At 53.0% G+C, this 54,615-nt stretch carries 73 protein-coding genes, 1 pseudogene and 2 other annotated features (1 of these 76 only partly in view); of the genes and pseudogenes, 4 read left to right on the forward strand and 70 right to left on the reverse strand.

Translation table 11 applies throughout. From position 1 onward, the window contains the following. Window positions 1-203 (forward strand): hypothetical protein (locus JET16_RS30110; RefSeq protein WP_233531535.1); only part of this gene is annotated, 203 nt, incomplete at its 5' end. 46 nt (window positions 204-249) lie between these two features. On the opposite strand, the gene JET16_RS12960 is transcribed toward JET16_RS30110, so the two are convergent. From JET16_RS12960 to JET16_RS12970, 3 genes are all read right to left on the reverse strand, one after another. After that, complete coding sequence (locus JET16_RS12960; protein ID WP_199616490.1) at window positions 250-1,074, reverse strand: hypothetical protein; 825 nt, start codon at window positions 1,072-1,074, stop codon at window positions 250-252. 151 nt (window positions 1,075-1,225) lie between these two features. Continuing rightward, the gene (locus JET16_RS12965; RefSeq protein WP_199616493.1) at window positions 1,226-1,444 is read right to left on the reverse strand and encodes a hypothetical protein; all 219 of its coding nucleotides are present in this window, start codon (window positions 1,442-1,444) and stop codon (window positions 1,226-1,228) included. A 176-nt stretch (window positions 1,445-1,620) separates the two neighbouring features. After that, the gene (locus tag JET16_RS12970; RefSeq protein WP_199616496.1) at window positions 1,621-2,235 is read right to left on the reverse strand and encodes a stage II sporulation protein M; all 615 of its coding nucleotides are present in this window, start codon (window positions 2,233-2,235) and stop codon (window positions 1,621-1,623) included. A gap of 160 nt (window positions 2,236-2,395) precedes the next feature. Here JET16_RS12970 and pdaB point away from each other — a divergent pair, with 160 nt between their 5' ends. Further along, complete coding sequence (gene pdaB, locus JET16_RS12975; RefSeq protein ID WP_199616499.1) at window positions 2,396-3,196, forward strand: polysaccharide deacetylase family sporulation protein PdaB; 801 nt, start codon at window positions 2,396-2,398, stop codon at window positions 3,194-3,196. A gap of 37 nt (window positions 3,197-3,233) precedes the next feature. Here the strand turns inward: pdaB and JET16_RS12980 are convergent, their stop codons facing one another. Continuing rightward, a complete protein-coding gene (locus JET16_RS12980) occupies window positions 3,234-3,845 on the reverse strand; it encodes a KinB-signaling pathway activation protein (protein ID WP_199616502.1) in 612 nt (203 codons plus the stop codon). 164 nt (window positions 3,846-4,009) lie between these two features. Here JET16_RS12980 and gerD point away from each other — a divergent pair, with 164 nt between their 5' ends. Further along, the gene (gerD, locus tag JET16_RS12985) at window positions 4,010-4,636 is read left to right on the forward strand and encodes a spore germination lipoprotein GerD (protein ID WP_199616504.1); all 627 of its coding nucleotides are present in this window, start codon (window positions 4,010-4,012) and stop codon (window positions 4,634-4,636) included. Window positions 4,637-4,690: 54 nt separating this feature from the next. Here the strand turns inward: gerD and JET16_RS12990 are convergent, their stop codons facing one another. From JET16_RS12990 to rpoB, 46 genes are all read right to left on the reverse strand, one after another. Beyond that, window positions 4,691-5,773, reverse strand: coding sequence for an Mrp/NBP35 family ATP-binding protein (locus JET16_RS12990; RefSeq protein ID WP_199616506.1), 1,083 nt, complete (start codon window positions 5,771-5,773; stop codon window positions 4,691-4,693). Between the two features lie 122 nt (window positions 5,774-5,895). Next, entirely contained in the window at window positions 5,896-6,783 is an 888-nt protein-coding gene (cwlD, locus tag JET16_RS12995; protein WP_199616508.1) for an N-acetylmuramoyl-L-alanine amidase CwlD, read from the reverse strand. A 112-nt stretch (window positions 6,784-6,895) separates the two neighbouring features. Then, window positions 6,896-8,077 (reverse strand): sulfate adenylyltransferase, encoded by a 1,182-nt coding sequence (sat, locus tag JET16_RS13000; RefSeq protein ID WP_199616510.1) that lies wholly within the window; start codon window positions 8,075-8,077, stop codon window positions 6,896-6,898. 34 nt (window positions 8,078-8,111) lie between these two features. Further along, the gene (locus JET16_RS13005; protein ID WP_199616511.1) at window positions 8,112-8,807 is read right to left on the reverse strand and encodes a phosphoadenylyl-sulfate reductase; all 696 of its coding nucleotides are present in this window, start codon (window positions 8,805-8,807) and stop codon (window positions 8,112-8,114) included. 275 nt (window positions 8,808-9,082) lie between these two features. Continuing rightward, entirely contained in the window at window positions 9,083-9,475 is a 393-nt protein-coding gene (gene rpsI / locus JET16_RS13010) for a 30S ribosomal protein S9 (RefSeq protein ID WP_199616513.1), read from the reverse strand. A 20-nt stretch (window positions 9,476-9,495) separates the two neighbouring features. Beyond that, window positions 9,496-9,933: a 50S ribosomal protein L13 gene (rplM, locus tag JET16_RS13015; protein ID WP_199616516.1), complete on the reverse strand. Its 438-nt coding sequence runs from the start codon at window positions 9,931-9,933 to the stop codon at window positions 9,496-9,498. Between the two features lie 199 nt (window positions 9,934-10,132). Continuing rightward, entirely contained in the window at window positions 10,133-10,903 is a 771-nt protein-coding gene (gene truA / locus JET16_RS13020) for a tRNA pseudouridine(38-40) synthase TruA (protein ID WP_199616519.1), read from the reverse strand. Window positions 10,904-10,989: 86 nt separating this feature from the next. After that, complete coding sequence (gene rplQ / locus JET16_RS13025; RefSeq protein ID WP_199616522.1) at window positions 10,990-11,364, reverse strand: 50S ribosomal protein L17; 375 nt, start codon at window positions 11,362-11,364, stop codon at window positions 10,990-10,992. Window positions 11,365-11,472: 108 nt separating this feature from the next. Continuing rightward, entirely contained in the window at window positions 11,473-12,417 is a 945-nt protein-coding gene (locus JET16_RS13030) for a DNA-directed RNA polymerase subunit alpha (protein WP_199616525.1), read from the reverse strand. Between the two features lie 124 nt (window positions 12,418-12,541). Next, window positions 12,542-12,940 (reverse strand): 30S ribosomal protein S11, encoded by a 399-nt coding sequence (rpsK, locus tag JET16_RS13035; protein ID WP_199616527.1) that lies wholly within the window; start codon window positions 12,938-12,940, stop codon window positions 12,542-12,544. Window positions 12,941-12,959: 19 nt separating this feature from the next. Further along, on the reverse strand, window positions 12,960-13,328 hold the full coding sequence (gene rpsM, locus JET16_RS13040) for a 30S ribosomal protein S13 (protein ID WP_199616529.1): 369 nt from the start codon (window positions 13,326-13,328) through the stop codon (window positions 12,960-12,962). Between the two features lie 19 nt (window positions 13,329-13,347). Then, entirely contained in the window at window positions 13,348-13,461 is a 114-nt protein-coding gene (rpmJ, locus tag JET16_RS13045) for a 50S ribosomal protein L36 (protein ID WP_003333770.1), read from the reverse strand. Between the two features lie 38 nt (window positions 13,462-13,499). Then, window positions 13,500-13,715, reverse strand: a complete 216-nt coding sequence (infA, locus tag JET16_RS13050) for a translation initiation factor IF-1 (RefSeq protein WP_015253312.1) — start codon at window positions 13,713-13,715, stop codon at window positions 13,500-13,502. Continuing rightward, window positions 13,708-14,031 carry a KOW domain-containing RNA-binding protein gene (locus JET16_RS13055; protein WP_199616833.1) on the reverse strand — a complete coding sequence of 108 codons (324 nt, stop codon included), beginning with the start codon at window positions 14,029-14,031 and terminating at the stop codon, window positions 13,708-13,710. Before JET16_RS13055 ends, infA begins: the two co-directional genes overlap by 8 nt. Before the next feature lie 10 nt (window positions 14,032-14,041). After that, on the reverse strand, window positions 14,042-14,791 hold the full coding sequence (gene map / locus JET16_RS13060) for a type I methionyl aminopeptidase (RefSeq protein WP_199616530.1): 750 nt from the start codon (window positions 14,789-14,791) through the stop codon (window positions 14,042-14,044). Next, window positions 14,792-15,442: an adenylate kinase gene (locus tag JET16_RS13065; RefSeq protein WP_199616531.1), complete on the reverse strand. Its 651-nt coding sequence runs from the start codon at window positions 15,440-15,442 to the stop codon at window positions 14,792-14,794. A gap of 31 nt (window positions 15,443-15,473) precedes the next feature. Next, window positions 15,474-16,778 carry a preprotein translocase subunit SecY gene (secY, locus tag JET16_RS13070; RefSeq protein ID WP_199616533.1) on the reverse strand — a complete coding sequence of 435 codons (1,305 nt, stop codon included), beginning with the start codon at window positions 16,776-16,778 and terminating at the stop codon, window positions 15,474-15,476. Continuing rightward, window positions 16,778-17,218, reverse strand: coding sequence for a 50S ribosomal protein L15 (gene rplO, locus JET16_RS13075; RefSeq protein WP_199616535.1), 441 nt, complete (start codon window positions 17,216-17,218; stop codon window positions 16,778-16,780). Before rplO ends, secY begins: the two co-directional genes overlap by 1 nt. A gap of 63 nt (window positions 17,219-17,281) precedes the next feature. Further along, window positions 17,282-17,464, reverse strand: coding sequence for a 50S ribosomal protein L30 (gene rpmD / locus JET16_RS13080; RefSeq protein ID WP_199616537.1), 183 nt, complete (start codon window positions 17,462-17,464; stop codon window positions 17,282-17,284). Window positions 17,465-17,480: 16 nt separating this feature from the next. Further along, window positions 17,481-17,981 (reverse strand): 30S ribosomal protein S5, encoded by a 501-nt coding sequence (gene rpsE, locus JET16_RS13085; RefSeq protein ID WP_199616539.1) that lies wholly within the window; start codon window positions 17,979-17,981, stop codon window positions 17,481-17,483. Window positions 17,982-18,006: 25 nt separating this feature from the next. Continuing rightward, window positions 18,007-18,372 carry a 50S ribosomal protein L18 gene (rplR, locus tag JET16_RS13090; RefSeq protein WP_199616542.1) on the reverse strand — a complete coding sequence of 122 codons (366 nt, stop codon included), beginning with the start codon at window positions 18,370-18,372 and terminating at the stop codon, window positions 18,007-18,009. A 75-nt stretch (window positions 18,373-18,447) separates the two neighbouring features. Further along, window positions 18,448-18,993, reverse strand: a complete 546-nt coding sequence (gene rplF, locus JET16_RS13095; protein ID WP_199616544.1) for a 50S ribosomal protein L6 — start codon at window positions 18,991-18,993, stop codon at window positions 18,448-18,450. Window positions 18,994-19,025: 32 nt separating this feature from the next. Then, entirely contained in the window at window positions 19,026-19,424 is a 399-nt protein-coding gene (rpsH, locus tag JET16_RS13100) for a 30S ribosomal protein S8 (RefSeq protein WP_199616545.1), read from the reverse strand. Between the two features lie 33 nt (window positions 19,425-19,457). After that, a complete protein-coding gene (locus JET16_RS13105) occupies window positions 19,458-19,643 on the reverse strand; it encodes a type Z 30S ribosomal protein S14 (RefSeq protein ID WP_199616546.1) in 186 nt (61 codons plus the stop codon). 29 nt (window positions 19,644-19,672) lie between these two features. Further along, on the reverse strand, window positions 19,673-20,215 hold the full coding sequence (gene rplE / locus JET16_RS13110) for a 50S ribosomal protein L5 (RefSeq protein WP_199616547.1): 543 nt from the start codon (window positions 20,213-20,215) through the stop codon (window positions 19,673-19,675). A gap of 30 nt (window positions 20,216-20,245) precedes the next feature. Continuing rightward, complete coding sequence (gene rplX, locus JET16_RS13115; RefSeq protein WP_199616548.1) at window positions 20,246-20,602, reverse strand: 50S ribosomal protein L24; 357 nt, start codon at window positions 20,600-20,602, stop codon at window positions 20,246-20,248. A 61-nt stretch (window positions 20,603-20,663) separates the two neighbouring features. After that, window positions 20,664-21,032, reverse strand: a complete 369-nt coding sequence (rplN, locus tag JET16_RS13120; RefSeq protein ID WP_199616550.1) for a 50S ribosomal protein L14 — start codon at window positions 21,030-21,032, stop codon at window positions 20,664-20,666. 48 nt (window positions 21,033-21,080) lie between these two features. Continuing rightward, complete coding sequence (rpsQ, locus tag JET16_RS13125; protein WP_199616552.1) at window positions 21,081-21,344, reverse strand: 30S ribosomal protein S17; 264 nt, start codon at window positions 21,342-21,344, stop codon at window positions 21,081-21,083. An 18-nt stretch (window positions 21,345-21,362) separates the two neighbouring features. Beyond that, window positions 21,363-21,563, reverse strand: coding sequence for a 50S ribosomal protein L29 (gene rpmC, locus JET16_RS13130; protein WP_199616554.1), 201 nt, complete (start codon window positions 21,561-21,563; stop codon window positions 21,363-21,365). Further along, entirely contained in the window at window positions 21,550-21,987 is a 438-nt protein-coding gene (gene rplP / locus JET16_RS13135; RefSeq protein WP_199616556.1) for a 50S ribosomal protein L16, read from the reverse strand. The genes rpmC and rplP overlap by 14 nt, the downstream gene beginning before the upstream one ends. Before the next feature lie 3 nt (window positions 21,988-21,990). Beyond that, window positions 21,991-22,647 carry a 30S ribosomal protein S3 gene (rpsC, locus tag JET16_RS13140; protein ID WP_199616557.1) on the reverse strand — a complete coding sequence of 219 codons (657 nt, stop codon included), beginning with the start codon at window positions 22,645-22,647 and terminating at the stop codon, window positions 21,991-21,993. Window positions 22,648-22,671: 24 nt separating this feature from the next. Further along, entirely contained in the window at window positions 22,672-23,004 is a 333-nt protein-coding gene (gene rplV / locus JET16_RS13145; protein WP_199616558.1) for a 50S ribosomal protein L22, read from the reverse strand. Between the two features lie 91 nt (window positions 23,005-23,095). Next, window positions 23,096-23,377, reverse strand: a complete 282-nt coding sequence (gene rpsS, locus JET16_RS13150; RefSeq protein ID WP_199616559.1) for a 30S ribosomal protein S19 — start codon at window positions 23,375-23,377, stop codon at window positions 23,096-23,098. A gap of 91 nt (window positions 23,378-23,468) precedes the next feature. Beyond that, complete coding sequence (gene rplB / locus JET16_RS13155; RefSeq protein WP_199616560.1) at window positions 23,469-24,299, reverse strand: 50S ribosomal protein L2; 831 nt, start codon at window positions 24,297-24,299, stop codon at window positions 23,469-23,471. 76 nt (window positions 24,300-24,375) lie between these two features. Beyond that, window positions 24,376-24,666, reverse strand: coding sequence for a 50S ribosomal protein L23 (gene rplW / locus JET16_RS13160; RefSeq protein ID WP_199616561.1), 291 nt, complete (start codon window positions 24,664-24,666; stop codon window positions 24,376-24,378). After that, window positions 24,666-25,289, reverse strand: a complete 624-nt coding sequence (gene rplD / locus JET16_RS13165; protein ID WP_199616562.1) for a 50S ribosomal protein L4 — start codon at window positions 25,287-25,289, stop codon at window positions 24,666-24,668. The genes rplW and rplD overlap by 1 nt, the downstream gene beginning before the upstream one ends. A gap of 16 nt (window positions 25,290-25,305) precedes the next feature. Further along, on the reverse strand, window positions 25,306-25,935 hold the full coding sequence (gene rplC / locus JET16_RS13170; RefSeq protein WP_199616564.1) for a 50S ribosomal protein L3: 630 nt from the start codon (window positions 25,933-25,935) through the stop codon (window positions 25,306-25,308). 47 nt (window positions 25,936-25,982) lie between these two features. Further along, a complete protein-coding gene (gene rpsJ / locus JET16_RS13175) occupies window positions 25,983-26,291 on the reverse strand; it encodes a 30S ribosomal protein S10 (RefSeq protein WP_199616566.1) in 309 nt (102 codons plus the stop codon). A gap of 195 nt (window positions 26,292-26,486) precedes the next feature. Next, complete coding sequence (locus tag JET16_RS13180; protein WP_199616568.1) at window positions 26,487-26,840, reverse strand: hypothetical protein; 354 nt, start codon at window positions 26,838-26,840, stop codon at window positions 26,487-26,489. A 226-nt stretch (window positions 26,841-27,066) separates the two neighbouring features. Then, window positions 27,067-28,257 (reverse strand): elongation factor Tu, encoded by a 1,191-nt coding sequence (gene tuf / locus JET16_RS13185; RefSeq protein WP_199616570.1) that lies wholly within the window; start codon window positions 28,255-28,257, stop codon window positions 27,067-27,069. Window positions 28,258-28,290: 33 nt separating this feature from the next. Further along, window positions 28,291-30,363 (reverse strand): elongation factor G, encoded by a 2,073-nt coding sequence (gene fusA, locus JET16_RS13190; protein ID WP_199616571.1) that lies wholly within the window; start codon window positions 30,361-30,363, stop codon window positions 28,291-28,293. 38 nt (window positions 30,364-30,401) lie between these two features. After that, entirely contained in the window at window positions 30,402-30,872 is a 471-nt protein-coding gene (rpsG, locus tag JET16_RS13195) for a 30S ribosomal protein S7 (protein ID WP_199616572.1), read from the reverse strand. Between the two features lie 84 nt (window positions 30,873-30,956). Further along, window positions 30,957-31,376 carry a 30S ribosomal protein S12 gene (rpsL, locus tag JET16_RS13200; RefSeq protein ID WP_199616573.1) on the reverse strand — a complete coding sequence of 140 codons (420 nt, stop codon included), beginning with the start codon at window positions 31,374-31,376 and terminating at the stop codon, window positions 30,957-30,959. A gap of 123 nt (window positions 31,377-31,499) precedes the next feature. Then, window positions 31,500-31,751, reverse strand: coding sequence for a ribosomal L7Ae/L30e/S12e/Gadd45 family protein (locus JET16_RS13205; protein WP_199616574.1), 252 nt, complete (start codon window positions 31,749-31,751; stop codon window positions 31,500-31,502). A gap of 141 nt (window positions 31,752-31,892) precedes the next feature. Continuing rightward, complete coding sequence (gene rpoC, locus JET16_RS13210; RefSeq protein ID WP_199616575.1) at window positions 31,893-35,513, reverse strand: DNA-directed RNA polymerase subunit beta'; 3,621 nt, start codon at window positions 35,511-35,513, stop codon at window positions 31,893-31,895. 34 nt (window positions 35,514-35,547) lie between these two features. Next, window positions 35,548-39,102, reverse strand: a complete 3,555-nt coding sequence (gene rpoB / locus JET16_RS13215; protein ID WP_199616576.1) for a DNA-directed RNA polymerase subunit beta — start codon at window positions 39,100-39,102, stop codon at window positions 35,548-35,550. Window positions 39,103-39,137: 35 nt separating this feature from the next. Here rpoB and JET16_RS13220 point away from each other — a divergent pair, with 35 nt between their 5' ends. Further along, complete coding sequence (locus tag JET16_RS13220) at window positions 39,138-39,368, forward strand: hypothetical protein (RefSeq protein ID WP_199616577.1); 231 nt, start codon at window positions 39,138-39,140, stop codon at window positions 39,366-39,368. 402 nt (window positions 39,369-39,770) lie between these two features. Here JET16_RS13220 and JET16_RS13225 read toward each other — a convergent pair whose 3' ends face one another. The 20 genes and pseudogenes from JET16_RS13225 to JET16_RS13315 all read right to left on the reverse strand — a co-directional run. Continuing rightward, entirely contained in the window at window positions 39,771-40,367 is a 597-nt protein-coding gene (locus tag JET16_RS13225; RefSeq protein WP_199616579.1) for a class I SAM-dependent methyltransferase, read from the reverse strand. A 150-nt stretch (window positions 40,368-40,517) separates the two neighbouring features. Continuing rightward, window positions 40,518-40,883 carry a 50S ribosomal protein L7/L12 gene (gene rplL, locus JET16_RS13230; RefSeq protein ID WP_199616580.1) on the reverse strand — a complete coding sequence of 122 codons (366 nt, stop codon included), beginning with the start codon at window positions 40,881-40,883 and terminating at the stop codon, window positions 40,518-40,520. A gap of 26 nt (window positions 40,884-40,909) precedes the next feature. Further along, a complete protein-coding gene (rplJ, locus tag JET16_RS13235; protein WP_199616581.1) occupies window positions 40,910-41,410 on the reverse strand; it encodes a 50S ribosomal protein L10 in 501 nt (166 codons plus the stop codon). A gap of 32 nt (window positions 41,411-41,442) precedes the next feature. Next, window positions 41,443-41,607: a sequence feature (ribosomal protein L10 leader region), on the reverse strand. 33 nt (window positions 41,608-41,640) lie between these two features. Next, window positions 41,641-42,327, reverse strand: a complete 687-nt coding sequence (gene rplA / locus JET16_RS13240; RefSeq protein WP_199616582.1) for a 50S ribosomal protein L1 — start codon at window positions 42,325-42,327, stop codon at window positions 41,641-41,643. Between the two features lie 84 nt (window positions 42,328-42,411). Continuing rightward, window positions 42,412-42,837, reverse strand: a complete 426-nt coding sequence (gene rplK / locus JET16_RS13245) for a 50S ribosomal protein L11 (protein WP_199616583.1) — start codon at window positions 42,835-42,837, stop codon at window positions 42,412-42,414. Window positions 42,838-42,952: 115 nt separating this feature from the next. Beyond that, window positions 42,953-43,489 carry a transcription termination/antitermination protein NusG gene (gene nusG, locus JET16_RS13250; protein ID WP_199616834.1) on the reverse strand — a complete coding sequence of 179 codons (537 nt, stop codon included), beginning with the start codon at window positions 43,487-43,489 and terminating at the stop codon, window positions 42,953-42,955. Between the two features lie 45 nt (window positions 43,490-43,534). After that, the gene (gene secE / locus JET16_RS13255) at window positions 43,535-43,747 is read right to left on the reverse strand and encodes a preprotein translocase subunit SecE (RefSeq protein WP_199616584.1); all 213 of its coding nucleotides are present in this window, start codon (window positions 43,745-43,747) and stop codon (window positions 43,535-43,537) included. A gap of 14 nt (window positions 43,748-43,761) precedes the next feature. After that, entirely contained in the window at window positions 43,762-43,911 is a 150-nt protein-coding gene (gene rpmG / locus JET16_RS13260; RefSeq protein ID WP_199616586.1) for a 50S ribosomal protein L33, read from the reverse strand. A 547-nt stretch (window positions 43,912-44,458) separates the two neighbouring features. Beyond that, a complete protein-coding gene (gene sigH, locus JET16_RS13265) occupies window positions 44,459-45,109 on the reverse strand; it encodes an RNA polymerase sporulation sigma factor SigH (RefSeq protein WP_199616588.1) in 651 nt (216 codons plus the stop codon). 110 nt (window positions 45,110-45,219) lie between these two features. After that, complete coding sequence (locus tag JET16_RS13270) at window positions 45,220-45,732, reverse strand: NYN domain-containing protein (RefSeq protein ID WP_199616590.1); 513 nt, start codon at window positions 45,730-45,732, stop codon at window positions 45,220-45,222. A gap of 30 nt (window positions 45,733-45,762) precedes the next feature. Next, a complete protein-coding gene (gene rlmB / locus JET16_RS13275; RefSeq protein WP_199616592.1) occupies window positions 45,763-46,509 on the reverse strand; it encodes a 23S rRNA (guanosine(2251)-2'-O)-methyltransferase RlmB in 747 nt (248 codons plus the stop codon). After that, window positions 46,506-46,937 (reverse strand): Mini-ribonuclease 3, encoded by a 432-nt coding sequence (locus tag JET16_RS13280; protein ID WP_233531539.1) that lies wholly within the window; start codon window positions 46,935-46,937, stop codon window positions 46,506-46,508. Before JET16_RS13280 ends, rlmB begins: the two co-directional genes overlap by 4 nt. A 16-nt stretch (window positions 46,938-46,953) precedes the next feature. Beyond that, a complete protein-coding gene (gene cysS / locus JET16_RS13285; protein ID WP_199616594.1) occupies window positions 46,954-48,405 on the reverse strand; it encodes a cysteine--tRNA ligase in 1,452 nt (483 codons plus the stop codon). A 7-nt stretch (window positions 48,406-48,412) separates the two neighbouring features. Next, entirely contained in the window at window positions 48,413-49,120 is a 708-nt protein-coding gene (epsC, locus tag JET16_RS13290; RefSeq protein WP_199616596.1) for a serine O-acetyltransferase EpsC, read from the reverse strand. Between the two features lie 63 nt (window positions 49,121-49,183). Beyond that, window positions 49,184-49,423: a binding site (T-box leader), on the reverse strand. Window positions 49,424-49,559: 136 nt separating this feature from the next. Then, window positions 49,560-51,038 carry a glutamate--tRNA ligase gene (gene gltX, locus JET16_RS13295; protein WP_199616597.1) on the reverse strand — a complete coding sequence of 493 codons (1,479 nt, stop codon included), beginning with the start codon at window positions 51,036-51,038 and terminating at the stop codon, window positions 49,560-49,562. A 148-nt stretch (window positions 51,039-51,186) separates the two neighbouring features. Then, complete coding sequence (gene ispF, locus JET16_RS30115) at window positions 51,187-51,663, reverse strand: 2-C-methyl-D-erythritol 2,4-cyclodiphosphate synthase (RefSeq protein WP_233531577.1); 477 nt, start codon at window positions 51,661-51,663, stop codon at window positions 51,187-51,189. Window positions 51,664-51,774: 111 nt separating this feature from the next. Beyond that, window positions 51,775-52,449 (reverse strand): annotated as a pseudogene (gene ispD, locus JET16_RS30120) (2-C-methyl-D-erythritol 4-phosphate cytidylyltransferase); the annotation flags it as partial. 70 nt (window positions 52,450-52,519) lie between these two features. Beyond that, window positions 52,520-53,614, reverse strand: a complete 1,095-nt coding sequence (locus JET16_RS13305; protein WP_199616836.1) for a PIN/TRAM domain-containing protein — start codon at window positions 53,612-53,614, stop codon at window positions 52,520-52,522. Between the two features lie 476 nt (window positions 53,615-54,090). Then, window positions 54,091-54,429, reverse strand: a complete 339-nt coding sequence (locus tag JET16_RS13310) for a bh protein (protein ID WP_199616599.1) — start codon at window positions 54,427-54,429, stop codon at window positions 54,091-54,093. Between the two features lie 46 nt (window positions 54,430-54,475). Further along, window positions 54,476-54,615, reverse strand: partial view of an HPr family phosphocarrier protein gene (locus JET16_RS13315; protein WP_199616600.1) — the 3' portion only. It continues 130 nt past the right edge of the window; the window shows 140 of its 270 coding nt (coding positions 131-270); its start codon lies off the right edge, out of view; its stop codon occupies window positions 54,476-54,478.

Genomic DNA, 54,615 nt, shown 5'->3' on the forward strand with positions numbered 1-54,615 from the left:
ACTCGTTGTTCAGTTTTCAAGGAACAAGCTTCGGCTTTTTCAACCGCCACCGTTTTAGCGGCGACTTTTATATACTATCACATCCAGCATATACAATGCAAGTTGTTTTTTCAGGAAATTTCAACCTCATCTTGCCGGATGCGACATCAATACTTTGTACAGTTCCCTCGTCATCGGACGATTTTCGGAACAGCGAGAAATAATTTATCACATGCATGCCTTCAAGGTCAAGCCCCGCTAAAATTTACCTCAATCAGAAAACCTTCTATCGAAGCACAAGTGCTCCTGTTTTACTTCGGCACAACGTGGTTCAGCCGCGAACCACCGTGTTTCATTGTGAAACAAGCGCTTCCGTTTATCCGCCTCCTGTTTCACTTCGGCACAACGTGGTTCAGCCGCAAACCACCGTGTTTCATTGTGAAACAAGCGCTTCCGTTTATCCGCCTCCTGTCTCACTTCGGCACAACGTGGTTCAGCCGCGAACCACCGTGGTTCATTGTGAAACAAGCGCTTCCGTTTATCCGCCTCCTGTCTCACTTCGGCACAACGTGGTTCAGCCGCGAACCACCGTGTTTCATTGTGAAACAAGCGCTTCCGTTTATCCGCCTCCTGTTTCACTTCGGCACAACGTGGTTCAGCCGCAAACCACCGTGTTTCATTGTGAAACAAGCGCTTCCGTTTATCCGCCTCCTGTCTCACTTCGGCACAACGTGGTTCAGCCGCGAACCACCGTGTTTCATTGTGAAACAAGCGCTTCCGTTTATCCGCCTCCTGTTTCACTTCGGCACAACGTGGTTCAGCCGCAAACCACCGTGTTTCATTGTGAAACAAGCGCTTCCGTTTATCCGCCTCCTGTCTCACTTCGGCACAACGTGGTTCAGCCGCGAACCACCGTGTTTCATTGTGAAACAAGCGCTTCCGTTTATCCGCCTCCTGTTTCACTTCGGCACAACGTGGTTCAGCCGCGAACCACCGTGTTTCATTGTGAAACAAGCGCTTCCGTTTATCCGCCTCCTGTTTCACCTCGGCACAACGTGGTTCAACCGTGAAGCACCATGTTTCAATGTGAAACAAGCACTACCGTTTCATCCGCCTCCTGCTTCACTTCGCACGATGTGCATAAGAAAACTTCTATCGAAGTACATTCAAGGAAGCCAGACCGCCATTAAAGCAAGTTTTTCAGATCAGAGTTATAAAAACGAAAACCCGGCGCAAACCGGGCTACTTAACGCGTTTTACGATTCAGTGCATAACGGGACAGATCCTTCGGCGACGCCAATCGCGCATACATCCGAAATATTACTTTATAGCGGCTTTCGATCGCCGTCTTCATATCGGCGTCGATTCGGCTGTCGCGCAAGTCCAACAGCATTTCATCCAACTCTTTGCGCAAAATATAATCCAGTTCGCGGCATTCCCTATCGGAAAATAATATTCCGAGCATGATCGAACGCAAGCCCCCTCACAGCTAACAATTAAAGTACATATACAGCAAGGACTAAACAAGAATTATCGCGGCTCAAATGCTGAAAGAGACATACGCCGGACGCCTTATTGTTATGTACATCTTTTGCCATTTTTATAATTGAAGGAGGCTTAATTGCCCATATTTCCCCAAAATCACCCGCGAACAAGCCAAAATGTAATTGTGCTTTCAATAAAAGCGGCCGCCAGAAGCGATAAGAACAAAAACGCAATGAGACGTTTCAACGATCCGTGGAACCGTTTGAGCTCCCCGCGTTCGTCCCTTCTCCTCCCGCGAATCGCGCCGGCCAACTCACGAAATATAAGCCCCCCGTAACGAAGGCCGTAAGCAGCCGCAATAATTATAGCCGTCAATTCCAACACTCCATGCGGCAAAATGCCGCGTACCACCATACTGCCGGCATCAATCCCGGATTCCGCCGCCACCGAAACGATATAGCCTAACAGCATGCCGTTCACCGTCAGCAAAAACACCGGAAAAATACCGAACAGCGCTCCCAAAAACACAACGGCCACGGCTTTAATGAAATTGTTGAAGAAGATGAACAAAAATATCCAAACCTGCGCATTATCCATTTGATCCAATCTTTCCACCGTTTGCCGAAGCGAATCCGCTTGACCAAGCAAAAACCGGTCGAGCGCATCGGTTCCGTATCCGATCGCAATCCCCGCGATAAATATGAGAGCGCCGGTAAAGATATAACGCTTCAACCTCGCCAAGTCCGCCGCAAATTCCCTCAAACTGCTCAAGGCTCCACTCTCCCTTCGTGTTTTCAGTCCCCGGTTTATTCGTGCCCTTTTTTGTCCAAAAATGCTTGCATAACTTGTCTCCTCCGGCATAAACATGTACTACCGATGAAACAAGCCCGTGAGGGGGACGCTCCAAGCCGGGACAAAGGAGGACCTACCAGTGAACGTATTTTATGTGCTCAACGGTAAAAAACTGAAACAATACTTCATTGTGTTCCTGGCGGCATTGTTTACAGCAGGCGTCATCTACGCGGAACGCGAAAATTTGACCGTGTTCCAAAGAGACGACGGCCCGGCGGCCATTTACCAGGTGAACACAAACAAAAAAGTGCTCGCGCTCACCTTTGACATCTCCTGGGGAGAAACTCGAACCGAGCCGATCATCGACATTTTGAAGCAAAAAGGGGTTGAAAAAGCGACGTTCTTCTTGTCTTCGCCCTGGAGCAAAAGCCACCCGGAAATTGTAAAGAAAATATTGGACGCCGGTTACGAAATCGGCAGCCATGGCCATAAACATACGAATTACAGCGAATTGTCCGATGAAGAAATACGCAAGCAAATCCGTACCGCGCATGCGATATTGACGGAGGTAACGGGGCAAAGCCCGAAGCTGCTCCGCTTGCCCAACGGCGATTTCGACAAACGCGTCCTTCGTATCGCCGACGAGCTCGGTTACCGGACCGTTCAATGGGGGACCGATTCGCTGGACTGGAAAAACCCCGGTGTCGACAATATCGTGAAGCGCGTATTGTCCGGAGCTCATCCGGGAGACATCGTTCTGATGCATGCGAGCGACTCGAGCAAGGAGACGCACAAAGCGCTCCCGATCATAATCGATGAGCTGAGAGCGAAGGGCTACGATTTCGCGTCGGTTACCGAGTTGATTGAAGGCGCGAACTCGAAGGGGGCGAAAGCGCAAGAACAAAAGCCCGCACAGCCTCGGAAATCGCCGACGTTATAGCGGCGCGTCGTGAATAAACCGGCAGGTTTAAGCGCACTTATGCGCGGCCTGCCGGTTCGTTTCGTTCCGTACCGAGCAGTTTATGCAGCTGCATGATTTGCCATGCGTTGCAAGCAAAGAGCGGCGCAACCATAAATAAGGTGCCGTAAGGGTTATATTGACGGAGCGCCGGCACGGCCTCGAGCAGCGTGACCGCCGTAAGGAAAAACAACGTGGGCACGAACGAATTCCGGTTCGTTTGCTTAACTTTCAGCCGGGCGATCGGCAGCGACGCAATAAGGAGGACGGCCGGAACGAAAAAGTACGGAATGATCGGCTCCCCTGCTTTTGCGCGCAGCACCGCGGAATACACGGAGATGACGACAATAAGAAAAATCTGAGCATAAGCCCATATCGTCTTGGAACGGATGATGCCTTGAGCGAAATAATTCATCGTTAAATACGCAAAAAAGCCGAGGTGGCTGAACGCGCCAAGAAGCGCCCCTACGATAACCGTTCCCACGAGGTTATACCCGAACCCCTGCAGCCCGATTTGTACCGGATTATAATCCGGGTCGGCAAATTGAACCGCAAGTCCAATACCCAACGCAACCAAAATGCCGATTCCCACCGTACTCATAAACAGAAAAGTCCACCTTGCGAGATTCATTTCCGTGTCTCCTCTTGCTTTGTCGCTTGCGCGCCGACATTTTTAAAGTTCGCCGCAACCTTCATTTTACCAACCGCCGTCAAAAAAAGCCAACGAAGCCGCTTCATAATCCTGTGCCTCGCGACAAACAATAAACCCAAACTCGAGGAAAGGGAGCAGTCCTCATGAAAACTTATGCAACTCGTTGGCTGAGCGCGGTGACCGCACTATCGTTGCTTACGGCTTGCGCCGTGGAGCAGCAGGAGGCCGCACCGCCGGATTATAAAGAAGTCAAGGACATGGTTGTCGACATATTGAAGACGGAAGACGGGCAAAAGGCGATCGAGGAAGCGCAAAAGAAAGCGCAAGGCGATCAGCAATCGGAAACAATGAAAATTTTGCAGACCGGGCAAGGGATGCAGCTGAAAATGGCCGTGAAGGAAGTATTGTCCGACCCCGCCTACTCGACCGCGCTTAAAGAAATGATGGTGGACCCGAAATTTGCCGGCGATTTCGCCAAAGCTCTAAACAAAGAAGTCAAAGACGTCCACAAGGATTTATTAAAGGATCCGAAATACCGGGAAGCGCTGATCGAGGTGTTGAAGGATCCGAAATTTACGAAAATTATGATGGACACGATGAAGAGCACCGAATACCGGCAGCAAATAATGACAGTGATGAACGATACGCTGCAAAGCCCGTTGGTTCAGGCGGAATTGATCAAGCTTATGCAGAAAGCGCTGGAAGAGCAAGCGAAGCCGAAGAAAAAAGACAAGGCGGCCGGCGAGGCGGAAGGCGGCGGCGGCAGTTAAGGCGAAAAAACCCGGGAAGCTTTGATGGAAAGCATCCCGGGTATTCGTGCTGGATTATCGCGTGCTTGCGATAATTTTGTCCGCAAGCTCGAGGTATAGTCGTCCCGTCGGGGATTCCTGCTTATATACGGAGGGCGAGTAGTCCGGTTCGGACGGATGGTTGTCCGGAGCGCCGAGCGGAACTTGCAGCAGAAGCTCGGTGTGCAGCTCCTCCGCCAGTTTGGCTCCGCCGCCGCGGCCGAATACGTAGTCTCTTTCACCGTCGCCCCGCTCGTACCACGCCATGTTCTCGACGACGCCGAGAATTTCGTGGTTCGTGTGCAGGGCCATCGCGCCTGCGCGAGCGGCGACGAAAGCGGCGGTCGCATGCGGCGTCGTCACCAATATTTCCTTGCTCTGCGGAATCATCTGGTGTACGTCCAGCGCGACGTCTCCCGTTCCCGGCGGCAGGTCGAGCAGGACGAAGTCGAGCTCGCCCCAATCGATTTCGGTCAAGAAGTTGCGCAGCATCTTGCCTAGCATCGGACCGCGCCAAATAACCGGAGCGTTCTCCTCGACAAAGAAGCCCATGGAGATCACCTTCACGCCGTGGCTCGTTACCGGAACGACGGCGTTGCCTTCCAAGGCCGGGCGTTCCTCAATACCCATCATATCGGGCACGCTGAAGCCGTAAATGTCGGCGTCTATAAGGCCGACACGTTGGCCGCGGCGGGCAAGCGCGACGGCCAAGTTAACCGTAACCGTCGATTTGCCGACGCCGCCCTTGCCGCTCGCGACGGCGATGAACGTCGCGTCTTTGTTTGCTTCCAGCAGCGGCCGAACGCGGGTTTGCGGCTCTTCGGGCGCTTGAGCTTGAGCGGCCTGCAGCTTCTTCGAAATCTCGGCACGCTCGAAATCCGAAGCGTCCCGGCTCCGGATGTGCACTTCGCCGATCCCCGCGGCGCTAAGGGCCTCCCGCACCGCGTCTTCCATTTCCCGCTTCGCTTCAGCGCTGTCGGTGGCCACCACAAGCGTTAAAGAAGCGCCGGTTTCCTTCACCATTATGTCCCGGATCAATCCCAGGTCCACCAAGCTAAGCCCCGTGCCGGGATCCTGAATGTTGCGCAGCGCGTTTATCGCTTCGTCTCTTGTAACCAAATAAATTCACCCTCAAGAATGATATCGTTGTTCTGTTTTTCTATTCATGTGCTTCGATCGAAGTTTTCTTTTACATTAGCATAAATAGCTTCTCTACTCCAATGTAACGGAGGACATATCAATTATGGAACCGGGTGCTCCGGGTTGCCGGCGCCGTCATCCGGTTTAGGCCCATCCGCCCCAGGCTCGTGCTCGGGACCGCGGACCTCCGGCTGCCCGGCATCGCTTTGAACGCCTTGCTCCATATCCTCCACAGTCTTTTGTCCCGAAATTTTTTCACCGGAAGCATAGCGCAGGAAAGCTCTGTAGATCGCAGCGGCCACCTTCTTCTGATAATCCGGCTGAGCAAGCCTGCCGGCCTCTTCGGGGTTGGACAAAAATCCGACCTCGACAAGCGCCGCGGGCATCTCCGCTTGATCGAGCAAGTAAATTCCCTTGATTCTCTTCGCCCTCCGGTCGGTTTGCACTACATTTTTTTTAAGCTCCTCTTGAATGAAGAGCGAAAGCCTTTTATTGTCCTCATGATTGTATGTATAAAATGTTTGAGGCCCGTACCACTTGGATGAACCGATCGCATTAAGATGTATGGAAACAAACGAGCTTGCACCCGATTCCTTAATTATTTCCGCTCGCTCTTTTAAATCATATGTTTTTCGCCGGCTGTAACCTCTCATTCCTTCCGGCGCCAAATCCGTATCCGTTTCTCGGGTCATCACGACTACCGCTCCCGATTGCTGTAGATAGTCCCTTAAATACAAGCTGATGGCCAGCGTCACATCCTTCTCTACAAGACCGTCGCGCGAGTTCGCTCCCCCGTCCGGTCCGCCGTGGCCGGGGTCAATGGCGATGATTTTACCCGAAAGCGGCAGTGTCCAGTAAGTCCAAGTCTTGTCCGCAGGCAGCTGATTTGTGAACACATACACAAGAAGCGCCGCTATCAGCGCCATTGTGATCATCTTCGTCTTGTTAAGGCCTGCGACCAAAAAGACGACACGCTTGCGCCTTCTCATAAGAAAAACTCCTTTCGAAGTACTCTCAATGAAGCGGGTACGTCGAAAGAAAAATCCACCCCGTACCCAATAGATTCGATAACTCATCTATATGGGACAGGGTGGACAAATATTACTCGGCTGCCGATGTTACGGCATTCTCGGCCATGCCTTCGATCAATATCTTCGCCACTTCCGGGCGTGTGAATTCCGGAGGAGGGCATTGGCCGTCGCGCAGCAGAGCGCGAACCTTAGTGCCGGAAAGATGCATGTGATCGCTCTTGTCGTGCGGACAAGTTTTGCTCGACGCCATGTTGCCGCACTTCGTGCAGAAGAAGCTGTGCTCGAAGAAGAGCGGCGTAATGCCGAGCTCTTCCGCCGTAAAATTGCGGAATATTTCTTGCGCTTCGTACGTGCCGTAGTAATCTCCGACACCCGCATGGTCGCGACCCACAATGAAGTGCGTGCAGCCGTAGTTTTTCCGGACCATTGCGTGGAAGATCGCTTCGCGGGGTCCCGCGTAACGCATCGCCGCAGGGAACACTCCGAGGTGAACGCGGTCTTTCGGATAGTAGTTCTCCAAGAGCACAAGGTAGCTGCGCATGCGGACGTCGGCAGAAATATCGTCGGATTTCGTTTCGCCGACGAGCGGATTTAAGAACAATCCGTCCACGATCTCCATGGCGCTCTTCTGAATATATTCATGCGCCCGGTGCACCGGGTTTCGAGTTTGAAAACCGACGATCGTGCGCCAGCCTTTCTCGGCGAACAAGGCGCGCGTTTGCGCGGGATCGAAATAAAACTCTTGGAATTTGTCGCGTTTCGGCCGGTTCAGAACCGTAATCTCTCCGCCGACGTACGACGCCGGTCGGTCAAACAGCTTTGCTACGCCGGGATGCTCAGGATCGCTCGTCTTGAATACTTTCATCGCTTCTTCTTTCTGATCGACACGGTATTTATCTTCAACATCGAGAATGGCGTACACGATACCGTCGGAAGCCCCGACTAGCGCCACCTTCTCTCCGATGATCAAATCTCCGAATATTTTCTCCTCTACGGAGAACGTGACCGGGATGCTCCATACCGTACCGTCCGCAAGCCGCATCCGATCGAGTACGGAACGGTAATCCGCCTCTCTAAGGAACCCGGTAAGAGGCGAGAACGCACCGACCGCGATACAATCGATATCGGACAGCGTCCAAGCGTTCACAGGGAGCTTGCGGAGGCTGTTAGCCAAGTTCAGCAAGTCTTCCCGTTCCTGGCCTTGCGCCAACCTGTTAACCAACGTACCGCCGTGAGGTTGAATGGTGGACATGTACTTTGTTCCTCCTGCATCGATAAAGTTTTCCTTACTTATGCAATCCGCACTCCGTCTTTTCGGTACCGGACCAACGCCCTGCGCGAGGATCTTCGCCCGGGGCCACCGGACGCGTGCAATACTCGCAGCCGATGCTCGGAAAGTTCCTGTCGTGCAGCGGGTTGTACGGCACATCGTTTGCACGGATATAATCCCACACGTCTTCCGTAGTCCAAGAAGCAAGCGGGTTAAACTTCACAAGTCCGAATTTTACGTCGTATTCAACCTTCTTGGCGTTCGCCCGCGTCGGAGCCTGGTCACGGCGAATACCGGTAATCCAAGCGTCGTACTTGCCAAGAATTTCAACAAGCGGTTCCACTTTGCGGATGTTGCAGCATTGATTCGGGTCGCTCTTCCACAATTGTTCGCCGAATTGAGCGGCTTGCTCTTCCGGTGTAAGCTTCGGCTTCACTTGAACGAATTGTATATTATGGTAACGCTCTTTAAGACGATCTCTTGTTTCGTAAGTTTCTTTGAAGTGGAAGTCGGTATCTAAATAAAAAATGTCTTTGCCCTGGCTCACCTTTTGCAACATATCTACCAGTACGACGTCTTCAGCTCCAAAACTGCACGCAAGCGTGATGGACGGAAAAGCTTCTACCGCCCACTTCAGCAATTCCTCCGGGGATTCATTCTCAAAACGCTCCGCTGCTTCCCCAATGAGACGTTCTTTCTCCAACAAGTTCATCTCCGGCCCTCCTCCGAATAATTCCAACTAATACACTCAACTTTATAGGGATAACCTTATTATAGATGTCTGAGTCAGATTGTCAATTGGGCTATAGACTATATATCCATATTCGATTATGCCGCGCGGGGTGCAAAAAAGAGCCCGCCGCTCATCGCCTTAATTCGTCTAAGAAGACGGCTATGCTGATTATCGCAACGTATAACGGCAAAAAACCCCGCAAGACGAAAATACGTCGTTGCGGGGCATAATTGTAATACGTATCGCTGCTTCGATTAACGCTTCGAGAATTGCGGAGCGCGGCGAGCGGCTTTCAAACCGTATTTCTTACGTTCCTTCATCCGCGGATCGCGGGTCAGGAAGCCAGCGCGCTTCAACGGGGAACGGAATTCCGGATCTGCTTTGAGCAAAGCGCGGGAAATACCGTGACGGATTGCGCCCGCTTGACCCGTGATGCCGCCGCCGTTAGCGAGTACGATAACGTCGTATTTACCGAGCGTATCCGTAAGAGCAAGCGGTTGTTTTACGATCAACTTGAGCGACTCCAATCCGAAATATTCGTTCAAGTCGCGACGGTTGATGATGATGTTGCCTTCGCCCGGAACAAGACGTACGCGAGCGATGGAATGTTTACGACGACCGGTGCCATAGTATTGGAATTGTGCCATATGTCGAACCTCCTCCTACCTTAACCGCGCAACTCGTAAACTTGCGGGTTTTGTGCGGCATGCGGATGTTCGCTGCCGGCGTACACTTTCAACTTCGTCTTCAAACGATCGCCAAGCTTGTTCTTCGGCAACATGCCGTGGATGGCGATTTCAAGCATGCGCTCCGGTTTCGTCTGGATCATGACGTGCGCCGGGGTAACTTTCAAGCCGCCCATATAACCGGAATGGCGGTAGTAGTTTTTCTGCTGCATCTTCTTTCCTGTCAAAACAATTTTCTCTGCATTGATGATGACGACGAAGTCGCCTGTATCTATATGCGGAGTGAACTGAGGCTTGTTCTTGCCGCGAAGCAAGGATGCCGCTTCGCTTGCCAAACGTCCGAGCGTCTTGCCTTCGGCGTCGATGAGATGCCACTTGCGCTCGACTTCGTTAGGCTTGGCCATGTAGGTAGTACGCATCGAAAATCCTCCTTAACCATCTGTCATCTATATGTTCGTGTCAATTTGCCGTCATGCCGACGGCAAAGCCATGTTCGTTAGAAAAAGACTTAGCGGCTCTATGGAAGAGCTTTGCCGGGGCTGTGGGAGAGCTGACAAAGCGAAGCCATACAACATAATACAACATATCCTGGCGTATAGCAAGCATTTCTTTGGGGAATCAGTCGTCATAACGAACTTCCCATAAAGTTAAACCTTGCGCCTTGGCTGTCGGTCCCGCTTGTGTCCGATCCCTTGCCTCCAAGATGCGCCTCATGTCCGAGCTGCTCAGCTTTCCTTCCCCTATGGAGATGAGCGTGCCCGTTATGATCCGCACCATATGATACAAAAATCCGTTCCCCGTCAAAAAGACACGAAGTACCCCCGTACCCGGCACGTTATTCATTCCGGGCACTTCTTCTTGCTCGAGCCTGGCTTCGTATATGGTTCGGATGCGCGATTCGCATCCGGTGCGCATACTGCAGAACGATGTAAAATCATGCTCGCCGACGACTGCCGGCAGCGCGTCCTTCATCGCTTGTACGTTAAGCGGCCCGGGATGGTGGTACTGCGTATGTTTGGAAAACACGTCCGCGTACCGGTTACCGTTAATCGCGTAGCAATACGTCTTTCGCTTAGCCGACTTCCGGGCGTGGAATTCGAGAGGAACGTCCTCCGCCCTCCATACGACGATATCGGGCGGCAGATAAGAGTTAAGCGCCCGGCACCATCTGCCGGCGGGTATGGACGACCCGGTAATGAAATTCACCACCTGAGCGCGCGCATGAACCCCCGCATCCGTGCGGCCGGAAGCGATGACCGTTGTTTCAACGCCGGTTACGGCACGTAAGGCCGATTGCAATCTGGCTTGTATCGTATCTTTTCCCGGTTGGCTTTGAAACCCGAAGTATGCCGAACCGTCGTAACTGACGGTTAGTCGTACGTTACGCAAGATCATCGCTTCCTAACCGTACCTACAAAAAAAGGGCTCGGGGGAATCCGGCAGATTCCTTCCGCCCTTCTCTCGTAAGCCAGAAATTACGCTTCCGCGCGGTCTATAAGCTCCAAGTACACCATCGGCGCAGAGTCGCCGCGGCGAGGACCAAGCTTCAAGATCCGAGTGTAACCGCCCGGGCGCTCAGCATAACGAGGCGCCAATTCGGAGAACAGCTTCTGGATCGCGTCCTTGCCCTCTTGCGCTTCCTCGCGGCGAACGAACGCAGCCACTTGGCGGCGTGCGTGAAGGTCTCCGCGCTTCGCGAGCGTAATCAGCTTCTCGGCGATGGAGCGCACTTCCTTAGCTTTCGCTTCCGTCGTTTGGATGCGTTCGTAGATAAACAAATCCGTTACCAAATCGCGGAACAGCGCTTTACGGGCGCTGGAATCGCGGCCCAACTTTTGATATGCCGTCATGGGAAGTCCCTCCTTTGCTGTTTATTTTCATGACAGCGAACAACCTTCGGCTGCCTCATTCCTTAAAGATCGTGTCTATTCCGTATGAGGAGGGCGGAAAGCTTCCGGTCAGTCTTCCTTGCGGAGTCCAAGACCGAGCTCTTCGAGCTTCTCCTGCACTTCTTCAAGGGATTTGCGTCCGAGATTCCGCACTTTCATCATATCCTCTTCCGACTTCGTAATGAGCTCTTGAACCGTGTTAATGCCGGCACGCTTCAAGCAGTTGTACGAACGGACGGACAGATCAAGCTCTTCGATCGTCATCTCGAGCACTTTTTCTTTCTTGTCTTCTTCTTTTTCGACCATGATCTCGGCATCTTTCGCTTCATCGGTCAAACCGACGAACAAATACAGATGCTCGGTCAATATTTTCGCGCCCAAGCTTACGGCTTCTTCAGGGCGGATACTGCCATCAGTCCATACTTCCAGTGTCAGCTTGTCGTAGTTTGTCACTTGACCGACGCGGGTATTTTCCACACTGTAGTTAACGCGGGTAATGGGCGTATAGATCGAATCTACCGGGATGACGCCGATCGGCTGATCATCTCTCTTGTTCTTGTCCGCGGACACGTACCCGCGGCCGCGCTGCGCTTGTATTCGCATGTGCAGCCGGGCGTCGGAAGACAAAGTGGCGATATGCAAATCGGGATTCAGTATCTCAACGTCGCTGTCGGCGCGAATATCGCCGGCAGTAACGACCCCTTCGCCTTCGGCGTCGATCTCGAGTACCTTCTCTTCGTCCGAGTGAATTTTTAACGAAAGACCTTTCAAGTTAAGAATGATCTCCGTAACATCCTCTATAACTCCGGGAACGGTGGAAAACTCGTGCAGAACACCGTCGATTTGTACGCTTGTCACGGCAGCGCCCGGCAGCGACGACAGCAAGATTCGGCGCAGCGAATTACCGAGCGTCGTGCCGTAACCCCGTTCAAGAGGCTCTACGACGAACCGGCCGTAGGCGCCGTCCTCGCTAACTTGTACGGTTTCGATCTTCGGCTTTTCGATTTCGATCATCGACTAATACCCTCCTTAAACGTCGCTTAAGCTCAAACTAAAAAAGTCAAAAACCGTAGTATGCCTATCCTTCACACCCATTATTCACATGTATCGGATATTTATACCACACCATGAGCCTTACTTACACGCGACGACGTTTCGGCGGGCGGCAACCGTTGTGCGGAATCGGAGTCACGTCTTTGATCAGGTTCACTTCAAGCCCGGCGGCTTGGAGCGAGCGGATCGCAGCTTCGCGTCCCGCACCCGGACCTTTAACCATGACTTCCACGCTCTTCAAGCCGTGTTCCATTGCGGCTTTCGCAGCGGTTTCCGCTGCCATTTGGGCCGCGAACGGCGTGCTCTTGCGGGAACCTCTGAATCCGAGGCCGCCGGAGCTTGCCCAAGAAATCGCGTTTCCATGCGGGTCGGTAATCGTTACGATCGTGTTGTTAAACGTAGAGCGAATGTGCGCTACGCCGGTCTCGATATTTTTCCGATCGCGGCGTTTCGTACGAACCGCTTTCTTAGCGGGTTTGGCCATTGTTCATTATCCCCCCTTATTATTTCTTCTTATTTGCTACAGTCCGACGAGGACCTTTACGCGTACGTGCGTTTGTTTTCGTCCGTTGTCCGCGAACCGGTAATCCGCGGCGGTGGCGAAGTCCGCGATAAGAACCGATTTCGATAAGGCGCTTAATGTTGAGAGATATCTCTCTGCGAAGATCGCCTTCCACTTTAATGTTCTTGTCGATTTGTTCGCGCAATCGGCTTACTTCGTCTTCCGTCAAGTCTCTAACCCGTGTATTCGGGTTTACGCCAGTAGCCGCAAGAATTTTCTGAGCGTTTGTTTTACCGATGCCGAAAATATACTGCAATGCGATCTCGACGCGCTTGTCGCGGGGTAAGTCTACACCAGCAATACGTGCCATAAGTTAGCGGTGCACCTCCTTAGCCTTGTTTTTGTTTGTGTTTCGGGTTTTCACAAATGACCATCACGTTGCCCTTACGGCGGATGACCTTGCACTTTTCACAAATCGGTTTTACCGATGGTCTAACTTTCATTGGGAGTACCTCCTCAAAAACGTGTTACGTAAGGCGAATCATTTGCGGTACGTAATTCGCCCTCTCGTCAAATCGTACGGGGAAAGTTGAATAACGACCTTGTCTCCCGTCAAGATCCGGATAAAGTGCATGCGCAGCTTACCCGAGACGTGGGCGAGAATTTGGTGCCCGTTCTCCAACTCGACGCGAAACATGGCGTTCGGCAACGGCTCGATGACCGTGCCTTCGACTTCAATCACATCTTCCTTAGCCATTCCTTGTCTCCTTTCCAATATCTTCGGTAGGATTGCTTTCCAGAAATTTTAGAAGCGCAAACCGGAGCTTGCCGTTCGTGACTCTTCCGGTTTCCTGCAAACTGCTTGCAACCTCGCTGCTGACGAAATCCGTAAATTCGAGGTGCAACACGTTTTTCTTCTTGGGCTGATCGAACTTTCGCTTGTCGCCGTCTGCGATCAGAACGAACCGTTCGTCGATAATGCCGACAATTACGGCAAAGTTTTCTTGATCTCTGCCGCGCAACGTCTTAACGACTTGCCCGAGCTTCGGTTCCGCATTTGAAACCACGCGCATCACCTGAATGTTAGCATTTCGTCAATATCTCGTATCCGTCGTCCGTTATGGCGATCGTATGCTCGAAATGCGCGCATAGCGATCCGTCCACCGAAACGACCGTCCAGTTGTCCGACAGCGTCTTTACATATCGCTCGCCTGCATTGACCATCGGTTCGATGGCGAGCGTCATGCCCGGCTTTAAGCGCGGTCCGCGATCGGGCAATCCGTAGTTCGGGATTTGCGGTTCTTCATGCAGCTTTGAGCCGATGCCGTGACCGACATATTCCCGAACGATCGAGAAGCCTGCATCTTCCGCAACTTTCTGAATGGCATGAGAAATGGTATACAATCTAGCATTCGGCACCGCCTGCGCAAGTCCTGCATACAGCGCTTGTTCCGTCACCTGCAGCAACCGTTGGGCGGTTTCGGATATGCGGCCGACACCGTATGTCCAAGCCGAATCTCCGTGATAACCTTCGAACTGCGCTCCGACGTCGATGCTGATAATATCGCCTTCTTGAAGCGCCCTCTTCGAACTCGGAATCCCGTGAACCAATTCCTCGTTTACCGAAGTGCATATACTGGCAGGAAAGTCGTTGTAGCCTTTGAAAGACGGCACAGCCCCCTGGCTGCGGATGTAAGAATCGGCAATCGAATCGAGCTCCGCCGTCGTCGCGCCAGGGCGGATCGCCCTGGCCAGCAGCCGGTGGGTCTCAGCCACGATGCGTCCCGCTTCCCGTAACGAATCGAGTTCCGTTCGCGACTTGCAAATGATCATCTACGCACGGCCTCGCAGCACGTTAAAGAGTTCTGCGGTTACTTCATCGATCTCCCGCTCGCCGTTCAATTCGCGCAACAAACCTTTATTGCCGTAATAGTCAAGGAGCGGTGCCGTTTTGTTGATATATTCGTCCAAACGGGTGCCGACTTTCTCTTCCGTGTCGTCGGAGCGCTGATACAGCTCTCCTCCGTCTTTATCGCAAACGCCTTCCTTGGCCGGCGGGTTGAAGATGACGTGGTACGTCGCTCCGCATGTCCGGCATATCCGGCGGCCCGTCAGGCGGGCAAGAAGCAGCTCGCGGTCAACCTTCAGGTTCACTACATGATCGATCGCCTTACCCATCGAAGCCACGATATCGTCAAGCGCCTCCGCTTGCGAGATCGTCCGGGGAAATCCGTCAAGCATGAACCCTTTCTTGCAATCGTCCTGCTGCAAACGTTCGCGAACGATACCGATCGTCACGTCGTCAGGCACAAGCAATCCGGCATCGACATATTCCTTCGCTTTAAGGCCGAGCGCCGTGCCTTCTTTCATTGCGGCTCGGAACGCGTCTCCTGTGGAGATGTGCGGAATTCCGAATTCAGATATAATCCGTTCCGCCTGCGTTCCTTTGCCAGCCCCGGGGGGCCCCATGAGAATCAAGTTCATAGCGCGGTTTCTCTCCTCCTGCTCCGTACGGTTATCGATTGATGAACCCTTTGTAGTGTCTTTTGATCAATTGGCTCTCAATCTGTTTCATCGTCTCAAGCGCAACGCCCACTACGATGAGCAAGCTCGTTCCGCCGACCGTCACCGTGTTCGGAAGACCTGCGAGGTTTCCGAAGAATACGGGCAGGATCGAGATGACAGCAAGGAAGATCGCGCCGGACAACGTAATGCGCGAAATGACTTTCGTCAAATATTTCGAAGTTGTAACGCCAGGGCGAATGCCAGGGATATATCCGCCGTTCTTCTTCATGTTGTCAGCCATTTGCACCGGGTTGATCTGCACGAACGTGTAGAAGAACGTAAACCCGACGATGAGCAGAACATAAAGCACCATACCGAGCGGCGCAGTGTAGTACGTATTGTCGATAACCCACTGTGCGACCGGATGCGTGCTGAAGAAACTGGCGATCGTGTACGGGAACAAGAGCAGCGACAAGGCGAAGATTACCGGGATGACACCCGCGGCGTTCACCTTAAGCGGGATATGCGTCGACTGTCCGCCGTACATCTTTCTTCCTACAACGCGTTTTGCGTATTGAACCGGAATTTTACGGACACCTTGTTGAACAAAAATGACGCCGACCACAATCGCGATGATGACAAGCACGATGAGGACCACCTTCAAAATGTTCAAGAACAAGGCGTTTTCCGTTGCGTTCGTAAAGAGCGTTTGGTTGATTTGCTGGATGGCCGTCGGAATCGCCGCAATGATCCCCGCAAAGATGAGGATCGATATGCCGTTGCCGATTCCCTTCTCGGTGATTTGTTCGCCGAGCCACATAAGGAACGCGGTGCCTGCCGTCAACACAATCGCAATAATCGTGAATGTGGTAAAGCTGGTGTCCAGCACGAGCCCCGGGAACAAGTTGTTGAACCCTATGGACAAACCATATGCTTGGATCACGCCAAGCACTATAGTCCCGTATCGGGTAATTTGCGCCAATTTCCGCCGGCCTACCTCGCCTTCCTTGGCCCACTGCGTGAACCTCGGAATAACGTCCATCGTAAGCAATTGAACGATAATGGATGCGGTAATGTACGGCATTATCCCCATCGCGAAGATGGAGAATTGGAACAATGCACCGCCGGAGAACGTATTGATTAGCCCGAATACGCCCTGCGAGTTTTGAATGTCCGCAGCCTTCAGCGCATCGATGTTAATGTTCGGCACCGGAATGAATGCGCCGAGACGGTAGATGATCAAGATACCCAGCGTGAATAAAATCCGGTTCCGAAGTTCGCTAATCTTCCAAATGTTCTTAACGGTCTTTAGCATTAGATCACCTCGGCGGTGCCGCCTGCAGCATTGATTTTTTCGGCTGCGGATTTAGAGAACTTGTTGGCTTTCACAGTCAGCTTAACGGTCAACTCGCCGTCGCCCAGCACTTTGATGCCGGCTTGCGGGTTTTTGATGATTCCGGATTCGATCAAGAGTTCCGGCGTCACTTCCGTTCCATCGGCAAAAGCGTTCAACTGGTCAAGGTTCACAATTGCGTATTCCTTGCGGAACGGGTTATGGAAACCTCGTTTCGGCAATCGGCGATACAGAGGGTTTTGACCGCCTTCGAATCCGGGACGTACACCGCCGCCGGCGCGCGCGTTTTGACCCTTGTGACCTCTTGTCGACGTTTTACCCATGCCGCTGCCGACGCCGCGCCCTACGCGCTTGCGCGTTTGGCGGGAACCAGGTGCCGGTTGCAGTTCGTGGATTTTCATCGTCGCACCTCCTTTGAATTGTTCCGAACATCTTTATATTGATTGTACTATTTGAATATTTGACTATTCGACTTCTTTCACTTCTACCAAGTGTATCACTTTGTTGACCATTCCGCGAATGGCCGGATTGTCGGTATGAACGACAGACTGGTGCATCTTGCGCAGCCCCAGCGTCCGGACCGTAACGCGTTGGTCTTCCGGGCGACCGATCAAGCTGCGCTTGAGGGTGATTTGCAGTTTCGCCACGAACGTCCCCTCCTCGTTATCGTAGTAACTCTTCTACCGTTTTGCCGCGAAGCTTCGCAACGTCTTCCGCACGCTTCAAACGGGACAAACCCTCCAACGTAGCGTTCACCATGTTGATGGAGTTGGAAGAACCGAGCGATTTCGTCAAAATGTCGCCGACACCCGCAAGTTCCAATACCGCGCGAACCGGGCCGCCGGCGATAACGCCTGTACCTTCGGAAGCAGGCTTCAACAGAACTTGGCCTGCGCCGAACTTGCCGACAACAAGGTGCGGGATTGACGTTCCGACAATCGGAACTTTAATGAGATTCTTCTTCGCGTCTTCAATGCCTTTACGAATCGCCTCCGGAACCTCGGCAGCTTTGCCGATGCCCGCGCCTACGTGCCCTTGGCCGTCGCCTACAACGACAAGCGCGCTGAAGCTGAAGCGGCGTCCGCCTTTAACAACTTTGGCGACACGGTTAATGTTAACGACCTTTTCCGTTAATTCGCCTACTTGAGATGGATCTATGCGCAAGTGGTAACCCTCCTTGTTTGTAAGATTAGAATTCCAACCCGCCTTCGCGAGCCGCGTCCGCCAACGCTTGAATGCGTCCATGGTACAAGTAACCGCCGCGGTCGAAAACTATGCTCTTTAAACCTTTCTCCGTCGCTCTCTTCGCGATCAATTCACCGACTTTACGTGCCGCTTCGACGTTGCCGCCGTTCTCGATTCCGTCCAATTCCTTGTCGAGTGTAGATGCGGCTGCAATCGTTACGCCTTGTACGTCGTCAATGATTTGCGCGTAAATGTGCTTCGAAGAACGAAACACGTTCAAGCGAGGACGTTCGGTTGTGCCTTGGATTTTCTTGCGCACACGCAGATGACGCACTTTACGTGTTTTATTTTTATCGCTTTTCGTAATCATGGGCTGTTTTCACTCCCCTCTTGCTTGATCAACGCCGGTTATGCGGCGTTCCTGCTTATGCAGCCTGGCTTACAATTACTTCTTCTTGCCGCCGGCTTTACCTTCTTTACGAAGAATGCGCTCGTTTTCGTACTTGATGCCTTTGCCTTTATACGGCTCCGGTTCGCGTACGGAGCGGATTTTTGCGGCATACGCGCCTACAAGCTCTTTATCGATACCTTTGACAATAATTTTATTGTTTGCAGGCACATCGAACTCGACGCCTTTCTCCGGCACGATTTCCACCGGGTGTGAGTAACCTACGTTCAAGACAAGCTTTTCGCCTGATTTGTTCGCACGGTAACCTACGCCGACAAGGTCAAGCGCTTTTGAGTAACCTTCGGTAACGCCGGCAACCATGTTTGCGATAACGCTGCGAGTCGTTCCGTGAAGGGAACGGTGCAGCTTGTGCTCGGACGGACGTTCTACGGTTACTTCGTTTTCCGCTACGTTAATTTTCATATCTTTGTGCAATTCGCGCGTGAGCGTTCCTTTCGGGCCTTTCACCGTAATCGTACGGTTGTCAAGCGCTACGTTCACACCGTTCGGAATTGCGATCGGTTTGCGTCCAATACGGGACATCGTTCGTTACACCTCCGTTCGTGCTTGATGTATTACCACACGTAAGCGACAACTTCGCCGCCGGACTTTGTCTGACGGGCTTCTTTATCGGTCATGACGCCTTTGGACGTCGAAATGATCGCAATACCCAAACCGCCCAAAACGCGAGGCAGTTCAGTCGACTTCGCGTATACGCGCAAGCCGGGTTTGCTGATGCGCTTCAATCCAGTAATTACGCGCTCGTTGTTCGAACCGTATTTTAAGAACAAGCGGATGATCCCCTGCTTGTTGTCCTCAACATATTCGGCATCCCGAACGAAACCTTCGCGCTTCAAAATTTCGGCGATTTCACGCTTAATCTTCGAAGCCGGTATTTCCACTGTTTCGTGGCGAACCGTGTTTGCGTTGCGGATGCGTGTAAGCATATCTGCAATCGGATCGGACATAACCATGAAATACGTACCTCCTTCCCTCAATCGGGTATATTACCAGCTAGCTTTTTTCACGCCGGGAATTTGTCCTTTATAAGCCAACTCGCGGAAGCAAATACGGCAGATGTGGAATTTCCGCAATACGGAATGCGGGCGGCCACAGCGTTCGCAACGCGTATACGCCTGCACTTTAAACTTCGGTTTCCGTTGTTGCTTGATCTTCATCGAAGTTTTTGCCACTTGCGTGAGTCACCTCCATTAGATTTAAATTACTTCGTAAACGGCATTCCCATTTGGTTGAGCAATTCACGGGCTTCTTCGTCCGTGTTGGCGGTCGTCACGATGACGATATCCATGCCGCGCACCTTGTCGACTTTGTCGTACTCGACTTCAGGGAAAATCAATTGCTCTTTCAGGCCGAGCGTGTAGTTTCCGCGACCGTCAAACGCCTTCGTCGATACGCCGCGGAAGTCGCGAACGCGGGGAAGCGCAATGTTGAACAACTTGTCGAGGAAGAAATACATACGCTCGCCGCGAAGCGTAACCTTCACGCCGATCGGCATTCCTTCACGCAGTTTGAAACCCGCGATCGATTTTTTCGCCTTCGTGATTACCGGCTTTTGGCCTGCGATCAGCTGCATGTCTTCAACCGCCGCGTCCAGCACCTTTGAGTTGCCGACTGCGTCGCCTACGCCCATGTTGATGACGACTTTCTCGATCTTCGGAACCTGCATTACCGATTTATAATTGAACCTCTGCATCAACGCAGGAGTCACTTCATTCAGAAACCGTTCTTTAAGTCTTGCTGCCATCTAAGGATTGCCCTCCTTCCTGCACGGGTATTATTTGTCGATCGCTTCGCCCGAACGTTTCGCGATGCGCACTTTATTACCGTTCTCAAGCAATTTGTACCCGATTCGAGTCGGCTTGCCGCTCTTCGGATCGATATGCATAACGTTCGAAACGTGGATCGGCGCCTCTTGCTCGACGATTCCGCCTTGCGGATTCTTTTGGTTCGGCTTCGTGTGCTTCTTCACCATATTAACGCCTTCCACAAGCACGCGGTTTTCGCGCGGATAGGCGGCGATAATGCGGCCTTTCTTGCCTTTATCTTTGCCGGTGATCACGATCACCGTGTCGTCTTTTTTCACGTGAAGCTTGTTGTTATGGCTTTCCAACATTTTTTTCAATCGTGGCATGTTACCTCTTACACCTCCGTCTAACCGAAGTGAGTTCATTTCAAGCTATGGTTTTTGCGGATCAAATTACCTCAGGAGCCAGGGAAACGATCTTCATGAAATCGCGGTCGCGGAGTTCGCGAGCGACAGGTCCGAAGATACGGGTTCCGCGCGGGCTCTTGTCTTCCTTCACGATAACCGCTGCATTCTCGTCGAACGAGATATAGGAACCGTCTTTACGGCGCGCGCCGCGCTTCGTACGAACGATAACGCATTTCACAACGTCGCCTTTTTTGACAACGCCACCTGGTGTTGCTTCTTTGACGGAACAAACGATCATATCGCCGATGTTTGCGAACCGGCGTCCTGTACCGCCCAATACGCGGATGCACATGAGTTCTTTCGCGCCGGAATTGTCGGCAACTCTCAAACGCGTAAACGGTTGAATCATGTTGTGTCCTCCTTTCGCTTACCTATAAGCCGTATAGATGAAAAACAGTTACACAATTACCGCTTTTTCTACGATTTCAACGAGTCTCCAGTTCTTGTCCTTGGACAACGGGCGAGTTTCCATAATGCGGACGGTATCGCCGATTTTCGCTTCGTTGTTCTCGTCGTGCGCTTTGAATTTCTTCGTGTACTTGATGCGCTTGTGGTACAATTCGTGCTTCTTATACGTTTCGACCGCTACTACGATCGTTTTGTCCATTTTGTCGCTGACTACTTTGCCGATTTGCTCTTTGCGAAGGTTACGCTCAGTCATCGAATGGCCTCCTCTCGATTAAGATCCGATCCCGAGTTCACGTTCGCGCAGCACCGTTTTGGCGCGCGCGATCTCTTTGCGCACTTCACGAATCCGGGTGGGGTTATCCAATTGGCCGGTCGCCAGTTGAAAGCGGAGGTTAAACAGTTCTTCTTTGTAACCCGCTACTTTTTGTTCGATTTCGGCAGTGGTCAAGTTACGAAGTTCAATTGCTTTCATTTGCTTCACCACCCAATTCTTCGCGTTTCACAAATTTCGTCTTGATCGGAAGTTTGTGAGACGCGAGTCTCATTGCCTCGCGGGCCACTTCTTCGCTCACCCCGGCCAACTCGAACAAGATTCTGCCCGGCTTCACGACTGCAACCCACTTTTCTACGTTACCTTTACCGCTACCCATCCGCACTTCAAGAGGCTTTTGAGTGACCGGTTTTGAAGGAAATATTTTGATCCAAACTTTTCCGCCCCGTTTGATGTAACGGGTCATGGCGATACGAGCTGCTTCGATTTGGCGGTTGGTTACCCATGCCGGCTCGAGAGCCTGCAGACCGTATTCGCCGAATGCCACTTCAGTGCCGCCTTTTGCTCGGCCTTTCATCTTACCGCGATGTTCTTTGCGGTGTTTTACGCGTTTCGGCAATAACATGGGTTATTCCACTCCTTCCTTCTTCGCTTTCCGCGTCGGAAGAACTTCACCGCGGTAAATCCACACTTTTACGCCGATGCGGCCGTAAGTCGTGTGCGCTTCCGCCGTGCCGTAGTCGATATCCGCACGCAGTGTGTGCAGAGGAACCGTGCCCTCGCTGTAACCTTCCGAACGTGCGATTTCCGCGCCGCCAAGACGGCCGCTAACCGCTGTTTTGATCCCTTTCGCGCCTGCGCGCATTGTGCGTTGGATCGCTTGCTTCAACGCACGGCGGAACGATACGCGGCGCTCAAGCTGTTGCGCGATCGATTCCGCTACGAGAATCGCGTCAAGCTCAGGGTTTTTAATTTCGGAAATGTTGATGTGTACTTTCTTATCCGTCATCTTCGCAATGTAGCCGCGAAGAACTTCCACTTCGGCGCCGCCTTTGCCGATTACCATACCGGGCTTCGCCGTATGAATGGTAACGTTGACGCGGTTTGCCGCGCGTTCGATATCAATGCGGGATACCGCGCTGTCCTTCAATTTATTCTTCAAATATTCGCGAATTTTCACGTCTTCCATAAGCAGCTTGCCGAAATCCTTGTCAGCGTACCACTTGGATTCCCAGTCGCGAATGATGCCTACACGAAGACCTACCGGGCTAACCTTTTGACCCACACGTTTCCCTCCTTATAGTTCGGATTATTTTTCAGCTACCGCGAGCGTGATGTGGCTTGTGCGCTTAAAAATCGAGAATGCGCGGCCTTGCGCGTGCGGTTGGAATCGTTTCATTGTCGGACCTTCGTTCACATAAAGTTGGGTAATGACCAATTTATTCGGGTCCATGGATAAGTTGTGCTCTGCATTTGCAACCGCCGAGTTCAACAGTTTCTCCAAGATCGGAGATGCTGCGCGCGGAGTGTGACGAAGAATCGAGATCGCTTCGCCTACTTGCTTGCCGCGAATCAAGTCCGCAACGAGACGCGCTTTACGAGGCGCAATGCGCACAAATTTGAGATGCGCTTTCGCTTCCACGGGTATACCTCCCCTCAAGTTACATCAGTTCTGCCGTTCATTGGGAAAACGATCCGCAAATGGCGCACCCTTTTCCCAACCATCTTATCAATTAGCGCTTGCCTGTCTTCTTGTCGTCGTCCGTATGACCTTTATAGGTACGAGTCGGCGCGAATTCGCCGAGCTTGTGGCCGACCATGTCTTCCGTCACGTACACCGGCACGTGCTTGCGGCCGTCGTATACGCCGAACGTGTGTCCGATGAACTGCGGGAAGATGGTCGAACGGCGAGACCAAGTTTTGACAACGACCTTCTTGTTCTGCGTGTTCAACTCTTCCACTTTCTTCATGAGGTGACCGTCAACGAACGGCCCCTTCTTTAAGCTGCGGCCCATGGATGATCCTCCCTTCGCTGCTTGAGTACGTTCACTCTAAGCGGACAATCTTCGATTGCCTCTTTGCTAAAGCATTTCCGCGCTCCCCGTGTTACTTCGTGCGGCTGCGGATAATATATTTATTGGACGCTTTGTTCTTCTTCCGTGTCTTCGCGCCGAGCGTCTTCTTGCCCCACGGAGACATCGGCGATTTGCGGCCGATCGGAGCGCGGCCTTCGCCGCCGCCGTGCGGATGGTCGTTCGGGTTCATGACGACGCCGCGGACTGTCGGGCGCTTGCCCAACCAACGGTTGCGTCCCGCTTTTCCGATGTTGATCAACTCGTGGTCTTCGTTGCCTACGGAGCCGATCGTCGCGCGGCACACCTTCAAGATGCGGCGCATTTCGCCCGAAGACAAACGTACGATAACGTAGTTATCTTCTTTACCGAGCAATTGCGCAACGGTACCAGCGGCACGCACGAGCTGTCCGCCTTTGCCCGGCTTCAACTCGATGTTGTGGATCACGGAACCGACCGGAATGTTCTCAAGCGGCAACGCGTTGCCGATTTTGATGTCCGCATCGGGGCCGGACATGATGACGTCGTCGACTTTCAACCCTTTCGGCGCGAGAATGTAGCGCTTCTCGCCGTCCGCATAGTTGATCAAAGCGATGTTTGCCGTACGGTTCGGATCGTACTCAATCGTGGCAACGCGGCCCGGAATGCCGTCTTTGTTCCGCTTGAAGTCGATGATACGGTACTTGCGTTTATGTCCGCCGCCTTGATGGCGAGTCGTAATTTTACCTTGGTTATTGCGGCCCGCTTTGTTCATCAGCGGAGCGAGCAAAGATTTCTCCGGCTCTTGCGCCGTGATCTCTTCGAACGTCGAGACCGTCATTTGGCGCCGTGATGGAGACGTCGGTTTAAAACTTTTTACTGGCATCGCTTATTCCCTCCTTGCCTGATTTCCTTCTTAGGCGGGAACCTTCGGTTCCCTCGTTGCACCTTGCAATTTTTTTTTAAACTGACTCGAAGAATTCTAGTTCTTTGCTGTCCGGGCTCAACGTAACGACGGCTTTCTTCCACTCGGACGTATAGCCGGAATAACGGCCGTAACGCTTCGGCTTTCCGGGAACGCGCATTGTGTTCACGCCCGTTACTTTCACCTTGAAGATCTGCTCGACAGCTTGCTTGATTTCCGTCTTGTTCACACGGGAATCCACTTCGAAAACATACTTTTTGTTTTCCATCATTTCGCTTGTACGCTCAGTGATGATCGGACGCTTAATAATATCGTATGGGCTTTTCATTACGCGAACACCTCCTCGACTTTCTTGGCGGCATCCTTCGTGATGATGAGCTTGTCGTAACCGAGTACGTCGAGCACGTTGATGCCGTCGGCCGCCACGAATTTCGCGTTCGGCAAGTTGCGCACGGAAAGTGCCACGTTATCGTCGTATTCCGCCGTAACGACTAGCGCTTTGCGCTCAACATTCAAATTGTTAAGAATCGACGCAAATTCCTTCGTCTTCGGTTGCGCAAGCGCAAGCTCGTCAAGAACGATGATTTCGTTGTCGATCACTTTGGAAGAGAGTGCGGATTTGATCGCCAATCTGCGTACTTTCTTCGGCAATTTATATGCATAGGTGCGCGGAGTCGGTCCGAACACGACACCGCCGCCCTTCCATTGCGGTGCGCGAATGGAACCTTGGCGCGCGCGGCCGGTACCCTTTTGTTTCCACGGCTTGCGTCCGCCGCCGCGAACTTCGCTGCGGCCTTTCGTCTTGTGTGTGCCGGCGCGCAGGGAAGCCCGCTGCATCAACACAGCATCGTGCAGCACGTGCGTATTCGGCTCGACGCCAAACACCGTGTCCGCGAGTTCAACTTCACCAACTTGTTTGCCGCTTATGTTATATAAAGCTACTTTAGGCATGGATGCTCCTCCTTTCTTATTTCTTTACTGCCGATTTAATTTTCACGAAGCTGTTCTTCGGTCCCGGGATCGAACCCTTAACCAAGATCACGTTGCGCTCCGTGTCTACTTTAACGACTTGCAGGTTTTGCAAAGTAACGGTTTCGTTACCTGTGCGGCCCGCCATCTTTTTGCCCTTCGGCACGCGGTTCGCATCGCGATGAATCGCCAAGGAACCTTGACCTCTATGGTATTTGGAACCGTGAGTCATCGGACCGCGGCTCATGTTCCAGCGCTGAATCGCGCCGAGCGTTCCTCTACCCTTCGAAGTGCCCGTTACGTCAACATACTCGCCTTCCGCAAACAGGTCGGCGCTAACCACCTGGCCAACTTCGTATTGAGACAAGTCGACATCGCGGAATTCTTTAATGTAGCGCTTAGGGGTTGTGCCGGCCTTCTTCACATGTCCCAAAGCAGGCTTCGTCGTGTTCTTTTCCTTCTTCTCGTCGAATCCGAGCTGGATCGCTGCGTAACCGTCATTCTCTTCGTCCTTCTTCTGAAGAACGACGCACGGACCCGCTTGGATCACGGTAACCGGAACCACGTTACCTTCTTCGGTGAACACTTGGGTCATGCCAAGTTTCTTTCCTAAGATACCTTTTGTCATGTTGACACCTCTTTTCTTCCTGTAAAAATGTTTCGTCTATCCCAAAATTAAAGCTTAATTTCGATATCTACACCGGACGGCAAGTCCAAACGCATCAAAGCATCGACTGTTTGCGGCGTCGGGTTGACAATGTCGATCAAACGCTTATGAGTGCGCATTTCGAACTGCTCCCGGGAATCCTTGTACTTGTGTACCGCGCGCAAAATCGTGATGATTTGCTTTTCCGTCGGCAACGGAATCGGTCCGGAAACATCTGCTCCGGAACGCTTCGCCGTGTCGACGATTTTCTCCGCGGACTGGTCAAGAACTCTGTGATCGTACGCCTTCAAACGGATACGAATCTTTTGCTTTGCCATGTAGTAGTCCCTCCTTCTATCGCCCAATTTAGTAATCGGACATACTCCGTGAAAATTCTCCGACAAAACTGAACACCCTGTTACTCCTTCATGGCAAAGGAGCCGGGTGTGTCGGCAACCTCTCACATCATCGCACAGTCACAGACCAACGCTCACTATTATATAAAAATGCCTACACAAAAGTCAAGACAAAACTTATTCACTTGTACTTATTCCAATTTTTCCCTGCATCTTGTCCGCCAACTTGCTCAAATCCGATGCAGCAACCGGTTTGATCAGTTCTTTGAAACGTTCCAACGGCATATCCGGATCTTCTTGTTTGGTTGTTTCAGAGTACATGCCTTTCGTTATTAGCGTTAAGTCGTTTACCGTTTGCGACAAAATAAAGTCTTCTTCATTAGAAAGCGATTCGTCTTTCCCAAAATGATCGACCATCTTCTTCCCGTTATTGATCCATCCTTCCAATACAGCAGCGAGACTTCGATAATAGCGGCTGTAATATAAATCGGTATCCACATAACGCGTACCGGCATATAAAGTTTCATCCAAGCGGAGGAGATCCGCCTGCAGCCGGTATACTTCGTCATGGGATAAATTCCCGCCGCTTCTAATACGTTCAATGTGAGAAGTGACTTGATTTGCGGAATGATAAAATTGATTAAGGAAAATTTCGCGTCGCCGGTCATCTTCCTGTTTTTCTTTTATTAATGAAGAAATCTTGAATTAAAACACCCCCGATCTTAGGGACCGAGGGTGTCGTGTGTTGAAACGTTAATTACTTCGTAATTGTAGCAACTGCGCCTGCGCCTACTGTACGGCCGCCTTCGCGGATAGCGAAGCGAGTGCCTTCTTCGATAGCGATCGGAGCGATGAGCTCAACCGTAACGGTGATGTTGTCGCCCGGCATAACCATTTCCGTTCCTTCCGGAAGGTTGATGATGCCTGTAACGTCCGTCGTACGGAAGTAGAACTGCGGACGGTAACCTGTGAAGAAAGGCTTGTGACGGCCGCCTTCTTCTTTAGTCAAGACGTAAATTTGAGCTGAGAAGTTCGTGTGCGGTTTAACGGAACCCGTCTTCGCAAGAACTTGACCGCGCTCGATGTCTTTACGGTCAACGCCGCGGAGCAATGCGCCGATGTTGTCGCCCGCTTGTGCGGAGTCGAGCAATTTACGGAACATCTCTACGCCTGTAACAACCGTCTTGCGAGTTTCTTCGGCAAGACCGATGATTTCAACTTCGTCGCCGACTTTAACCGTACCACGCTCAACGCGGCCCGTAGCAACCGTACCGCGGCCAGTGATCGTGAACACGTCTTCTACCGGCATCAAGAACGGCTTATCAGTGTCGCGCTCAGGAGTCGGGATGTAAGTGTCGATTTGCTCGAAGAGCTCAATGATCTTTTGCGCCCATTCTCCGTCCGGATTTTGAAGAGCTTCGCGAGCGGAACCGCGAACGATCGGAGTGTCGTCGCCCGGGAATTCGTATTCGCTGAGAAGGTCGCGAATTTCCATCTCTACGAGCTCAAGCAATTCTTCGTCTTCAACCATGTCGCACTTGTTCATGAATACGACGATGTACGGAACGCCTACCTGACGGGAGAGCAAGATGTGCTCGCGCGTTTGCGGCATCGGGCCGTCAGCTGCGGATACCACGAGGATAGCGCCGTCCATTTGAGCTGCGCCGGTGATCATGTTTTTAACATAGTCGGCGTGGCCCGGGCAGTCAACGTGAGCATAGTGACGGTTAGGAGTCTCATACTCAACGTGAGCCGTGGAGATTGTGATACCGCGTTCGCGCTCTTCCGGAGCTTTGTCGATTTGATCGAACGCTACCGCTGCGCCGCCGTATTTCTTGGATAATACTGTTGTGATTGCCGCCGTCAAAGTTGTTTTGCCGTGGTCAACGTGACCGATTGTACCGATGTTTACGTGCGGCTTATTACGTTCAAATTTTGCCTTTGCCATGAGAAAGATTTCCTCCTTAGAGAAAAATTATAATTAAGAGCCCTTCTTCGCGATGATATCATCAGCGATAGATTTAGGCACTTCTTCATAGTGGGAGATTTCCATTGCGAACACTCCGCGGCCTTGTGTACGGGAACGAAGCGTAGTCGAGTAACCGAACATTTCGGACAGCGGAACTTTGGAACGAATGATTTGCGCTCCGTGGCGGTTGTCCATACCTTCGATACGGCCGCGGCGGGAGTTCAAGTCGCCCATTACGTCGCCCATGTACTCTTCCGGAACGGTAACTTCGACTTTCATGATCGGCTCGAGAAGAACCGGCTTACACTTGTCTTTCGCGGCTTTAAGCGCCATGGATCCCGCAATCTTAAACGCCATTTCGTTCGAATCGACATCGTGGTACGATCCGTCAACGATCGTAGCTTTGATATCAACAAGCGGGTAGCCCGCAAGTACACCGTTCTTCATCGATTCCTCGATACCGTTCTGAACCGCCGGGATGTATTCACGAGGAACAACGCCACCGACAATCTTGTTCTCGAACTGGAATCCTGTTCCTGGCTCGAGCGGTTCGAATTCGATCCAACAGTGACCGTATTGACCGCGACCGCCGGACTGACGAACGAATTTACCTTCAACCTTAGCAGCCTGACGGAATGTTTCACGGTAAGCAACTTGAGGCTTACCAACGTTCGTTTCGACTTTAAATTCGCGCTTCATACGATCCACGATAATTTCAAGGTGAAGCTCGCCCATACCTTGAATGATCGTTTGGCCTGTTTCTTCGTCCGTATAGTAACGGAACGTCGGGTCTTCCTCAGCAAGCTTCGTCAAAGCGACGCCCATTTTGTCTTGGTCCGCTTTAGATTTCGGCTCCACTGCAATGGAGATAACCGGTTCTGGGAAGTTCATCGACTCTAGAATAACCGGGTTTTTCTCATCGCAAAGCGTATCGCCGGTGATCGTATCTTTTAAGCCTACCGCCGCCGCGATGTCACCAGCGTACAATTCGCTGATTTCTTCACGGGAGTTCGCATGCATCTGAAGAATACGGCCGATCCGTTCGCGCTTGCCCTTGGTAGCGTTCAAAACGTAAGAACCGGAGTTCAATACGCCGGAGTAAACGCGAATGAACGTCAGCTTACCGACATAAGGGTCCGTCATAATTTTGAACGCAAGTGCAGCGAACGGTTGATCGTCTGCAGATTTACGGGTTACTTCCGTACCGTCTTCCAGAACGCCGCGGATATCCGGAACGTCGATTGGAGCAGGCAGGTAGTCGATTACGGCGTCAAGCATCAGCTGAACACCTTTGTTCTTGTAGGAGGATCCGCAGATAACAGGGAAGATCTTAACGTTTACGACACCCTTGCGAAGCGCCGCCTTAAGCTCTTCAACAGAAATCTCTTCGCCTTCGAGGTACTTCATGGTAAGATCTTCGTCAAGCTCGGCGATTTTCTCGACAAGCAAGTTGCGCAACTCTTCTACCTTTGCATTGTACTCGGCAGGAACTTCGGTTTTCTCGATATCCTTTCCGAGATCGTCCTTATACATATAAGCAACGTTCTCGATCAAGTCGATAATACCGTTGAAATCATTCTCTGCGCCGATCGGCAATTGAATCGGAACTGCGTTCGCGCCGAGGCGGTCTTTCATGGATTCAACGGCGTTCAAGAAGTCCGCGCCGATGATGTCCATCTTGTTAACGTACGCGATCCGCGGTACGCCGTAGCGGTCCGCTTGGCGCCATACGGTTTCGGATTGGGGCTCTACGCCTTCTTTGGCGGAGAATACCGCTACCGCACCATCAAGTACGCGAAGCGAGCGCTCGACTTCAACAGTGAAGTCTACGTGGCCGGGCGTGTCGATGATGTTGACGCGATGACCCTTCCATTGTGCAGTCGTGGCGGCAGACGTGATCGTGATGCCGCGCTCTTGTTCTTGTTCCATCCAGTCCATCGTTGCGGCGCCTTCATGCACTTCGCCGATCTTGTGAACACGGCCGGTGTAGAACAAAATGCGTTCTGTCGTCGTCGTCTTGCCCGCATCGATATGGGCCATGATGCCGATGTTGCGTGTGTTCTGCAAGGAGAACGCTCTTGGCATTCGTTTGTCTCCCTTCTATCCTTCTTGTGTATGGAAGATTACCAACGGTAGTGGGCAAACGCTTTGTTCGCTTCAGCCATCTTGTGAGTATCTTCACGCTTCTTAACGGATGCGCCGGTGTTGTTGCTTGCATCGATAATCTCAGCTGCCAGACGCTCCACCATCGTCTTCTCGCCGCGGTTGCGCGAATAGTTCACCAACCAACGGAGTCCAAGCGACGTGCGGCGTTCCGGTTTAACCTCGATCGGAACTTGATAGTTCGCACCGCCGACGCGGCGAGCTTTAACTTCAAGTACCGGCATGATGTTTTTCAACGCGGCTTCGAACACTTCCATCGGTTCTTTTCCCGTGCGCTCGCTAATTAAAGTAAACGCATCGTAAAGAATCGTCTGAGCGACACCGCGCTTTCCGTCGACCATAATACGGTTGATCAAACGGGTTACAAGCTTGCTGCTGTAAATCGGATCCGGCAATACGTCTCTCTTCGGCACTGCACCTTTACGTGGCATAGTTATCCCCCTTTCTCATCCAAATCATTCCAAGCTCGCAATATTTGCCCGTTCACGGTCAAACATTACTCGCTATAAAAGTTATTACTTCTTCGCTTTCGGACGCTTCGTTCCGTACTTGGAACGGGCTTGCATCCGGTTGTTCACGCCCGCTGTATCAAGAGCGCCGCGAACGATGTGATAACGCACACCCGGAAGGTCCTTAACACGGCCGCCGCGCACGAGTACAACGCTGTGCTCTTGCAAGTTGTGGCCGATACCGCCGATGTAAGCCGTGACTTCAACACGGTTCGTCAAGCGAACACGCGCGTATTTCCGAAGTGCTGAGTTCGGCTTCTTCGGAGTCATCGTGCCTACACGAGTGCAAACGCCGCGCTTTTGCGGAGCGCTCAGATCTGTTTCTTCGCGGCGAAGCGCGTTAAAACCTTTCTGCAGCGCAGGAGATTTCGATTTTACCACTTTAGCTTTGCGGCCTTTGCGAACGAGCTGGTTAATTGTTGGCATGTATTGCACCCCCTTCTGATGAGTTGATTATTAACGCAATATTAAGTCCACAGATCCAGGCGAATCATAAGCGAACAAAGGAAATGTTTTTGCCGGGGCGATACCCTGACAAAAACATGGGTTTCACTCATTCACTATTGCAACCATCGCAGCGCCCACTTCGATTCCACAAGCTTTCCCAAGCTGCTTCATAGAATCGACGTACATCACTTCGACGCCCATCTTTCTCGCTAAATTTACGATCTTGACCGTAATTTTCGGATCTGCGTCCTTTGCGACAAACAATTTGGCGGCTTTCCCTTGCTCTACCGCTTTCGTCGTTTGTTTGGTGCCGATTCGAAGTTCGCCTTCGCTGAGTTCTTTTTCATAAGACATTGAGTCAATATCCTCCAAAGAACGTTATTTCCAGACACCGTATCTTTTTGGCACACTAAGACATATTAGCACTTAGGCGTGAGCCATGTCAAGAACAAAAAAAGAAAGCAGGCCGATGCCGGCCTGCTCTCCCATTAACGGTTATTCCACGGCAATCGGTTCCGATACGGCATCCGGCGTTTGGACCGTCTCTTCGTTCGGATCCACAACACGGATTCCGCGATACCTGGACATACCCGTGCCTGCGGGAATGAGCTTGCCGATAATGACATTCTCTTTCAAGCCGAGCAGCTGGTCCACTTTGCCTTTGATCGCCGCATCGGTAAGGACGCGAGTCGTCTCTTGGAACGATGCTGCCGACAAGAACGAATCGGTCTCAAGCGAAGCCTTCGTGATCCCGAGAAGAACGGGACGCGCCACTGCCGGCTCCAACCCTTTCATGAGGGCGGCGCGGTTCGCTTCTTCATATTCGTGAATGTCAACGAACGAACCCGGCAAGAGCGTCGTGTTGCCGCTGTCGACGATGCGGATTTTGCGCAGCATCTGACGGATCATGACCTCAACGTGCTTATCGTTGATCTCAACGCCTTGGTTTCGATATACGCGTTGAACCTCTTGCAGGATGTAGTTTTGGACGCCTCGAATGCCTTTAATCCGCAGCATCTCTTTAGGGTCGATGGACCCGTCCGTCAATTCGTCGCCCGCCTCAACCTGTTGGCCGGCCGTTGCGCGGATACGCGAACCGTATGTGACGGAATATACTTTGGATTCGGCTTCGCCGACCACTTCGATTTCCCGGCGGTCTTTCGCTTCGCGAATTTCTTTCACGACGCCGTCGATCTCGGTGATGATCGCTTGGCCTTTCGGGTTGCGCGCTTCGAACAGCTCTTGGATACGCGGCAAACCTTGCGTGATATCGTCGCCGGCGACGCCGCCCGTGTGGAACGTACGCATCGTCAGCTGGGTGCCCGGCTCGCCGATCGACTGAGCGGCGATTATACCGACGGCTTCGCCGATTTCAACGAATTTGCCGGTGGCAAGGTTGCGTCCGTAGCACTTCTTGCAGACGCCGTGGCGCGTGCGGCACGACAATACGGAACGAATTTGAAGCTTCTCGATGCCCGCTTGGATGATCTGGTTCGCGACATCGGCATCGATCAGCTCGTTACGCGAAACGATCACTTCGCCCGTTGCCGGATTGCGAAGCGTTTCGAACGCGTAGCGTCCTTCTATACGGTCGTACAAATCTTCGATAACTTCTTTGCCGTCTTGAATTTTGCTGACAACAAAGCCTTTGTCCGTACCGCAATCGTCCTCGCGGACAATGACGTCTTGAGCCACGTCGACGAGACGGCGGGTCAAATAACCGGAGTCGGCCGTACGAAGCGCGGTATCGGCAAGACCTTTCCGCGCGCCGTGCGTTGAGATAAAGTACTCAAGGACCGTGAGACCTTCCCGGAAATTCGATTTGATCGGGAGCTCGATGATACGACCGGACGGATTCGCCATCAGTCCGCGCATACCGCCAAGCTGAGTGATCTGCGATTTGTTACCCCGCGCCTTCGACTCCACCATCATGTTGATGGAATTGAATTTGTCGAGCGACTTCATCAAGATGTCCGTAATTTCGTCTTTCGCCTTGCCCCAGATACTGATGACACGGTCGTAACGCTCGTCGTCCGTGATCAATCCGCGGCGGTACTGGTTCGTGACTACACGCACTTTCTCTTCCGATTCACCCAAGATGCGCGCCTTCTCCGCCGGCACCGTCACGTCGGAAACCGCGATCGTTATGCCTGCGCGAGTGGAGTACGTGAAGCCCAACTGCTTGATTTTATCCAAAATGACCGACGTTTCCATCGTATGATACTTGCGGAAGCATTCGGCGATGATGGATCCCAAGTAATCCTTGCCGACAGCGCCTTTGAAATCCGCCGCCATGAGCCGTTCGCGAACGTTTGCGCCCTTCTCGTAAATGAAAAACTTCTCATCTACGCCATTAAGCAAGTTCGCTTTCGTCGATTCGTTAATATAGTGGAAATCGTCAGGGAAAATCTCGTTAAAGATGATTTTGCCGACGTTCGTGATCAGCAAAGCGTCCTGCTGTTTTTCCGTGAACGAAGTTTTGTTGAGCTGGCGAACCGGTATCGCCACGCGAGCATGAAGCGCAGCTGCGCCGCGTTGGTAAGCGGAGACCGCTTCGTTCACATTGCGGAACACGATGCCTGTTCCTTCAGCTTCCGGATTGTCCAATGTCAAATAGAAGCTTCCGAGAACCATGTCCTGCGAAGGCGTAACGACAGGCTTGCCGTCTTTCGGGTTCAAGATGTTGCCGGAGGCGAGCATCAGAATGCGCGCTTCCGCTTGCGCTTCCGCCGACAGCGGAACGTGAACGGCCATCTGGTCTCCGTCGAAGTCGGCATTGTAAGCCGTGCATACGAGCGGATGCAATTTGATGGCGCGGCCTTCCACAAGAATCGGCTCGAACGCTTGAATGCCGAGACGGTGAAGCGTCGGAGCGCGGTTTAACAGAACCGGGTGTTCCTTGATCACTTCTTCAAGTACGTCCCACACTTCCGGCGACACGCGTTCGACCTTGCGCTTCGCGCTCTTGATGTTATGAGCGAGCCCCTTATTGACAAGCTCTTTCATAACGAACGGCTTGAACAATTCGAGCGCCATCTCTTTCGGCAAGCCGCACTGGTACATCTTCAGCGACGGACCGACAACGATAACGGAACGTCCTGAATAGTCCACGCGCTTCCCGAGCAAGTTTTGACGGAAACGTCCTTGCTTGCCCTTCAGCATATGGCTGAGCGACTTAAGCGGACGGTTGCCGGGTCCGGTTACCGGACGGCCGCGGCGGCCGTTGTCGATCAGAGCGTCGACGGCTTCCTGCAGCATCCGCTTCTCGTTCTGAACGATAATGTCCGGAGCGCCGAGATCCAATAAACGCTTCAACCGGTTGTTGCGGTTAATGACGCGGCGGTACAAATCGTTCAAGTCCGATGTGGCGAAACGTCCGCCGTCGAGCTGAACCATCGGGCGAAGCTCCGGCGGGATGACCGGCAGCACGTCCATAACCATCCACTCCGGGCTGTTGCCGGAGTTGCGGAACGCTTCAAGCACTTCAAGGCGCTTGATGGCGCGGTTGCGGCGCTGGCCTTGTGCGGTCTTCAATTCTTCCTTGAGGGAATCGACTTCTTTCACGAGATCGATGTCCTGAAGAAGCTTCTTCACCGCTTCGGCGCCCATGCCGGCTTGGAACGCATAGCCGTATTTTTCACGGTAGCTGCGATACTCCTTCTCCGAGAGAAGCTGTTTCTTCTCAAGCGGAGTGTCGCCCGGATCCGTCACGACATAAGACGCAAAATAAATGATCTCCTCGAGCGAACGAGGCGACATGTCCAGCGCCAAGCCCATGCGGCTCGGGATGCCTTTGAAATACCAAATATGGGATACGGGAGCGGCAAGCTCGATATGGCCCATCCGCTCGCGGCGCACCTTCTGGCGGGTTACTTCGACGCCGCAGCGGTCGCAGACGACGCCTTTATAACGAACTCGCTTGTACTTTCCGCAGTGACATTCCCAGTCTTTCGTCGGACCGAAAATTTTCTCGCAGAACAGTCCTTCTTTCTCCGGCTTGAGCGTACGATAGTTGATCGTTTCCGGCTTCTTTACTTCCCCGCGCGACCAGGACCGGATTTTATCCGGAGAGGCGAGCCCGATTTTCATGTATTCAAAGTTGTTCACATCTATCAAGAAGCAACCCTCCTCAACGCACTTGAAATTGTCCTTACTCTACTCCGACTTCGGCGCCTTCGAGATTCAGATTCAACTTGTCGCTCGACGTATCTTCCTCGTCGTCGAATTCCTTCATCTCGATTTCTTCCTCGTTTTCGGACAAGATCTTTACGTCCATGCCCAAGCTCTGCAGCTCCTTGATCAATACCTTGAACGACTCCGGTACGCCGGGCTCCGGAACGTTCTCGCCTTTGACAATCGATTCGTACGTCTTCACGCGTCCGACGACATCGTCCGACTTCACCGTCAAAATTTCTTGCAGCGTATATGCCGCGCCATATGCCTCCAGCGCCCACACCTCCATCTCGCCGAAGCGCTGGCCGCCGAACTGCGCCTTGCCTCCGAGCGGCTGCTGCGTAACGAGCGAGTACGGACCCGTGGAACGGGCATGAATTTTGTCGTCGACCATGTGCGCAAGCTTGATCATATACATAACGCCGACCGTCACTTCGCGCTCGAACGGTTCGCCCGTCCGGCCGTCGAATAGCAGCGTCTTGCCGTTACGCTGCATGCCCGCTTCTTCCATCGTATCGAACACGTCGCCTTCGCGAGCGCCGTCGAATACCGGCGTCGCCGTATGGATACCAAGACGCAATGCCGCCATTCCAAGGTGAACTTCAAGAACTTGCCCGATGTTCATCCGCGACGGAACGCCCAGGGGGTTCAACACGACTTGAACCGGCGTGCCGTCCGGAAGGAACGGCATATCCTCTTCCGGCAAAATGCGCGCGATAACACCTTTGTTTCCGTGGCGTCCGGCCATTTTGTCCCCTTCGGAAATCTTACGCTTCTGAGCGATATATACTCGCACAAGCTGGTTCACGCCCGGCGGCAGCTCATCGCCGTTCTCTCGGGTGAACACTTTGACGTCGACAACGATACCGTCCGTACCGTGAGGCACGCGCAGCGACGTATCGCGAACTTCACGGGCTTTCTCGCCGAAGATGGCGTGAAGCAGACGCTCTTCCGCAGTGAGCTCCGTAACCCCTTTCGGCGTTACTTTGCCGACTAGAATGTCACCGGCACCGATTTCAGCGCCGACACGGATAATGCCGCGTTCGTCAAGATTCTTAAGTGCATCTTCGCCGACGTTCGGGATGTCCCGTGTAATTTCTTCAGGCCCGAGCTTCGTATCGCGTGCTTCGGACTCATATTCTTCAATGTGGATCGACGTATAGACGTCTTCCTTCACAAGCTTCTCGCTGAGCAAAATCGCGTCCTCGTAGTTGTAGCCTTCCCATGTCATGAACGCGACGACTACGTTGCGTCCGAGAGCGAGTTCGCCCATCTCCGTCGACGGACCGTCCGCGAGAATGTCTCCGACCTTCACAACGTCGCCGTTGCGAACAAGCGGCCGTTGGTTGATGCAAGTGCCTTGGTTGGAGCGCATAAACTTGTGAAGCTTGTATTTCACGAGATCGCCCTTGACCGGCTTGCCCTCGACGATCTCATGCCGGCGAAGCCAAATTTCATTGGCGGAAGACTTCTCGATTACGCCGTTATACTTAGAAACGATGCACACGCCGGAATCTTTCGCAGATTTATGCTCCATCCCGGTTCCGACAAGCGGAGCTTTCGGAACGAGCAGCGGTACCGCTTGACGCTGCATGTTCGATCCCATCAGCGCGCGGTTGGAGTCGTCGTTTTCCAAGAACGGAATCATTGCCGTCGCCACGGAAACGACCTGCTTCGGCGATACGTCCATGTAATCCACGCGGTCTTTCGGGAGCGTAAGAATATCGTCTTTGTAGCGGACGATAACCGTGTCATTCTTGAACTTGCCTTCATCTGTCAGCTCGGCGTTCGCCTGGGCGATAACGTAGTTATCTTCTTCGTCGGCAGTCATATAGTGTATCGTGTCCGTAACGACACCCGTGTTCGGATCTACATAACGGTACGGCGTTTCGATGAAGCCGTATTCGTTGATCCGGGCGAATGTCGACAACGAGTTGATCAAGCCGATATTCGGACCTTCCGGAGTTTCGATCGGACACATGCGTCCATAGTGCGAATGGTGAACGTCGCGGACTTCGAAGCCTGCGCGTTCGCGCGTCAATCCGCCCGGTCCCAATGCCGAGAGACGGCGCTTATGCGTCAATTCGGCCAACGGATTCGTCTGGTCCATGAACTGCGACAGCTGGGAGCTTCCGAAAAACTCCTTGATCGAAGCGATCACCGGACGTATGTTGATGAGCGCTTGCGGAGTAATCACGTTGGCGTCTTGGATGGACATCCGTTCGCGAACGACGCGCTCCATCCGGGACAAACCGATGCGGAACTGGTTTTGCAGCAATTCGCCTACGGAGCGGAGACGACGGTTGCCCAAATGGTCGATATCGTCCGTGCTGCCCACACCATGAAGCAAATTGATGAAATAGTTTATGGATGAAATGATGTCAGCCGGCGTGATGTTCTTTACGCTCTTGTCGATTTGAGCGTTGCCGATGACTTTTACGACTTTCGCGTCTTCCGTCGGCGAGAAGATGCTGACGGTTTGCAAAGGAATGCCGTCGTGTTCCGTCAAGCCGGAGCCGACGCGATATTCTTTCAAGCCTGCGCCCTTCTCGAGGTACGGAATGATTTGGTCCAATACGCGGCGATCCAACACTTGGCCGGCTTCGGCGATAACTTCGCCCGTTTCCAAGTCGGCCAGCGTTTCGGCCAGCCGCTGATTGAACAAACGGTTCTTTATATTAAGCTTCTTATTGATTTTGTATCGGCCGACATTCGCCAAGTCGTAACGCTTCGGATCGAAGAACCGCGCAATCAACAGATTGCGTGCGTTATCAAGCGTCGGCGGCTCGCCAGGACGAAGCCGTTCGTAAATTTCTATCAATGCTTTCTCGGTAGAGTCCGTATTGTCTTTCTCGAGCGTGTTCCGGACGTATTCGTCGTCGCCGAGCAGCTCGATGATTTCCGCGTCCGTTCCGAAACCTAGCGCGCGCAAAAGTACCGTAACCGGAATTTTGCGAGTACGGTCGATACGAACGTAAATAATGTCTTTCATATCCGTCTCGAGTTCCAGCCATGCGCCGCGGTTCGGAATCACCGTAGCGGTGTAAGCCTTCTTCCCGTTCTTGTCGATTTTCGTGCTGAAGTAGACGCTGGGAGAACGGACTAGCTGGGAAACAATGACGCGTTCGGCCCCGTTAATAATAAACGTGCCCGTTTCCGTCATCAACGGGAAGTCGCCCATGAACACTTCCTGCTCTTTCACTTCGCCGGTTTCCTTGTTGATCAAGCGCACTTTGACCCGAAGCGGAGCAGCGTAAGTAACGTCGCGCTCCTTCGACTCGTCGACCGAATATTTCGGTTCGCCGAGGCTATAGTCAATGAACTCCAACGAAAGATTGCCGGTGAAATCTTGAATCGGAGAGATATCCTGCAGCAACTCGCGCAACCCGCTATCCAAAAAGCTTTGGTAAGACTTCTGCTGAATCTCGATCAAATTCGGGATATCAAGCACTTCTTTGATTCGCGAGTAGGTTCTGCGTTCACGACGACCAAATTGCATCACATGTCCTGCCAACTTACCTTCACCCCTCATGTCTTCTGGACTGCCGTTAGGCCAAACAAGAAAAAATGGAACAAAAGAAGAAAACTTCACCGCAGCAGCTTCAAATAAGCAATATCGCGATTAAAGGAAGTTTTCTTGCAATGTCAGAATGGGAACTTTCACTTTCTGCTAACATAAGAATTTATAAATATTCAACACATGAAAAGATAAATTCTTATGTTTCCAGAAAAGCTTCCTCTAAAGGACGTACCCGCTTCATTGAATGTGCTTCTATCGAAGCTTTTCTGACATTATGAAACAAGAGGCGCTGTTGAGAAGCGTCTCTCGATGACCGTATGGAAAATGTCGATTAAGAGCCCAAAAGCCCCAAAAATTCCATATTTATTATGGTAGTCGGAAAACTTTGCCAATATACGCCGACTCGAAAAAAAAGAAAACTCCTTCGTTGAACCGCTTATGCCAGACCGGTTTTATGATTGATCTCTGCGCAAGGGTGCGAAGGTTGTCTTCCGTCGTTCGGGAGAGCTTAACCGTCCCGGCACGTATTAAGATTTTTCAAAATACCTCTTGACATTTTACTACACTAAAGACAATATCGGCATTCTAATGCTGACATTTTCTAATCCTACCACAACAAAGAATCGAAGTCAACAGAAATCGGTTGACTTTTTCACGAATCCCAACTCATGTATATAGGTTCATTTTTTCGCTTCAAATATGCGGTATCCTTTGTCTTTCGTTACTTCATCCACGCGGGAAAACAACGTTTGCAGCTTTTCGAACGCGGAAGGAGCCCCTTGTTTTTTCTGAATGACCACCCAAAGAGATCCTCCGGCAACCAATCGCTCGGCCGCGCCTGCAAAAATGTCGTGAACGACGGATTTGCCCGCACGTATCGGAGGATTCGTTAAAATGACATCGAACGTCTCGTCTTTCACCGCTTCTAACCGGTCGCTTTGCATCACCCTCACATTCCCGGCTTCGTTTCTTCTCGCGTTCTCGGACGCCAATTCGACAGCGCGTTCGTTAATGTCGAGCATTGTCACTTTGCCGCGAAACGCCAGCTTTGCTGCGCATATGCCGATCGGGCCGTATCCGCAACCGACGTCGAGCACTTCCGCGGATTCAGGGATACGCATAGTCTCAATGAGCAGACGGCTGCCGAAATCGATATCGTTCTTTGAAAACACTCCGGCATCCGTTACGAATGAGAGTTCAAATCCCCTCAGCTTCGCGTGCACGACGGCCCGGTCCGACTCGACGGCGGGTCGCTTGGAATAATAATGTTCGCTCACTAGGATCGCTCCCCTTAAAAACTCTCTTGAATAAGATCATGACAGCACCTTATTTTTCCTCAGCGGGAAAAATTAAATCCTGTCAGTATCTTAAGCGCACAAAAACCCCTTGCGCAAACGAAGCCGTTCACACAAGGGGCCTTTACCGAATTACTTCAGTTCTACAGCTGCGCCAGCTTCTTCAAGCTGAGCTTTGATCTTCTCCGCATCTTCTTTGGAGATTTTCTCTTTAATCGCCTTCGGTGCGTTGTCAACCAAATCTTTCGCTTCTTTCAAGCCGAGGCCTGTAATTTCGCGAACAACTTTGATTACATTGATTTTGGATGCGCCGGCGCTCGTAAGGATTACGTCGAATTCCGATTGTTCGGCTACCGCTTCCGCCGCGCCGCCGCCTGCCATTACAGCTACCGGAGCTGCCGCAGTTACGCCGAATTCTTCTTCGATTGCTTTAACAAGGTCGTTCAACTCAAGAACGGTCATGCCTTTAATGGCTTCAATGATTTGCTCTTTACTCATGGGTAAACCTCCATTAAATTATATTTTTATGCTTGTGCTTCTTGTTTCTCTCCAACGGCTTTAACCGCAAGCGCGAAGTTGCGGACCGGAGCCTGCAATACGCTGAGGAGCATGGACAGCAAGCCTTCGCGGGACGGCAGGTCGGCAAGCGCCTTGATTTGCGCTGCGTCAACCACTTTACCTTCAACGACGCCTGCTTTGACTTTCAAGTTTTCGTTCTTCTTTGCGAAATCCATCAAGATTTTCGCAGGAGCGACAGCATCGGCGGAGAACGCGATTGCGCTCGGACCCGTCAGATGCGCGTCAAGCTCGGTCAAACCTGTTTCCGCGGTTGCGCGGCGGGTAAGCGTGTTCTTGATGACCTGGAACTCGACTCCCGCTTCGCGAAGCTGCTTGCGGAGCTCCGTTACTTGCGCAACGGTCAAACCGCGATAGTCCGCAACGACGGTTGTCGCACTTTCGCGAAGCTTTGTCGCCACTTCGGATACGAGTTGTTGTTTTTCAGCTAACACTTTAGCGTTTGGCATAAAGACACCTCCTGTTTCGATTGAATGGGGCCGCAGAAACGAGAAAAGCCTCCGTAGACACGAAGGCTGCATGAAGGCGCTCGAATTCAGACGCTCTTCCTGTCGGAAGAGACGGCTGCCAAGCCATATCATAACACCTCGGCAGGAAATTAAGCCTCTACGGCGCCTGCTGTCTACGGTTGGAATATTCTTGTTTTCGATGGTCGAACGAGTTTACGGTTCGTTCGATATTATCGGTACACTTGCGTATTCACGCGAGCGCCCGGTCCCATTGTGGAGGAAACCGAGATATTTTTCAAATACACGCCTTTCGCAGAGGCCGGTTTCGCACGGTTCAATGCTTCAACGAGTGCTTTAAGGTTCTCGATAAGCTTCTCCGAATCGAATGATACTTTGCCGATCGGAGCGTGAATTTGACCCGCTCTGTCCAGACGGTATTCGATCTTACCGGCTTTGATCTCTTGAACGGCTTTCGTCACGTCGAACGTAACGGTGCCCGCTTTCGGGTTCGGCATTAAGCCTTTGCCGCCGAGGATCCGGCCGAGTTTACCGACTTCGCTCATCATGTCCGGCGTAGCTACGCAAACATCGAAGTCGAACCAGCCTTGCTGAATCCGGTTGATCATATCTTGGTCGCCAACAAAATCGGCGCCGGCAGCTTCCGCTTCCTTCGCTTTGTCGCCTTTGGCGAACACGAGGACGCGCTTCGTCTTACCTGTACCGTGCGGCAATACAACTACGCCGCGAACGTTCTGGTCTTGCTTCTTCGGGTCTACGCCCAAGCGGACGGCGACTTCGACGGTTTCGTCGAATTTCGCTTTGGATGCTTGCTTTACAAGCTCAATTGCTTGCTGCGGTTCGTAAACTGCTTCTTTGTCGAACAGTTTCTCCGCTTCTTGATATCTTTTGCCTGGCATGTTGTGTATCCTCCCAATGTGGTATTAGCGGAAATTCCTCCCACTGCGGCGCGATCCGCTGATCGCACCGTTGGCGCATGAGAATCAGTCTTGAATGACGATGCCCATGCTGCGAGCCGTGCCTTCGACCATCCGCATTGCCGCTTCAACGGAAGCCGCGTTCAGGTCGGGCATCTTCTGCTCTGCGATTTGTCGAACTTTGTCGCGCTTAACGGTAGCTACTTTCTTCTTGTTCGGTTCGCCGGAGCCCTTCTCGATGCCGGCAGCCACACGAAGCAGAACGGCAGCAGGCGGAGTCTTGGTCTCGAACGTAAAGGAACGATCCTCGAATACGGTAATTACAACCGGGATAATCAAACCGGCTTGATCCGCCGTGCGAGCATTGAATTCCTTACAGAACGCCATGATGTTCACGCCGGCTTGACCGAGCGCAGGACCGATCGGCGGAGCCGGATTCGCTTTGCCTGCAGGAACCTGAAGCTTAACAAGTTTTATGACCTTCTTTGCCATCTGTTACACCTCCTTGCCAGAGTATACTCACTCTCTGGCGTGAACTTTCGTTCACTCGTTGCCAGAGTATACATTACCCCAGCGCGAAACCCTCACGCGTAACGGCGCCGTTCGCTTATAACTTTTCCACTTGTGTGTAGTCCAGTTCAAGCGGCGTTTCTCTACCGAACATATTGACGTGAACCTTGAGTTTTCCTTTATCCGTAAGAATTTCTTCGATCGTTCCGACGAAGTTGGCGAAAGGCCCCACTTTCACGCGAACCGATTCCTTCAACTCGAAGTCGACGGTTTCGCGAGGCGGCTCGTCCATGCCCATATGCTTCAATATCGTTTCCGCCTCTTCCGGCAATAACGGAATCGGCTTGGAGCCGGAACCGGTAGAGCCGACAAAGCCCGTTACTCCAGGGGTGTTCCGCACCACGTACCACGAGTCGTCCGTCTGGATCATCTCTACAAGAACGTAACCCGGATAAACTTTCCGCGTGACGGTCTTGCGTTTGCCGTCTTTCGTAACGACTTCTTCTTCCGTCGGAACGAGGACACGGAATATCTTGTCCTGCATCTCCATCGATTCGACACGCTTCTCCAAGTTCGCTTTCACTTTGTTCTCATAACCGGAGTACGTATGAACGACGTACCATCTTCTCTCCATGCTCGGAGCGGTTTTCTCCATATGTCGGGTCACCTTCCGAATCGCTTATTCGAATATCGCACGGATTACGTTGGAAATTCCGAGGTCTAAAACGACAAAATACACCGTTACGAACACGACGGCGAACAAGACGACAAGAGTGTAACTGGTCAGTTCTTTGCGAGTCGGCCATTTCACTTTCTTCAACTCGGCTACAGCCTCGCCGAAGAAGGAGAACGTAGTGCCGAAACTTTGCTTCAAACGTGCCAATAACGCCACAAAAGCACCTCCAATTACCGCGTTTCGCGATGAGCCGTATGGGAATTGCAGTAACGGCAGAATTTCTTCAACTCGATGCGGTCCGGATGAGAGCGCTTGTTCTTGCTTGACGTATAATTCCGCTGTTTGCAGTTCGTACAAGCCATCGTAACGATTACCCGCATGTCGACACCTCCTGAACTTTCCTTCTAAACAGAAGCGTGATATAAAGTTTTCTCACAGCAATAAAAGCCCGTGAAAAAAAAGAAAATTGCAGCATATTTTTTGGGCTACCTGCAATACTTTATCACAAGGGGTATGTCGTGTCAAGGAAAATATGTTGACGCTCCGGGCTTTTCGTCCACTCGCTCGCAATCCGTTTATTCACCCATTATAAGCAAAAGAAATCGCGAGTAAACATAGTGCCATTCTCGGCGCTGTCGATTCCGCCGCGCTTCCCGCCTACCCCAATAAAAAGTACGCAATAGTTTCAAATAGTGAGCTGCTTTCCCGTTATGAGAAATATTTCTCCGCCGGCGCTTGAAACTCGAACATGTGTTTGCTATAATGCGGATAAAATAAGAAAACTTCTATCGAAGTACACTCAAGGATGAGCGACCGCGATGTAGAGGAAGTTTTTCTTGGTATAGAATTTACTCGTTTCATGTTGTAGCAGAAAACTTATAAATTCTATATCGTTGAAAAACACCCATACCGGGTGCTTCGTTGACATTAATAGCTGATATTTCGAACTTCCAGATAGCGCTCAAGCTTTCGCTTCACACGCTGCAGCGCGTTGTCGATCGACTTGACGTGGCGGTCGAGGTCGACGGCGATTTCCTGATACGAGCGTCCGTCCAAATACAACATGAGCACCCGCCGCTCCAAATCGCTGAGAATCTCGCCCATCTTGTCTTCAAGCCCGCTGAATTCCTCTTGATTGATGATCAATTCCTCGGGATCGGACACCTTGGTTCCGCATATGACGTCGAGCAGCGTCCGGTCGGAATCTTCGTCATAAATGGGCTTGTCCAAAGAAACGTATGAGTTCAACGGAATGTGCTTCTGGCGGGTCGCGGTTTTAATTGCGGTTATGATTTGGCGGGTGATGCACAATTCGGCGAACGCTTTAAACGATGCCAGCTTGTCCCCCCGGAAGTCGCGAATCGATTTGTACAAACCGATCATGCCTTCCTGCACGATATCTTCCCTATCCGCGCCGATCAGAAAGTAGGATCGCGCTTTCGCGCGCACGAAGTTACGGTACTTGTGAATGAGGTACTCCAATGCCTCGCTGCTGCCGGCACGGACTGCTTCGACCACTTCTTCGTCTGGTATAAATTCGTACTCGGACTTTATTGAAGCCTTGTAGTCGACGCTCACTAATATCCCTCCGGCCTGCACTGGAGCTACGTTTACCGCTCGAAGTTAAGACAAGTATACATGAACGTCTTTCGAACCGTCAACCGGAGAAGTGCCAAAAACCCTTTATTTTACTGGCCTTTTCGCCATTGCTCGAATACCGACCGCAGTTCCCCGGTCAAAAACTTGTCGAAAGTATTGCGTTCCGACACAGGTTTGTCGCGAATGGTGTCGCTTATCTCTTTCTCGCTCTCTTGTATCCTTAACAACAATTCCCTCGCGGAGACCCGCAGCGCGCCGCTTCCGAAGGCCACGTTTTGCTCCGTCAAGTCGGAGGTCGCGACGTAAATTTGTCTTCGCCTGCGGGACAGCTCTTTCACCAGCCGCTCAATGCATTCGTCCGCCGTCTCTTTCTCTTTCGTATAGTAAACTTCCACGTTGCGCAGCCGGTACTGCCGGCCGAGCCCCGGCACGTTGTAGGCGTCGAACACGATGATGCAGCGGGTGCCCGAGTAGCCTTGATAGTCGGCGATCGACTCTATGAGCAGATTGCGGGCTCCGTCCAAATCCCTGTCCCGCAATCCGCGAAGTTTCGGCCAAGCGCCGATGACGTTATACCCGTCGACGATCAATATTTCATCCATTACGGCACAGACGCCTCACGCTCGCGCCGCTCATGTTCTAGCGGCGGCGCCGCGCCGCTGCCGGACCGCTTCGTACATAAGAAGCGCCGCCGCCACCGAAGCGTTCAGCGAATTGATGCGGCCGTACATCGGAAGCTTCACGAGGAAGTCGCACCTTTCGCGGACAAGCCGGCCGAGACCTTTGCCCTCGTTGCCAATCACTATCGCAAGAGGAAGCTTCAAGTCCGCTTCGTATACGTCGCGGTCGGCGGATGCGTCCGCTCCGGCGATCCAGACGCCGCGCTCCTTCAGCTCGTCGATGGTCTGGGCCAGATTGGTGACACGCGCGACCGGAACGTGCTCGCTTGCCCCAGCGGACGTCTTCGAGACGGTGGCGGTCAGTCCGGCCGAGCGGCGCTTCGGCACAATCACCCCGTGCGCGCCGGCGCAATCGACCGTGCGCAATATCGAGCCCAAGTTGTGAGGATCCTCGATCTCGTCGCAAAGGATGAACAACGGAGGCTCGCCCGACGCCTCGGCTGCGGCGAACAAGTCCTCGACGTCCGCGTACGCCCGCTCCGCCGCAAGCGCGACGATGCCTTGGTGCCGCACGCCCGGAGCCAGCTGGTCGAGCTTGCGCTTATCGACTTGCTGGGAGACGACGCCGAATTCCCGGGCTTCCGCGAGCACCCCGCCGATGCCCTGCGCTCCTTCGGCATAATACAATTTATGAATGGCTCGCCCCGAGCGGAGCGCCTCCGAAACCGGGTGACGCCCGGCGATCACTTCCTCGTTCATGGGGTTGTCCCTTCTTCCTCTTTGCTTTCCACCGTCAATCGCATCAGCTGCTCGAGCCGGTCGTAACGCTTCGATAAGTATAAATAACCGATCAAACACTCGAAACCGGTGCTGTGCCGGTACTCCTGCACGCCGGTGTTTTTCGGCGCGGCGTGCGCCTTCGCGTTGCGGCCCCGGCGAAGCACGTCCCGCTCCTCCTCCGTGAGGAGCCCGTCCCACAGCCGCAGCGCCTTCGCCTGCGCCTTCGCGGATACGTACCGGGTAGCCGCGCGGTGAAGCTGATTCGGCCGCTGGCTCTTGTGCGAGAGCACATATTGCCGGACGAACAAATCGTACACCGCGTCGCCCAAATATGCGAGAGCCAGCGGATTCATCAAATGCGGAGGCTGCGAGGGGGCGTAAAACTGCAATCCTTCGTCCATATTCATCTTAAGTCGGCCATCCTTACTTCCGCCTCCAGCGGATTCCTTGCGGCGTGTCTTCCAGCAGTATACCTTGCGCCGCAAGCAGATCGCGAATTTCGTCGGCGCGGGCAAAGTTTTTCGCCTTCCGCGCCTCGGTCCGCTCAGCAATGAGACGGTCGATTTCTTCATCAAGCAATTCTTCGGTTTCATCCGGTAGTATGCCCAAAATTTCGTCCATTTGCTTAAACATGCCGTCGATCCGACGCAGCACGGCAATGTCCGAAGCCGTACCCGCCATCAAACCGTTCGCTGCCGACACCAGCTCGAACACCGCAGTGATTGCATCAGGCGTATTGAAATCGTCGCTCATCTTCGCATGGAACATCTCCATGATTCCATCCAATGCCGGAGATGGCGCCGATCCTCCGCCGCTTTCCGTCCGATTCTCGCCGGCAGCTTCCGCGGGAACATTTTTCAATAGATGCTTGAGGTTGTTTCTGCAGTTCACGACGCGGTCGATGCCGTTCTGCGCTTGAATGAGTCCGTCTTCGCTGAAGTTAAGCGGGTTTCGGTAATGCGTCGACAGCATGAGCATCCGGATCGCCTCAGGCTTATAGCGCTTTGCCAGCTCCCTTGCGTTGACGACGTTGCCGATCGATTTCGACATCTTCTCATTGTTGAAGTTCAAGAAAGCATTATGCATCCAATAAACGGCAAAAGGTTTCCCCGTCAGCGATTCCGTCTGCGCAATTTCGCATTCGTGGTGAGGGAAGACGAGATCCATCCCGCCGCCGTGTATGTCGATGGTCTCGCCCAAATATTTGCGCGCCATGGCGGAGCATTCGATATGCCACCCCGGCCTGCCTTCGCCCCACGGGGACGGCCAATAAATTTCGCCCGGCTTCGCAGCTTTCCATAGGACGAAATCCTGCGGATTTTCTTTCCGCTCGTCAATGCCGATGCGGATGCCGTACTGCAGCTCTTCGAGGTTCTGATGCGACAGCTTGCCGTATTCAGGAAATTCCGATGTGCGGAAGTAGACGTCGCCTCCGCTTTCGTATGCCAGGCCGCGTTCGACCAGCTCGGCGATGAAGGAGATGATTTCGGCCATACTTTCGGTGACCCGCGGATGAAGCGTTGCGGGTGAAACCTTAAGAGCCTCCGTGTCTTTCATGAAATCTGCAATGTTTTGTTCCGCGAGCTCCGGCACGGTGCGGCCGGTTTGTTCGGCGCGGCGGATCAGTTTGTCGTCCACGTCCGTGAAATTGACGACATACGTCACGTTGTAAAAAACAGACAAATACCGGCGCACGACATCGAAAAAAATAAGCGGGCGCGCGTTGCCGATATGAATGAGATCATACACGGTAGGTCCGCACACATACATCGTGACTTTTCCCGGCGTTTGCGGAACGAACCGTTCCTTCGACCGGGTCATCGTATTGTAAATCTGAATCGTTGGCTCGCGATTCGTATTTGACACGTTCGGCATGCTCGCGTTACTCCTTTTGCTCGCTTAAGATCAAATCTTTTTCGCGGTTCGCGGACTCGTTCTCTTGACGAAGCTGCCGCCTCACCGATTCCAATTCGCTGCGCAAACCGTCGATCTGCTGCGTGAGCAGCCGGAACTGCTCCATCACAGGGTCGCTTATATTGCAGTGGTCGAGCTTGTCGACCTTCTGGCCGTTGCGCCTCACGATTCGTCCCGGGTTGCCCACGACGGTGCTGTTATCCGGCACTTCCTGCAGCACGACGGCGTTAGCGCCGATGCGGGAATAGTCGCCGACCGTGAAAGAACCGAGCACTTTGGCGCCGGAGCCGATCACGACGTTGTTGCCGATGGTCGGGTGACGCTTGCCCTTCTCCTTCCCGGTTCCTCCGAGGGTGACGCCTTGATACAAAATAACGTCGTCCCCGATTTCGCACGTCTCGCCGATCACGACGCCCATGCCGTGGTCGATGAACAGCCGCTTGCCGATTCGGGCGCCGGGATGAATTTCTATGCCGGTGAAAAACCGGCTGACTTGCGACACGACGCGCGCGAGGCCGAAGAGGCGGCTGCGGTACAGCGCGTGAGCGATACGGTGCGCCCAGATGGCGTGAAGGCCGGAATAAGTAAGGATGACTTCCAACGTGCTGCGGGCGGCCGGGTCGTTATCGAACACTGCGTCGATGTCGGACCGCATCGATTGAAAGAAACGTATCATGCTGTACTGGCCTCCTTTCGGGTATCGAAACTAAAAAAACGCCCCCGCAGCCGGTCGCTCGGCTGCAGAGGCGCTGATTTATGCGCGGTTCCACTCTGCTTGGGCATGAATTCACGCCGCACTCCGGCGCCGCCCAACTTGTGTGTTCCGTAACGGGAACAACCCGGACGCGGCCTACTGTCGCTTCGGCCGGTCGGCTCACAGGCGCATTTCGCCCGGACGCGGAACGAACGGCTTGCAGCTTGCGCCGTTCTCTCTGGGGATCCGCCCTCCCGGGTTACTTCTCCTGATCCATGCCATTATTGATTATTCCCATTAGTATAAGGCAGAAGGCCGCGTTTGACAACCGTTGTTCGGACCATTGCCGGGACCATTATTCAGACCATTGCGCACACAACATACCGCACTGTCCCGTAATGGCCGACCGCCGCTTTACGCGTTACCCGTCCAACCGTTCGCGCAATCGAGCCATCACTTTACCCCGGCCCAACAGCCACAACGTCTGATTCAAATCCCGTCCGTGCGTCTGACCGGTCAGAGCGGCGCGAATCGGCATAAACAGCTGCTTTCCTTTATACCCCGTTTCCGTCTGAACCGTCTTCAGCATCGCTTTGATGCCTTCAACGGTGTACTCCTCCGCGGGAGCCGCTTCAATCGCCGTCAAGAACGAGCGGAGCACCGCCGGCACTTGCTCCTCGGCGACGGCCGCTTGTGCCTCTTCGTCAAGCTGCGGCTCATCCGCGAAGAAGAGCTCGGTCAACTCTACAATCTGTGCGCCGTACTGCAGCTGCTCTTGGTACAGCGCGATGAGCGCAGTCGCCCAATCCTTCTGCTCCGCGGTCATTTCCGCTTCTGCCGGCAGACGTCCCGCCTTAATCAGGTGAGGAAGCGTCAGCTCCACAACTCTCGGCAAATCGGTTTTCTTAATATAGTGATTGTTCATCCAAGCGAGCTTCTCCGTATCGAATACGGCGCCGCTCTTCGTAATGCGTTCCAAACTGAACTGCTCAATCAATTCTTCTTTGCTGAATATTTCCTGCTCCCCGCCCGGCGACCAGCCGAGCAGCGCGATAAAGTTCACTACCGCCTCCGGCAAATAACCGAGGTCGCGGTACTGCTCGATAAACTGTATGATCGATTCGTCGCGTTTGCTCATCTTCTTGCGGTCGGTACTCAGGATCAGCGGAAGATGCGCGAAAACCGGCGGCTCCGCCCCAAGCGCTTCATATACCATCAGCTGCCGCGGTGTGTTCGAGAGATGCTCCTCGCCGCGGATGACGTGGGTGATGCGCATTTCGCGGTCGTCGATGACAACCGCGTAATTGTACGTCGGGATACCGTCCGGACGAACCATAACCCAATCGCCGACGTCGTCCGCTTGAAACTCGATGCGGCCGCGGATTTGATCGTCGAACCCATACGTCTTGCCGGCCGGAACGCGGAACCTTATCGCCGGCTTCCGCCCTTCCGAGCGAAACGCCTCCGCCTGCTCCGGGCCGATCGTCCGGCAGCGTCCGCCGTAGCGCGGCATTTCACCGCGCGCTTCCTGCGCGGCGCGATCCGCCTCGATTTCCTCTTCAGTGCAATAACAATAGTACGCATGTCCGGAGGCCAACAATTTCTCTGTGTACGATTTATATATATCCAGTCGTTCCAACTGCCGGTACGGTGCGTACGGACCGCCGACGTCGACGCTTTCGTCCCAATCCAGCCCTAGCCACTTCAGGCCGTTCAACTGACTGTCGATGCCCGTCTCCACGTGGCGCGACTGGTCCGTGTCCTCGATGCGGATCACAAATCGGCCGCCCTGATTTCTCGCCCATAAATAATCGAATAATGCCGTTCTCGCCCCGCCGATATGCAGATGTCCCGTCGGACTGGGCGCATATCTTACCCGAACCGTGCCTTTGCCGGACATATCGCTCGCCTCGCTTAAGAAAATAATTACTATTATACGAAAAAGGCCGCATATAGCCAAACCTCTCCGACGGAAAAAATGTTCCGCAGCGGCAGCCGATGATCAACCGAATCGGCCGTAACGGCAAAAAATTGCCGTTCCAGCATGCCTACCCGCGCACCAAGCAAACGACTGCCTGCGCGGCCACGCCCTCTTCCCTCCCGGGAAAGCCGAGCCCTTCCGTCGTCGTCGCCTTCACATTGACCCGGTCCGTCTCCGCTTCCAGCGCGCGCGCGATGCCTTCGACCATCGCCGGAATGTGCGGCGCCATCTTCGGACGCTGCGCGATAACGGTGCAATCGAGGTTGCCCAGCCGGTACCCCCGTTCCCGAGCCAGCCCCCACACATGGTCCAGCAGTTTCATGCTGTCCGCATCCTTATACGCCTGATCCGTATCGGGAAAATGCTTCCCGATATCGCCGAGCCCGAGCGCCCCGAGCACGGCATCCGCCACCGCATGCAGCAATACGTCGGCGTCGGAATGACCGAGCAGCCCCTTCTCGAACGGAATGTTCACTCCGCCGATAATACACGGACGCCCCTCGGCAAACCGGTGGACGTCGAAGCCTTGACCTATGCGAAACATGTTTCTCTCTCCCTCATCTGTGTGTGTGCGATCCCGACTCCGATCCCAATCCGGATGCCGTCCCGGCCCCGGATTCCGCTCCGGCTCCGAATCCCGCTCCGCCAGCAACCGTTCGGCGAGCCCCAGATCGTCAGGGGTCGTCACCTTAACATTGCGGTAATCGCCCTCGGCGATCCGCACCGCGCCGCCAATCCGCTCCACCAGCATCGCATCGTCCGTGCCGAGAAACCCTTCGGCCTCCGCGCGGTAATGCGCGGACACAAGCAAATCAACGCGAAAAGCCTGCGGGGTTTGCACAGCCCACAAGCTTTGCCGCTCCGGCGTCGCCGCAACGAAACCGTCGGGATCGGCCACCTTTATCGTATCTTTCACGGGTACGGCCGGTATCGCGGCTCCGGTGCCGCTTGCCGCCTCCAGACAGCGCGCGATGACTTCCGGCGTAACGAGCGGCCTCGCCCCGTCATGAACGAGAACCCACCCGACACCCGGCAAAGCGCCGACAAGCGCGTCCACGCCGAACTTCACCGAATGCTGCCGCTCCTGGCCGCCCGGCACGACGCGCGCCACCTTGCGCAACCCGTACCGCTCCACCAACTCTTTGCCGTAATCGACGTCATCCGCTCCCACAACCAGCACGACCGCATCCACTTCCACCGACCGCTCGAACGCCTCCAGAGCGTGAACGACAATCGGCTTGCCGCGAAGGGGCAAATATTGCTTGCTGATCGCCGCGCCCATCCGTTTGCCCGAGCCAGCGGCGACGATAACGGCTCCCGTTTTCCCCATAGTTACAATACCCCTGCCTGTCCACAACCGATATAAACTCTTGACTATGATAGCACAGGGGCGCGAATCGTTACAAAGCCTTCTCGAGCAGCTTCGGCTTCGCGAAAATCATCCGTCCCGCAGAAGTCTGCAGAACGCTTGTCACAAGCACCTCGAGATGCATGCCGATAAAGTCCCGGCCGCCTTCTACGACGATCATCGTGCCGTCGTCCAAATACGCGACGCCTTGGCCGTGTTCCTTGCCGTCCTTGATAACCTGGACCATAATTTCTTCGCCGGGCAGCACGACCGGCTTAACCGCGTTAGCCAAATCGTTGATGTTCAACACCGCCACGCCCTGCAGCTCGCACACTTTGTTCAAATTGAAATCGTTCGTCACGACTTTCCCCTGCAGCGCCTTCGCAAGCTTCACCAGCTTGCTGTCCACTTCCGAAATTTCCTCGTAGTCGCCTTCGTAGATCAACACTTTGACGTCCAGTTCCTTTTGGATTTTGTTCAAAATGTCGAGCCCCCGCCGTCCGCGGTTTCTTTTCAGCAAATCGGAAGAATCCGCTATGTGCTGCAGCTCCTCCAATACGAATTCCGGAATGACCAGCACGCCTTCCAAAAATCCGGTTTTGCAAATATCCGCAATCCGGCCGTCGATGATGACGCTTGTATCGAGAATTTTGTGCTCGTGCTTCAGCGTCGCCGGAGCTTCCGCCTCCGCCAATGCAATTCGCCGGGCGGCAAGCATCGCGGACAGCTCCGCGCGCTTGCGCATGCCGAACCGGAAGCCGGACAGCGCCAATACCGCCGTCATGCCGATCGTCAGCCAAGAACCGGCCGTCCCGAATACCAAAAATACGGGGTACAACAGCGCCGATACGACAAGTCCGACGATCAAACCGCCGATCCCCGCGACGAAATCCGCGACCGGCACGTCGTCCAACGATTGTTCGCCTTTCATCAACATACCCTTCAACATGGCAGTGAACCGGGAAGCGCCAAAATAAAACATCAATGCAAAAATAGCGATCATACCGTACATCTGCCCGTCGACCGATCCGAATTCCACACCCGGAACCGTATACCCCAACACATCATGCCCAAACGCCGCGCTCGCCTCATATCCCAACAAGCCGCCGAGGACAGCCGCGATCCATCGAACGCCTTTCGTTCCCATCACGCGGGACCCACCTCCTAAAATAAATTCTTTACAAGTATGGGCGAAAAGTTGGCAGGCTAATCTTAGGAAGGGACATTTTTCCGGGAAAAATTGGTTTGATGCCGCTAACGGAAGCCGCTCGACAAGTTCTGCTATAAGCGTCCAAAAGCGTGAAAAGCAGGAGATAAATTTGATTAATCAGGGAGCGCGGAGTGCGGCGAAAGTCGCACGCTCCGTATGGAGCAGGGGAAAAGCCGGAGATCACTTCAAACGCTTACCTATTGCTGACGAATGTCCGCTAGCCGGTACAATTGTTGGGGAATGGGGTGCGTTCATGCTGCTGGGCTTGTAACATAAATAAAAAAAACCAATCGCCGCTATTGACAGATTGGGGGTAGCAAACAACGTCGTGCAATTGCGACATCACCATGCTAGAGGAAGCTTTTCTTGAAAAAAAAACGCAAACTCCGATTGGAGCATGCGGGTCCCGGTTATTACTTTGTATTTTTATTGTACTTCTCAAGCACCTTCAATACGTGCTTCGCTTCTCTCATCAGCCGAAACGGCTTGCTGGACAGCCGCTTAGGGAACGAGCGCAAGAAACGCCCAAGATCTTCCCGGTATTCTTTGGTGATACGGGACGGCTTGGTGATCACCCGGTTCAACAGCTCATTATATAGTTCGCCTTTTGCGTCGACGCGCACTTTCGTGTTCCGGTTGCACGCTTCGCATTCGATACTGGATATTTTGCTGTTTAAATAGGTGATTTGATGAATGGTGTTATTAGAACATCTGGGGCAAAAAAGTTCTGCTTCGAGTTTGGTTTCCTTCATCGCGAATCCCCCCGAATGTCACTCCATTCGCTGCCAAGCCGTTCGTTTACTCTTCCTCGCCAAATTTGTCTTCAATCAGTTTGCACAGCGCCGAGACCGCTTCCGCTTCATCCGGTCCGTCCGCACGGATCGTGATGGAAGCGCCTTTGGCCGCGCCGAGCGTAACCACACTGATAAAGCTTTTGG

Source organism: Paenibacillus alkalitolerans (assembly GCF_016482785.1).
GTDB lineage: Bacteria > Bacillota > Bacilli > Paenibacillales > YIM-B00363 > Paenibacillus_AE > Paenibacillus_AE alkalitolerans.

Excerpts from the sequence above, each read along its gene's own strand:
- JET16_RS12965 (WP_199616493.1), bottom strand. The coding sequence starts at position 1,444 with ATGCTCGGAATATTATTTTCCGATAGGGAATGCCGCGAACTGGATTAT.
- JET16_RS12980 (WP_199616502.1), bottom strand. The coding sequence starts at position 3,845 with ATGAATCTCGCAAGGTGGACTTTTCTGTTTATGAGTACGGTGGGAATC.
- gerD (WP_199616504.1), top strand. The coding sequence starts at position 4,010 with ATGAAAACTTATGCAACTCGTTGGCTGAGCGCGGTGACCGCACTATCG.
- cwlD (WP_199616508.1), bottom strand. The coding sequence starts at position 6,783 with ATGAGAAGGCGCAAGCGTGTCGTCTTTTTGGTCGCAGGCCTTAACAAG.
- sat (WP_199616510.1), bottom strand. The coding sequence starts at position 8,077 with ATGTCCACCATTCAACCTCACGGCGGTACGTTGGTTAACAGGTTGGCG.
- JET16_RS13005 (WP_199616511.1), bottom strand. The coding sequence starts at position 8,807 with ATGAACTTGTTGGAGAAAGAACGTCTCATTGGGGAAGCAGCGGAGCGT.
- rpsI (WP_199616513.1), bottom strand. The coding sequence starts at position 9,475 with ATGGCACAATTCCAATACTATGGCACCGGTCGTCGTAAACATTCCATC.
- rplM (WP_199616516.1), bottom strand. The coding sequence starts at position 9,933 with ATGCGTACTACCTACATGGCCAAGCCTAACGAAGTCGAGCGCAAGTGG.
- rplQ (WP_199616522.1), bottom strand. The coding sequence starts at position 11,364 with ATGACGGCATATCAAAAGTTGGGCCGCGATTCCAGCGCCCGTAAAGCG.
- JET16_RS13030 (WP_199616525.1), bottom strand. The coding sequence starts at position 12,417 with ATGATCGAAATCGAAAAGCCGAAGATCGAAACCGTACAAGTTAGCGAG.
- rpsK (WP_199616527.1), bottom strand. The coding sequence starts at position 12,940 with ATGGCCAAACCCGCTAAGAAAGCGGTTCGTACGAAACGCCGCGATCGG.
- rpsM (WP_199616529.1), bottom strand. The coding sequence starts at position 13,328 with ATGGCACGTATTGCTGGTGTAGACTTACCCCGCGACAAGCGCGTCGAG.
- rpmJ (WP_003333770.1), bottom strand. The coding sequence starts at position 13,461 with ATGAAAGTTAGACCATCGGTAAAACCGATTTGTGAAAAGTGCAAGGTC.
- infA (WP_015253312.1), bottom strand. The coding sequence starts at position 13,715 with ATGGCTAAGGAAGATGTGATTGAAGTCGAAGGCACGGTCATCGAGCCG.
- JET16_RS13055 (WP_199616833.1), bottom strand. The coding sequence starts at position 14,031 with ATGCGCGTGGTTTCAAATGCGGAACCGAAGCTCGGGCAAGTCGTTAAG.
- map (WP_199616530.1), bottom strand. The coding sequence starts at position 14,791 with ATGATCATTTGCAAGTCGCGAACGGAACTCGATTCGTTACGGGAAGCG.
- JET16_RS13065 (WP_199616531.1), bottom strand. The coding sequence starts at position 15,442 with ATGAACTTGATTCTCATGGGGCCCCCCGGGGCTGGCAAAGGAACGCAG.
- secY (WP_199616533.1), bottom strand. The coding sequence starts at position 16,778 with ATGCTAAAGACCGTTAAGAACATTTGGAAGATTAGCGAACTTCGGAAC.
- rplO (WP_199616535.1), bottom strand. The coding sequence starts at position 17,218 with ATGAAAATCCACGAACTGCAACCGGCACCTGGTTCCCGCCAAACGCGC.
- rplR (WP_199616542.1), bottom strand. The coding sequence starts at position 18,372 with ATGATTACGAAAAGCGATAAAAATAAAACACGTAAAGTGCGTCATCTG.
- rplF (WP_199616544.1), bottom strand. The coding sequence starts at position 18,993 with ATGTCCCGTATTGGACGCAAACCGATCGCAATTCCGAACGGTGTGAAC.
- rpsH (WP_199616545.1), bottom strand. The coding sequence starts at position 19,424 with ATGGTTATGTCCGATCCGATTGCAGATATGCTTACACGCATCCGCAAC.
- rplE (WP_199616547.1), bottom strand. The coding sequence starts at position 20,215 with ATGGCAGCAAGACTTAAAGAACGGTTTCTGAATGAAGTGACTCCTGCG.
- rplX (WP_199616548.1), bottom strand. The coding sequence starts at position 20,602 with ATGCCACGATTGAAAAAAATGTTGGAAAGCCATAACAACAAGCTTCAC.
- rplN (WP_199616550.1), bottom strand. The coding sequence starts at position 21,032 with ATGATTCAACCGTTTACGCGTTTGAGAGTTGCCGACAATTCCGGCGCG.
- rpsQ (WP_199616552.1), bottom strand. The coding sequence starts at position 21,344 with ATGACTGAGCGTAACCTTCGCAAAGAGCAAATCGGCAAAGTAGTCAGC.
- rpmC (WP_199616554.1), bottom strand. The coding sequence starts at position 21,563 with ATGAAAGCAATTGAACTTCGTAACTTGACCACTGCCGAAATCGAACAA.
- rplP (WP_199616556.1), bottom strand. The coding sequence starts at position 21,987 with ATGTTATTGCCGAAACGCGTAAAACACCGCAAAGAACATCGCGGTAAG.
- rpsS (WP_199616559.1), bottom strand. The coding sequence starts at position 23,377 with ATGGGCCGCAGCTTAAAGAAGGGGCCGTTCGTTGACGGTCACCTCATG.
- rplB (WP_199616560.1), bottom strand. The coding sequence starts at position 24,299 with ATGCCAGTAAAAAGTTTTAAACCGACGTCTCCATCACGGCGCCAAATG.
- rplW (WP_199616561.1), bottom strand. The coding sequence starts at position 24,666 with ATGAAAAGCCCATACGATATTATTAAGCGTCCGATCATCACTGAGCGT.
- rplD (WP_199616562.1), bottom strand. The coding sequence starts at position 25,289 with ATGCCTAAAGTAGCTTTATATAACATAAGCGGCAAACAAGTTGGTGAA.
- rplC (WP_199616564.1), bottom strand. The coding sequence starts at position 25,935 with ATGACAAAAGGTATCTTAGGAAAGAAACTTGGCATGACCCAAGTGTTC.
- rpsJ (WP_199616566.1), bottom strand. The coding sequence starts at position 26,291 with ATGGCAAAGCAAAAGATTCGTATCCGTTTGAAGGCGTACGATCACAGA.
- tuf (WP_199616570.1), bottom strand. The coding sequence starts at position 28,257 with ATGGCAAAGGCAAAATTTGAACGTAATAAGCCGCACGTAAACATCGGT.
- fusA (WP_199616571.1), bottom strand. The coding sequence starts at position 30,363 with ATGCCAAGAGCGTTCTCCTTGCAGAACACACGCAACATCGGCATCATG.
- rpsG (WP_199616572.1), bottom strand. The coding sequence starts at position 30,872 with ATGCCACGTAAAGGTGCAGTGCCGAAGAGAGACGTATTGCCGGATCCG.
- rpsL (WP_199616573.1), bottom strand. The coding sequence starts at position 31,376 with ATGCCAACAATTAACCAGCTCGTTCGCAAAGGCCGCAAAGCTAAAGTG.
- JET16_RS13205 (WP_199616574.1), bottom strand. The coding sequence starts at position 31,751 with ATGTCTTATGAAAAAGAACTCAGCGAAGGCGAACTTCGAATCGGCACC.
- rpoB (WP_199616576.1), bottom strand. The coding sequence starts at position 39,102 with ATGAGGGGTGAAGGTAAGTTGGCAGGACATGTGATGCAATTTGGTCGT.
- JET16_RS13220 (WP_199616577.1), top strand. The coding sequence starts at position 39,138 with ATGGAACAAAAGAAGAAAACTTCACCGCAGCAGCTTCAAATAAGCAAT.
- rplL (WP_199616580.1), bottom strand. The coding sequence starts at position 40,883 with ATGAGTAAAGAGCAAATCATTGAAGCCATTAAAGGCATGACCGTTCTT.
- rplJ (WP_199616581.1), bottom strand. The coding sequence starts at position 41,410 with ATGCCAAACGCTAAAGTGTTAGCTGAAAAACAACAACTCGTATCCGAA.
- rplA (WP_199616582.1), bottom strand. The coding sequence starts at position 42,327 with ATGCCAGGCAAAAGATATCAAGAAGCGGAGAAACTGTTCGACAAAGAA.
- rplK (WP_199616583.1), bottom strand. The coding sequence starts at position 42,837 with ATGGCAAAGAAGGTCATAAAACTTGTTAAGCTTCAGGTTCCTGCAGGC.
- nusG (WP_199616834.1), bottom strand. The coding sequence starts at position 43,489 with ATGGAGAGAAGATGGTACGTCGTTCATACGTACTCCGGTTATGAGAAC.
- rpmG (WP_199616586.1), bottom strand. The coding sequence starts at position 43,911 with ATGCGGGTAATCGTTACGATGGCTTGTACGAACTGCAAACAGCGGAAT.
- JET16_RS13270 (WP_199616590.1), bottom strand. The coding sequence starts at position 45,732 with ATGGATGAAATATTGATCGTCGACGGGTATAACGTCATCGGCGCTTGG.
- rlmB (WP_199616592.1), bottom strand. The coding sequence starts at position 46,509 with ATGAACGAGGAAGTGATCGCCGGGCGTCACCCGGTTTCGGAGGCGCTC.
- JET16_RS13280 (WP_233531539.1), bottom strand. The coding sequence starts at position 46,937 with ATGAATATGGACGAAGGATTGCAGTTTTACGCCCCCTCGCAGCCTCCG.
- cysS (WP_199616594.1), bottom strand. The coding sequence starts at position 48,405 with ATGCCGAACGTGTCAAATACGAATCGCGAGCCAACGATTCAGATTTAC.
- epsC (WP_199616596.1), bottom strand. The coding sequence starts at position 49,120 with ATGATACGTTTCTTTCAATCGATGCGGTCCGACATCGACGCAGTGTTC.
- gltX (WP_199616597.1), bottom strand. The coding sequence starts at position 51,038 with ATGTCCGGCAAAGGCACGGTTCGGGTAAGATATGCGCCCAGTCCGACG.
- ispF (WP_233531577.1), bottom strand. The coding sequence starts at position 51,663 with ATGTTTCGCATAGGTCAAGGCTTCGACGTCCACCGGTTTGCCGAGGGG.
- JET16_RS13305 (WP_199616836.1), bottom strand. The coding sequence starts at position 53,614 with ATGGGAACGAAAGGCGTTCGATGGATCGCGGCTGTCCTCGGCGGCTTG.
- JET16_RS13310 (WP_199616599.1), bottom strand. The coding sequence starts at position 54,429 with ATGAAGGAAACCAAACTCGAAGCAGAACTTTTTTGCCCCAGATGTTCT.